This is a genomic window from Caballeronia sordidicola (genome assembly GCF_002220365.1).
In the GTDB taxonomy this organism is placed as follows: Bacteria; Pseudomonadota; Gammaproteobacteria; order Burkholderiales; family Burkholderiaceae; genus Caballeronia; species Caballeronia sordidicola_C.
Genome location: NZ_MTHB01000206.1, coordinates 115,343 through 164,377 on the forward strand (window position 1 = coordinate 115,343; position 49,035 = coordinate 164,377).

General features: G+C 61.1%; 38 protein-coding genes and 1 other RNA gene (1 of these 39 running past the window's edge). 14 read left to right on the top strand and 25 right to left on the bottom strand.

Annotated elements, in window-relative coordinates; translation table 11 throughout:
• The 12 genes from hflC to ndk form a co-directional block, all read right to left on the bottom strand.
• Window positions 1-450: the 5' end (the start) of a protease modulator HflC gene (hflC, locus tag BSU04_RS29430; RefSeq protein WP_089163826.1), read on the bottom strand. 465 nt of this gene lie to the left of the window's left edge; 450 of the gene's 915 nt are visible here — the first part of the coding sequence; it begins with the start codon at window positions 448-450; its stop codon lies off the left edge, out of view.
• Between the two features lie 11 nt (window positions 451-461).
• Complete coding sequence (hflK, locus tag BSU04_RS29435) at window positions 462-1,943, bottom strand: FtsH protease activity modulator HflK (protein ID WP_089163874.1); 1,482 nt, start codon at window positions 1,941-1,943, stop codon at window positions 462-464.
• 47 nt (window positions 1,944-1,990) lie between these two features.
• Window positions 1,991-3,271: a GTPase HflX gene (gene hflX / locus BSU04_RS29440; RefSeq protein WP_089163827.1), complete on the bottom strand. Its 1,281-nt coding sequence runs from the start codon at window positions 3,269-3,271 to the stop codon at window positions 1,991-1,993.
• A 29-nt stretch (window positions 3,272-3,300) separates the two neighbouring features.
• On the bottom strand, window positions 3,301-3,537 hold the full coding sequence (gene hfq / locus BSU04_RS29445; RefSeq protein ID WP_031356421.1) for an RNA chaperone Hfq: 237 nt from the start codon (window positions 3,535-3,537) through the stop codon (window positions 3,301-3,303).
• Between the two features lie 151 nt (window positions 3,538-3,688).
• Window positions 3,689-5,026 (bottom strand): ribosome biogenesis GTPase Der, encoded by a 1,338-nt coding sequence (gene der, locus BSU04_RS29450; RefSeq protein WP_089163875.1) that lies wholly within the window; start codon window positions 5,024-5,026, stop codon window positions 3,689-3,691.
• A gap of 508 nt (window positions 5,027-5,534) precedes the next feature.
• Window positions 5,535-6,674 carry an outer membrane protein assembly factor BamB gene (gene bamB, locus BSU04_RS29455; RefSeq protein ID WP_089163876.1) on the bottom strand — a complete coding sequence of 380 codons (1,140 nt, stop codon included), beginning with the start codon at window positions 6,672-6,674 and terminating at the stop codon, window positions 5,535-5,537.
• Window positions 6,675-6,834: 160 nt separating this feature from the next.
• Window positions 6,835-7,464 carry a YfgM family protein gene (locus BSU04_RS29460; protein WP_089163828.1) on the bottom strand — a complete coding sequence of 210 codons (630 nt, stop codon included), beginning with the start codon at window positions 7,462-7,464 and terminating at the stop codon, window positions 6,835-6,837.
• Window positions 7,465-7,565: 101 nt separating this feature from the next.
• Window positions 7,566-8,912 carry a histidine--tRNA ligase gene (gene hisS, locus BSU04_RS29465; protein WP_089163829.1) on the bottom strand — a complete coding sequence of 449 codons (1,347 nt, stop codon included), beginning with the start codon at window positions 8,910-8,912 and terminating at the stop codon, window positions 7,566-7,568.
• A 6-nt stretch (window positions 8,913-8,918) separates the two neighbouring features.
• Complete coding sequence (gene ispG / locus BSU04_RS29470) at window positions 8,919-10,238, bottom strand: flavodoxin-dependent (E)-4-hydroxy-3-methylbut-2-enyl-diphosphate synthase (protein ID WP_089163877.1); 1,320 nt, start codon at window positions 10,236-10,238, stop codon at window positions 8,919-8,921.
• A 250-nt stretch (window positions 10,239-10,488) separates the two neighbouring features.
• Complete coding sequence (locus BSU04_RS29475) at window positions 10,489-11,679, bottom strand: RodZ domain-containing protein (protein ID WP_089163830.1); 1,191 nt, start codon at window positions 11,677-11,679, stop codon at window positions 10,489-10,491.
• Window positions 11,680-11,886: 207 nt separating this feature from the next.
• Complete coding sequence (rlmN, locus tag BSU04_RS29480) at window positions 11,887-13,029, bottom strand: 23S rRNA (adenine(2503)-C(2))-methyltransferase RlmN (RefSeq protein WP_089163831.1); 1,143 nt, start codon at window positions 13,027-13,029, stop codon at window positions 11,887-11,889.
• Window positions 13,030-13,128: 99 nt separating this feature from the next.
• Window positions 13,129-13,554 carry a nucleoside-diphosphate kinase gene (gene ndk, locus BSU04_RS29485; protein ID WP_089163832.1) on the bottom strand — a complete coding sequence of 142 codons (426 nt, stop codon included), beginning with the start codon at window positions 13,552-13,554 and terminating at the stop codon, window positions 13,129-13,131.
• A 409-nt stretch (window positions 13,555-13,963) separates the two neighbouring features.
• Here ndk and BSU04_RS29490 point away from each other — a divergent pair, with 409 nt between their 5' ends.
• Complete coding sequence (locus tag BSU04_RS29490; RefSeq protein ID WP_089163833.1) at window positions 13,964-14,662, top strand: Bax inhibitor-1/YccA family protein; 699 nt, start codon at window positions 13,964-13,966, stop codon at window positions 14,660-14,662.
• A 105-nt stretch (window positions 14,663-14,767) separates the two neighbouring features.
• Here the strand turns inward: BSU04_RS29490 and rlmD are convergent, their stop codons facing one another.
• The 6 genes from rlmD to surE all read right to left on the bottom strand — a co-directional run bounded on the left by rlmD (window position 14,768) and on the right by surE (window position 21,258).
• The gene (gene rlmD / locus BSU04_RS29495) at window positions 14,768-16,180 is read right to left on the bottom strand and encodes a 23S rRNA (uracil(1939)-C(5))-methyltransferase RlmD (RefSeq protein ID WP_373452887.1); all 1,413 of its coding nucleotides are present in this window, start codon (window positions 16,178-16,180) and stop codon (window positions 14,768-14,770) included.
• Between the two features lie 147 nt (window positions 16,181-16,327).
• Window positions 16,328-17,104, bottom strand: coding sequence for a 3'-5' exonuclease (locus tag BSU04_RS29500; protein WP_089163834.1), 777 nt, complete (start codon window positions 17,102-17,104; stop codon window positions 16,328-16,330).
• A 53-nt stretch (window positions 17,105-17,157) separates the two neighbouring features.
• A complete protein-coding gene (gene rpoS / locus BSU04_RS29505) occupies window positions 17,158-18,252 on the bottom strand; it encodes an RNA polymerase sigma factor RpoS (protein WP_089163835.1) in 1,095 nt (364 codons plus the stop codon).
• Between the two features lie 11 nt (window positions 18,253-18,263).
• A complete protein-coding gene (locus BSU04_RS29510) occupies window positions 18,264-19,241 on the bottom strand; it encodes a peptidoglycan DD-metalloendopeptidase family protein (RefSeq protein ID WP_089163836.1) in 978 nt (325 codons plus the stop codon).
• A 5-nt stretch (window positions 19,242-19,246) separates the two neighbouring features.
• Window positions 19,247-20,503, bottom strand: coding sequence for a protein-L-isoaspartate(D-aspartate) O-methyltransferase (locus tag BSU04_RS29515; protein ID WP_089163837.1), 1,257 nt, complete (start codon window positions 20,501-20,503; stop codon window positions 19,247-19,249).
• Window positions 20,500-21,258 carry a 5'/3'-nucleotidase SurE gene (gene surE, locus BSU04_RS29520; protein ID WP_089163838.1) on the bottom strand — a complete coding sequence of 253 codons (759 nt, stop codon included), beginning with the start codon at window positions 21,256-21,258 and terminating at the stop codon, window positions 20,500-20,502. Before surE ends, BSU04_RS29515 begins: the two co-directional genes overlap by 4 nt.
• Window positions 21,259-21,455: 197 nt before the next feature.
• Here surE and BSU04_RS29525 point away from each other — a divergent pair, with 197 nt between their 5' ends.
• Window positions 21,456-22,430, top strand: a complete 975-nt coding sequence (locus BSU04_RS29525; protein ID WP_089163839.1) for an NADPH:quinone oxidoreductase family protein — start codon at window positions 21,456-21,458, stop codon at window positions 22,428-22,430.
• Between the two features lie 16 nt (window positions 22,431-22,446).
• Here BSU04_RS29525 and BSU04_RS29530 read toward each other — a convergent pair whose 3' ends face one another.
• The 6 genes from BSU04_RS29530 to ffs form a co-directional block, all read right to left on the bottom strand.
• Window positions 22,447-23,652, bottom strand: a complete 1,206-nt coding sequence (locus tag BSU04_RS29530; RefSeq protein WP_089163840.1) for a CaiB/BaiF CoA transferase family protein — start codon at window positions 23,650-23,652, stop codon at window positions 22,447-22,449.
• A 34-nt stretch (window positions 23,653-23,686) separates the two neighbouring features.
• Window positions 23,687-23,911 carry a DUF1653 domain-containing protein gene (locus BSU04_RS29535; protein WP_089163841.1) on the bottom strand — a complete coding sequence of 75 codons (225 nt, stop codon included), beginning with the start codon at window positions 23,909-23,911 and terminating at the stop codon, window positions 23,687-23,689.
• Between the two features lie 44 nt (window positions 23,912-23,955).
• Entirely contained in the window at window positions 23,956-24,552 is a 597-nt protein-coding gene (recR, locus tag BSU04_RS29540; protein ID WP_031356440.1) for a recombination mediator RecR, read from the bottom strand.
• Between the two features lie 35 nt (window positions 24,553-24,587).
• Entirely contained in the window at window positions 24,588-24,914 is a 327-nt protein-coding gene (locus tag BSU04_RS29545) for a YbaB/EbfC family nucleoid-associated protein (protein ID WP_089163842.1), read from the bottom strand.
• A 409-nt stretch (window positions 24,915-25,323) separates the two neighbouring features.
• Window positions 25,324-28,236, bottom strand: a complete 2,913-nt coding sequence (dnaX, locus tag BSU04_RS29550; protein WP_089163843.1) for a DNA polymerase III subunit gamma/tau — start codon at window positions 28,234-28,236, stop codon at window positions 25,324-25,326.
• A 336-nt stretch (window positions 28,237-28,572) separates the two neighbouring features.
• An RNA gene (gene ffs / locus BSU04_RS29555) (signal recognition particle sRNA small type) lies at window positions 28,573-28,671 on the bottom strand.
• Window positions 28,672-29,074: 403 nt separating this feature from the next.
• Here ffs and trxA point away from each other — a divergent pair.
• The 12 genes from trxA to BSU04_RS29615 all read left to right on the top strand — a co-directional run bounded on the left by trxA (window position 29,075) and on the right by BSU04_RS29615 (window position 47,991).
• Window positions 29,075-29,401 (top strand): thioredoxin TrxA, encoded by a 327-nt coding sequence (trxA, locus tag BSU04_RS29560; RefSeq protein ID WP_031356443.1) that lies wholly within the window; start codon window positions 29,075-29,077, stop codon window positions 29,399-29,401.
• Between the two features lie 382 nt (window positions 29,402-29,783).
• On the top strand, window positions 29,784-31,049 hold the full coding sequence (gene rho / locus BSU04_RS29565) for a transcription termination factor Rho (protein ID WP_031356444.1): 1,266 nt from the start codon (window positions 29,784-29,786) through the stop codon (window positions 31,047-31,049).
• 176 nt (window positions 31,050-31,225) lie between these two features.
• On the top strand, window positions 31,226-31,705 hold the full coding sequence (locus tag BSU04_RS29570; RefSeq protein ID WP_089163844.1) for a MerR family transcriptional regulator: 480 nt from the start codon (window positions 31,226-31,228) through the stop codon (window positions 31,703-31,705).
• Window positions 31,705-33,252 carry an MFS transporter gene (locus BSU04_RS29575; protein ID WP_089163845.1) on the top strand — a complete coding sequence of 516 codons (1,548 nt, stop codon included), beginning with the start codon at window positions 31,705-31,707 and terminating at the stop codon, window positions 33,250-33,252. Before BSU04_RS29570 ends, BSU04_RS29575 begins: the two co-directional genes overlap by 1 nt.
• Window positions 33,253-33,284: 32 nt before the next feature.
• Entirely contained in the window at window positions 33,285-34,124 is an 840-nt protein-coding gene (locus BSU04_RS29580) for a M90 family metallopeptidase (protein WP_089163846.1), read from the top strand.
• Between the two features lie 199 nt (window positions 34,125-34,323).
• Window positions 34,324-34,578, top strand: coding sequence for a type B 50S ribosomal protein L31 (locus BSU04_RS29585; protein WP_031356448.1), 255 nt, complete (start codon window positions 34,324-34,326; stop codon window positions 34,576-34,578).
• Window positions 34,579-34,894: 316 nt separating this feature from the next.
• Window positions 34,895-36,658: an ArnT family glycosyltransferase gene (locus BSU04_RS29590; protein ID WP_089163847.1), complete on the top strand. Its 1,764-nt coding sequence runs from the start codon at window positions 34,895-34,897 to the stop codon at window positions 36,656-36,658.
• A 2-nt stretch (window positions 36,659-36,660) separates the two neighbouring features.
• A complete protein-coding gene (locus BSU04_RS29595) occupies window positions 36,661-38,040 on the top strand; it encodes an MATE family efflux transporter (RefSeq protein WP_089163848.1) in 1,380 nt (459 codons plus the stop codon).
• A gap of 132 nt (window positions 38,041-38,172) precedes the next feature.
• Complete coding sequence (locus tag BSU04_RS29600) at window positions 38,173-44,166, top strand: Ig-like domain-containing alpha-2-macroglobulin family protein (protein WP_089163849.1); 5,994 nt, start codon at window positions 38,173-38,175, stop codon at window positions 44,164-44,166.
• 4 nt (window positions 44,167-44,170) lie between these two features.
• Window positions 44,171-46,387, top strand: a complete 2,217-nt coding sequence (pbpC, locus tag BSU04_RS29605; RefSeq protein ID WP_089163850.1) for a penicillin-binding protein 1C — start codon at window positions 44,171-44,173, stop codon at window positions 46,385-46,387.
• A 316-nt stretch (window positions 46,388-46,703) separates the two neighbouring features.
• Window positions 46,704-47,330: a ComEA family DNA-binding protein gene (locus tag BSU04_RS29610; protein WP_089163851.1), complete on the top strand. Its 627-nt coding sequence runs from the start codon at window positions 46,704-46,706 to the stop codon at window positions 47,328-47,330.
• 211 nt (window positions 47,331-47,541) lie between these two features.
• Window positions 47,542-47,991: a YidB family protein gene (locus BSU04_RS29615; protein ID WP_089163852.1), complete on the top strand. Its 450-nt coding sequence runs from the start codon at window positions 47,542-47,544 to the stop codon at window positions 47,989-47,991.
• Between the two features lie 105 nt (window positions 47,992-48,096).
• Here BSU04_RS29615 and BSU04_RS29620 read toward each other — a convergent pair.
• On the bottom strand, window positions 48,097-49,035 hold a 939-nt coding region (locus BSU04_RS29620; protein WP_144021385.1), incomplete at its 5' end, for an AAA family ATPase.

Below are 49,035 nucleotides of genomic sequence, written 5' to 3' on the forward strand. Positions count from 1 at the left end.
CGCCTTCTGCGCTTCGCTTGCGATAGCCTGCTGCTCACCGAGCACATCCGTCAGCGAACGCTTGGTGAACGACGACGTCAACGCCGTGCGCGTGAGCGCGGCCAGCCGGTCCTGCGCCGTCTGCGTGTTCTTCTCGTTGCTTTCGAACAGCTTGAGCGGGTCGGCCACGCGATACTTGATGACCGTATTCACGATCACCTCGTTCTTGTCCGACGTATTGAAGCGGTCCGAGCCTGCTTCGTCGAGCGTGAGCGTACGAGTGTCGATCAGCGTCAGCGTCTGGAACGGCGGCGGCAGCTTGAAATGAAGGCCGGGCGTAACAAGCGTGGGCGTGCCGCCGCCATGTGCGGTGATCACACCTGCATGGCGTTCGTCGACCACGAACATCATGGACGAGCCGATGAACAACACGACGACCACGGCGACTACGAGCGCAATAATTCGATTCATGATCGCGCTCCTCATTGCGTGTCGTCTTCGCGCGAACGCGAACGGAACGCATCGCGCGAGCGCGATGGATCACCCGACGACTGCGCGGACGCGCCCGAGGCGGCAGCGGAAGCTGCCGCGCTGGCGGGAGCGGCGGACTGCGCAGTCACGGCCGAAGCCGCCGATGCGCTTTCGGCGCGTGCATCCTGCGTGATAGTCCCTCCGATCACGCCAGCAGGCGCAGCGCCGACCGGCTGATTCGCGCCCGAAGGCACCGTCCCTGCCGCGACCCCTGACGCGCCCGGAGGCACCGTCCCAGCAGCGGCTGCGTTCGCGTTCTGGCGGTTTGCCTCGACGAGTTTGTCGAGCGGCAGGTACACCACATTGTTCGAGCTCTTGCTGTCGACGAACACTTTCGTCGCACGCGAATAGATCTGCTGCATTGTGTCCAGATACATGCGTTGACGAATCACTGCCGGCGCCTTCGAATATTCTGCGTAGACCTGCTTAAAGCGCTCGGCATTGCCTTGCGCCTGCGAAACGACCCGGTTGCCATAGCCCTTCGCATCGTCGATCATGCGCGCCGCGTCGGTCTTCGCACGCGGCAACAGTTGATCTGCGTAGGCTTTCGCGGTGTCCACCGCGCGCTCGTTGTCCTGGCGCACCTTCGCTGCATCTTCAAACGCCGGCTGAACCTGCGCCGGCACCTGCACGCTCTCGATGGTCACGCCGGTCACCTGCAAGCCCGTCTTGTACAAATCGAGCGATGCCTGGATGGTGTCGACAAGCCTTGCGCGCAATGCTTCGCGATCCTTGAAAAGCAGGTCGTCGGTGCTGTGCGTACCCGCGATCTCGCGAATCGCGGCTTGCGCCGATTCCGTCACGTTCTGATCAGGATCGACATTGCGAAACAGATAGTCGGTGGCCGACTTGATCTGATACTGCACGGCAAAGCGCACGTCGACGATATCCGCGTCGTGCGTCAGCAGCGATGCATCACGAACGTTGGCCTGGGTCACGGTGTTGTTGCGCCCGACTTCGACCGAACGGATCTGCGATGTATTGACGATTTCGTGCGACTCGAACGGATACGGCAGACGCCAGTGAATGCCCGCATCCGCCGACTCTTCATACTTTCCGAAGCGCGACACGACACCCACGTTGCCATCCTGTACGACGAATACGCCACTGCCCACATAGATTGCGATCAACACGCCGACAACAATGCCCATGCCGATCTTGGCGCCGCGGCCGTTGTCCGCACGCGGACCGCCGCCTGCCGGTTTCTTGCCGAACAAGCCCGCTAGCTTCTTGTTGAAGTCGCGCCACATTTCGTCGAGATCCGGCGGGCCTTCACCATCCTTGTCCTTCGATGGACGCTTTTGTTCCTGCGGACGCTTCTGGTCCTGGCTTTTGCCGTCGCCATTGCCGTCGCCCCGCCCCCAGCGCGGATCGTTGATCGAAAAGACGGCATGCGAAAGCTGCCGGTTACTCCGCTCGTTGTAGTCGTTCACTCGGTGATTCACCATTAGACAGCCGGGTCAATGCAAATCGGAACAGATCAGTGCCCGTGCTCGGGGACCTTGCGGTCATCACTTTCGTCGGCTGACCGGTGGTCTTCCGGTAGCGTGGTTCCGTCGTCGGATGTGCTATCCATGGACTCCGGCACGATTGTGCCGTCCGGAAGTTCCGTGTACTCGTTGTTATCTTTGGGTTCGGAAGCCGCAAATTCGGCGATGGCGGCGCGCAGCGCGTCAAGTCCCTGACCGTTTCGCGCGCTTAAAAAGACGCGCAAAATATTACCATACTCGTCCCTTTCAACCGCTTCGCCACGGGCCGCCAGCTCAGGCACCGCGTCGATCTTGTTGAAAACGAGGATCTGCGCAATGCCGTCGGCGCCGATGCTGGTCAGCACCTTGTTCACCTCGTCGATCTGGTCCAGCCGCACCATGCTCGATGCATCCACCACGTGCAGCAGCAAATCTGCCTGAACGGTTTCTTCAAGCGTCGCACGAAAAGCCGCGACCAGCTGGTGAGGCAGGTCGCGAATGAAACCGACCGTATCCGACACCACGGCCTGCCCCGCTTCCTCGCTGAGATAAACCCGGCGGGAAGTAGTGTCGAGCGTGGCGAACAACTGGTCCGCCGTGTATGCCTGCGCTTTCGTCAACGCGTTGAACAGTGTGGACTTGCCCGCGTTCGTATAGCCAACGAGCGACACCGATGTAGTCCGGTTGCGCCCGCGCTGGCGGCGTTGCGTGCCATGCTGACGCTGCAGCTTCTTCAGCTTCGCCTTCAGCGCCTTGATCCGCTCGCCAATCAAACGGCGGTCAGTTTCAAGCTGCGTCTCACCCGGGCCGCGCAAACCGATACCGCCCTTTTGCCGCTCAAGGTGAGTCCACGCACGAATCAATCGCGTGGACAAATAGGTGAGCTGCGCGAGTTCGACCTGCAGCTTGCCTTCATGACTGCGGGCACGCTGCGCGAAAATGTCGAGAATGAGACTGGTCCGGTCAATCACACGCCGATCCAGCGCCGTTTCCAGATTGCGCTGCTGCGCGGGTGCTAGGGCGTGATTAAAAATGACAAGTTCCACGTCGTTGGCAACGCAGGCGAGGCGCAGCTCTTCGACTTTGCCGCTGCCTACAAACATCTTGGCATCGGGGCTGGAACGACGACCGGTCAGGGTGACGGCGGGATGAGCACCCGCACTTTGTGCGAGCAGACTGAGTTCTTCGAGACTGGCATCGAAATCGATTTTTCCGAAGTCGACGCCGACAAGCGCTGCGTTGATCAAATCAATATTTTCATTTTGAAGCGACCGGTGAATCAGCACGTTCATTCATGCCGTGACACCGGGCGCAACGAGGTTTAGGGCGTCTCTGCATCCGGGTGGAAATTCACCGGACGCGCCGGTACGACCGTCGAAATGGCGTGCTTATAGACCATCTGGGTAACCGTATTCCGGAGCAACACGACGTACTGGTCGAACGATTCAATATTGCCTTGCAGCTTGATGCCGTTGACCAGGTAGATCGATACAGGCACATGCTCTTTTCGCAGTGCGTTCAAAAACGGGTCTTGTAACAATTGCCCTTTGTTGCTCATAGCAAACTCCGTATTATTTTTGCAGGTTGACGTGATTGCGACGAAGAAAAAGAGATCCGTCGTCAATCGCTACACTATAGCCGATTTTCATTTTCACACCAGCGCGCCACGGCCGTGGAAAACCCGGCGAAACGCTTGGTGCACGCGGGATTCAGCCTTTGTCCGCGTAAGGGTTCGCGCTTGAACGGAACTCTATGCGCAATGGAGTCCCCACGAGCCCAAAAGTTTCTCTGAAGCGGCCTTCGAGGTAACGTTTGTAGGTGTCGGTGATCGCGTCGAGGGCATTCCCATGGACGACAATGATCGGCGGGTTCTGTCCACCCTGGTGCGCATAACGAAGCTTCGGACGAATCGGTCCGCGGCGGCGCGGCTGCTGAAATTCGACCGCGTCGATCAACGCGCGCGTGAGCTTCGGCGTGGGCAACTTGGCCATGGCGGCGGCGTAGGCGTCATCCACCGATTTCATGAGTTGGCTGATACCCGTCTTTTCCAGCGCCGACACGTAATGGAATTTAGCAAAGTCCAAAAACTTGAGCTTGCGCGTAAGGTCTGCCTTGGTGCGCTCGCGCACATGCGAATCCAGTCCGTCCCACTTATTGACCCCTACTACCAGCGCACGTCCCTGTTCGACCACGAAGCCCGCGATATGCGCGTCCTGATCGGAGATGTCCTGCTGTGCATCTAGCAGCAGGATCACCACGTTAGCGTCGGAAATAGACTGTAACGTCTTCACCACCGAAAACTTTTCCACCGCCTCGAACACCTTGCCGCGACGACGCAACCCAGCCGTATCGATCAGGGTGTATTTGCGGCCACTTCGCTCGAAATCAACGTAGATGGAATCGCGCGTGGTGCCGGGCATGTCGAACGCGATCACGCGCTCCTCACCCACCAACGCATTGATCAGCGTTGACTTGCCGACGTTCGGGCGTCCCACGATGGCGATTTTCACACCACGCGCCGCCTTCTCCTCGGGGTCTTCTTCCGGCTGTCCGGCATACGCTATCTCGAGCGCGTCACCGATCATTTCCGAGACACCGTCGCCGTGAGCGGCAGAGATTGCACGCGGGTCGCCGAGACCCAGTTCGTAGAAGTCGGCGGCGACCGCGCTGTACTTCATGCCCTCGGCCTTGTTGACCACGAGGAACAGCGGCCGGCCACTCTTGCGCAGATAGTCCGCAATCGCCTTGTCCTGTGGCGCAAGCCCGTTGCGGCCGTCGGTGATGAAGACGACCACGTCGGCCTCCTCCACCGCCTGGCGGGTCTGGCGCGCCATTTCGTGCAGGATGCCGTCTTTCGCGACCGGCTCGAAACCACCGGTGTCGACCACCAGATAAGGCCGGTCGCCGACCCGGCCTTCGCCATAGTGACGGTCCCGGGTAAGGCCGGGCAGGTCGGCGACGAGTGCGTCGCGCGAACGGGTCAGGCGGTTGAAAAGCGTCGATTTCCCCACATTGGGGCGCCCCACGAGGGCAATTACGGGTTTCATCAGATGGTGTTCACAGTTGAACGCAAGGCGGATGATTCCGGCCCGGCGCGCGCCGGATAAAAGTCCGGAAACGGCGAGCCGCGAGTGTGCGTGGCCCGGCGATGTGTCGAAAATTAGCACGGTTCCAGCGGAGCGACCGCGGCGTGCAGCGATGTTCCACGTTCATGGCGTTTGAAGCGCATGTGGAACGCGCTGAGCGCTCCGCCAAACGACATGATCGATCGGGCAACGTCACCCGAAGGTGTGGACCGGTTTGCACGAATCTGCTGCCGGAATCCCGATGCCTGGTGTTGCCTATGGTTGCTTGTACTGTTGCCTTTACTGCCTGTGTGCTACATGAGTGCTGCTTGTGCGCTTATTTGCCGCACGATTATCCTTCACGCGCGGCCTTGATGAATCGATTCTATTCGCACGGCGCGGACTCAAAAAACAAAAAAGTCCGAAAAACACGAACGGCCGGCAAAGCCGGCACGTTTGTCAGAACGTTAGATCAACTCAAACCACTCAATCAGCGCGGCCGGAAACCGTACAGGCCGCCGTCGTGCGTCAGGATAACCAGGGTATCGCCTGCCAGCACCGGCGCCGCAGTAATCGCGCTGCCATCGGTCTTGGCCCGGCCGACGAACTCACCGTTTGACGTCGAAAGGAAATGCACGAAACCCTGGTAGTCGCCAACTACGACTGCGCGGCCCAGGATAAACGGCACGCTGACCATGCGATTCTTCAGCTTGTCGTTCTTCCAGAGCGGTGCGCCGTCGATCCCGCTAAACGCGTTGACGATCGACCAGTCGTCGCCGGCGGCGACCATTTCATTGTCCTGCGCGAGGCCACTGTCGCTCGAGAATGACTTTTCCCATTGCGGACGACCCGAATTCGCATCGAAACATCCAATGCGACCCTGGAACGTCACCGCGCACGTTTCCGATCCCACCAGCGTAGGTGCACCGGTTACGTCGTTGATACGCTCGACTTCAGTCACCCCCTTCGGGAACGACACCGGCGTCTGCCAGTAGGCGTCGCCGGTCTGCAGGTTGATTGCCGCGAACGTACCGCCCGGGAAACCCGCCAGGACCGCCTGGGAAGCCGCGAACGTCATGCCGGCAGCCACACGCAAGTTGAGCGGCACAGCGCGCGCCTGGAAGATCCACTTCTGTTCACCGGTCTGCGAGTTGAACGCAATGACCTTCCCGTCGATCGTCCGGACGATGACCACGTCATTGCCGACCAGCGGCGGCGAGATGATTTCGCCCGGCGCGGTTGCTGTCCAGAGTTGCTTGCCGTCCGGTCCGAGTACGTAGACGTTGCCTTTCAGGCCACCGACCGCCGTCAGGTTGCCGTCACTGCCCACGCCGGCAGACAGATCATCTTTGAGCTTGATGCGCCACACGTCCTGCCCCGTCTTCGCATCGATCTTCGCAACAGTGCCGTTGGCGCCTGCTGCGTAGACGAAGTCACCGACTGCCACCGGCGAGAACAGATAGCGCCCGGCCTTGCCGACGCTCGCCTTCCAGGCCTGCTCCACGGTGAGAACCGGCTTGATGTCTACAAGCGGAGTCGGTACGCGGCGCTCGTCCTTGGTGGCGCAGGCGGTGAGCATAACCGTCATCGCGCAAGCGAGCGGGAGAGCGTAGCGTTTCAGAAAGGTCATCGGTGGACGCAACATGAATAAGTGAAATCGGTTGATCGGTGTGCGGCGTGGTGCTCGCTAAGGTTAAGTCACCGCTGCAAACCGGTGACTTTAACCTAGTGAGCAACGCGCCTGCATAAGGACGCGGTCGGCTGGCCAGTCTTGAGGCCGGCCGTCGGCGCTAGCCGCCGAGTGCGTCCAGCTTGAACTGGACCAGTTGACGGGCGGACGTATCAGACTTCGGCAGCGTGTCGAGCGCGACCTTGTAAGCCGCGCGTGCGTCATCGCGCTTGCCTTCGGCCACCAGCAGGTCACCGCGACGGTCCGACACCACGCCCTTGAACGCGTCGAGCGGTGCGTCGGCGAGCACCTTCAGGCCAGCGTCATAGGATTTTTCGTCGAGCAGCAACAAAGAGAGCCGCAATTTCGCGATCTGTTTGTATTCAGCGTCTTTCGCGTGATCGGCGGCCCATTGCAGTTGCGCTTTCGCCCCTGCACTGTCCCCTGCGGTGTATAGCGACTTGGCTGCGGCCAGCGCCGTCATCTGCGCGTACGCGGTGCCGCCGAACTTGTCTTCCATGTCCGTTGCCGTTCGAGTGACCATTGCCTTGTCACTCGATGCCACCGCTTGCTGCACCTGGTCATAGAGCACGGCCGCTTCCGTCGCCTGCCTGCGCTGCCAGAAATTCCAGCCGTTCCATCCCGCCGCGACAACAAGCACTGCAAGGACAATCCAGGTCGTGGAGTTGCCCCATTTCGCCCACCAGGCTTTCAGGTTTTCAAGTGACTCTTGTTCTTCGTGATAGCTCATGCCCTGCGTATTCCTTGACTGCTTTTATGTTCGCGCGCAACGCTGCACGCCATTGTTTCGGCCCGCCGCACGGCTTTGCCCGCCTGGTGGCGCCCGACAAATCAGTCGGCGCCGTCGTCGGCGGTTGCCACCATCGCATTGATTAGAAATTCGGTCAAGTCTTCCACCGGCACCGTGGCTTGCTCGTTCTTTTGACCCGTCGACTCGATCGATGCGCGGCGCAAGGGCTTCACGCCAACCATGCCCTGCGCCAGTTCGTTCTCGCCCAGCACCACGGCAAATGCCGCGCCGCTGGCATCGGCCTTTTTCATCTGCGACTTGAAGCTCGCCGGCGTGCCGTCGGGGCTGCAATGCAGGATGACGTCCAGGCCGGTATCGCGCAGCCGCTCGGCGATGATAAACGCCTGCTCCCCCGCCGCTTCGCCCTGGTGGACGACGTAGATGTCGGTGCCTTCCGGCGCCGGCACCAGATCTTCTTCTTTCAGCAGTTCAAGAATGCGCTCGACCCCCATTGCCCAGCCGCATGCCGCCGTTGCCTTGCCGCCCAGTTGCTCGATCAGCGGATCGTAGCGGCCGCCGCCCGCCACCGTGCCCTGCGCGCCGAGCTTGTCGGTCACCCATTCGAACACGGTGAGATTGTAGTAATCGAGGCCGCGAACGAGACGCGGATTGATCTTGAACGCAATGTTGTTCGCCTTCAGCAAACGCTGAACACCCTCGAAGTGCGCGAGCGATTCGGACCCCAGGAAATCGACGAGCTTCGGCGCGTTCTGCGCAATCTCCTGCATGGCGGGATTCTTGGTATCCAGCACGCGCAACGGATTGGTGTAGAGGCGGCGCTTCGATTCTTCGTCGAGTGCGTCAACATGCTGCTCGAGATAAGCGATCAATTCCTTGCGGTGCGCTGCGCGCTCTTCCGGTTGGCCCAACGAGTTGAGCTCTAGCCGGATGCCGGAAAGTCCAAGGTCGTCCCACAAGCGCTGGCACATCATGATGATTTCAGCGTCGGTGTCCGGTCCGGCGAAGCCGAGCGCTTCCACGCCGACCTGATGGAACTGCCTGTAACGCCCCCGCTGCGGACGCTCGTGACGGAACATCGGGCCGACGTACCACAGCCGCTTCGGGCCGTCATAGAGCAGATTGTGTTCGATCGACGCACGCACCACCGCAGCCGTATTCTCCGGGCGCAGCGTAAGCTGCTCGCCGTTGAGCGCGTCGGTGAAACTGTACATTTCCTTCTCGACAATATCCGTCACTTCGCCAATGCCACGCGTGAACAACTGCGTGGGCTCGAGGATTGGCGTACGGATCTGCTGATAGCCGTATGCGCGCAGCATCGACTTGACGGTGTTTTCGAAGAATTCCCACAACGCGGCATCCTGCGGGAGGATGTCGTTCATGCCCTTCACGCCGCTCAGTTTCTCGAGCTTTTTCTTCTGTTCAGTCATCTGTCTTTAAAGTGTTTCTGCCTGCGCGGCTTCGCGCTTGCCGTAGGTCCGCGTCACGTAATCGCTGACGATTTGCTGGAAATCCTGGGCGATATGCTCGCCGCGCAGCGTCTTGACCTTCACGCCATCGATAAACACCGGGGCTGCCGGATTTTCGCCCGACCCCGGCAAACTGATACCGATATTCGCCTGCTTCGACTCACCCGGTCCATTCACGATGCAACCCATCACCGCGACGTGCATTTTCTCCACGCCAGGGAATTGATCGCGCCACTCGGGCATTGCGTTGCGCAGATACGTCTGGATCTGCGACGCCAATTCCTGGAACAACGTGCTGGTAGTGCGTCCGCAGCCGGGGCATGCGATCACCATCGGGGTGAACGAGCGCAGGCCCATGGTCTGCAGGATTTCCTGGCCGACGATCACTTCGCCGGTCCGCGCACCGCCCGGTTCCGGGGTGAGCGAGATGCGGATCGTGTCGCCAATTCCTTCTTGCAGCAGCACCGACAACGCCGCCGTCGACGCCACGATGCCCTTCGATCCCATCCCCGCTTCGGTCAGGCCGAGGTGCAGCGCGAAGCTGCAGCGCTTGGCCAGTTCGCGATACACGGCAATCAGATCCTGAACGCCGCTTACCTTGCACGACAGGATGATCTTGTCGCGCCCGAGGCCGAGTTCGACCGCGCGTTCCGCTGACCCGATCGCCGATTGAATCAGCGCTTCATACATCACGCTTTGCGCTTCCCAGGGGGTCGAACGGGCCGCGTTCTCGTCCATCATCCGCGCGAGCAGATCCTGGTCGAGGCTGCCCCAGTTCACGCCGATCCGGACCGGCTTGTCATAACGCGCAGCCGCTTCGATCATCTGGGCGAACTGCGTGTCACGTTTGGCTCCCGCGCCCACGTTGCCCGGATTGATCCGGTATTTCGACAACGCTTCGGCGCACGCCGGATAGTCGCGCAACAGCGTATGACCGTTGTAATGAAAGTCCCCAACGAGCGGCACCGTCACGCCCATCCGGTCAAGCTGCTCGCGTACCGCGGGCACCGCTGCTGCGGCTTCGGGCGTGTTCACCGTGATCCGCACCAGTTCCGAGCCGGCTTGCGCCAGTTCCTTGACCTGGATCGCCGTGCCGATGGCGTCAGCGGTATCGGTATTCGTCATCGACTGGATGCGCACGGGCGCATCGCCACCGATTGTCACGAGTTGGCCGCCCCAGCGGACGTCAACGGCGTGCGATGCGCGCCGTTTCCACGATCCGCCGAAGACTGGCTCCGACGAACAGATCTTGCTTTCAATAAGGGGGTGTTGAGCTTCGGATTGCATCGAAAGACCCTTTGCGCCGCCGGTTATCACACGGTGACGCGTATCTGGACATAAATGAGATCGAGGACATAAAAACGGCGCCGCCACCTTTGCGACGCCTTGATGAAATCTTCGCACAACTCCGTGTCAAGGCTGAAAATAGACCTCAAAACCTCACACGACGTGCGGCGTAATTCTTTCAAGCCCGTGTCCTGTAACCGCACGGGCTGAACCCAAATACGAGTGCGCGCTGGCGACTCGGGACCATGACTCAAGGCAGCGAAAAGCGGGCGACGTTGCCCTTCGCAGGGCCAAATTTGGCCGGATCGACCGGTTGTCCGTCGAACGTCAGCGAATCGAGGCCCGCCCGATTTCCAACCGTGATCTTGAACGGTGCGTCGCCGGCCACTCGCTGCACGCTGTCAGCCTTGACCAGGCCTGAAAACACTTCCTTGCCGTCCTTTTGGCGAACGCTGAACCAGCTGTCTTTCGCCACCTTCAATTCGAGTTCGTTGGCGCCGCTACCCACAGACGCAGTCGCTGACGCCGTACCAGCCGCATTCGCCGATGGCGCGGGTTTCACTGCATTCGCCAACGGCACGGTAACCGGAGCGCTCGCGCTTTGTGCACGCGTGGCGGCGCCCTGAACAGCCGTAATAGTGGATGAGGACGCGGGAAGCGCGTTCGTGCCTAGCGGGCTCGGCATAGGCTGGGCACCCGCCTGCGTTCCAGCCTGAACTTCGGCTGCATTCGCTGGCGCTTCAGCGGCGTCACCCGACGCAACCGAACCCGTGTTGGCTGTCGCTTCATCGGTCGCTGCCACCGCCGAACTGGCACTGGTGTCGGTGTTCGTTGCCTGAGTTGCGCCGTTAGCGCTGGCCTTCAGCCGGGCAAACCACGCAGCGGAATCCCCACCCGTGTGCCACATTGCGAGCGCAATTACGGCAACGATCACGGCAGCAACGCCCCACAACCAAGACCGGCGTCGCGGCGAACTGCCAAGCGGAACCGACACACGGCCGCGCGGCAAACCCGCACCTGACGATGCCGGCAAGGACAAATTCTGCTCGACCGGACCATTCGCGTGACGCAGCGCGGCCGTGAACGGAGCCGGATCGGCGCCCATGATTTTCGCGTAGCTGCGCACAATGCCTGTCGCGAAATTCCGGTCGGGGAAAAGGCTGAGATCCCCGCTCTCGAGCGCACGCAGTTTCTGTGGCGACACCTTCAGCCGCGCGGATACGTCGTCCAGAGACCAGTTCTTCCCTTCGCGAAGCTGCGTAAGCCGCGCACCGACTGCGGCGACCGAATCAAGACTCGCTGCCTGCTGAATGCCGCCCGGCGCGGTACTGCCGGCGCTCGCGGCGTTCTCTGGCTGACTTCCGGGCAAAGCTCCGGCCTGACTGCCTGATTGGCCACCTTTATGAGCGCCGAAAGGCGTCGGGTGCTGCGGCTCACTCATCCCAATTTCCTCGCATTGATTCTTTTTTTGTCGCTGTTCAGCTTCGTTGCTGACCTTAGCGCCACCGCGGACACAGCCGAGTCGGCGTTGCAGACGGCTTTATAACAAAATGCACGGCATTGTGTGCCGCCTTCCATCATTTATTGCCGGATTTTCTGATTTTTCCGCCGAATGAGGCGCCGCAGGTCGGCCATCCCCGCCCGAAACTCAGACAGCGCGAACCTCGATCACCTTCGCGGGCTTGCCCATGCGCTGGGCCAGCCGTGTACGATCCTGAACCGCGCCCGCCAATTGACCGCATGCCGCGTCGATGTCGTCGCCGCGCGTCTTGCGCACCGTTGTCACGACGCCAGCATCCATCAATACTTGCGCGAACCGCTTGATCTGTTCGTTGCTTGAGCGCGTCAAACCCGACTCAGGGAACGGATTGAACGGAATCAGGTTGAATTTGCACGGCACATCACGTGTCAGGGCAACCAGCTCGCGCGCGTGCGCTTCACTGTCGTTCACACCGTCGAGCATGCAATATTCGAATGTAACGAAATCGCGCGGCGCAACCTTCAGGTAACGCTGGCACGCGGCCATCAATTCACGCAGCGGATATTTCTTGTTCAACGGCACGAGCATGTCGCGAAGCGAATCAATTGGCGCATGCAGCGACACCGCAAGCGCGACCGGCAGATCCGCGCCAAGGCGGTCCATCATGGGCACGACGCCCGAGGTGGACAATGTCACGCGGCGACGCGACAGTCCGTACGCGTTGTCGTCGAGCATCAGCCGCATGGCCGGCACGACAGCGTCGTAGTTGAGCAGAGGTTCACCCATGCCCATCATCACGACGTTGGTCACCACGCGGTCGGCCTTGCCGTTATTCGACGCGCCGTAACTACCGCTCTTCGATGCGCGCAGCGCGAATTCGGCCATGCGCAACTGGCCAATGATCTCGCCCGTGCTCAGGTTGCGCGAAAAGCCCTGCTTGCCGGTGGAGCAAAACCGGCAATTGACGGCGCAGCCCGCTTGCGACGAAATGCAAAGCGTGCCGCGATTTTCTTCCGGGATGTACACGGTTTCGACCGCATTGCTATTGCCCACGTCGATCAGCCACTTGCGTGTGCCGTCGGTGGACACGTGATCGCGGACGATAGCGGGCATGTCCAGACTTGCCCGCCCTTTCAATTTTTCACGCAGCGATTTCGCCAGGTCCGTCATGCCGTCGAAGTCGTCGACACCGAACTGGTGAATCCAGCGTTGCAATTGCTTGGCGCGAAACGGCTTTTCGCCCAGGCTGTCGCAATAAGCGACGAGCCCGGCGGCATCGAGGTCCAGAAGGTTGACTGTTGCGGCTGTCATTTCGATTCTGCCATTTCCTTGCTGAGCGAAAAATGGAACGCGTTCTGAGCCGCGTTCCAGCTATTTCGCGCCAATTCCTGCGATAAATCTACTCCCGAATCAACGCGAATAGACGTTCACTTCGGGGAAGAAGAAAGCGATTTCCTGACGTGCGGTTTCAGCCGCGTCCGAACCGTGCACCGCGTTAGCGTCGATGCTGTCGGCGAAATCCGCGCGGATCGTGCCCTTGTCAGCCTTCTTCGGGTCCGTTGCGCCCATGAGGTCGCGATGGGTCAGGATGGCGTTCTCGCCTTCCAGCGCCTGGATAATCACGGGGCCGGAGATCATGAATTCGACCAGATCCTTGAAGAACGGCCGTGCAGCGTGAACAGCGTAAAACTTTTCCGCGTCAGCGCGCGACAGATGGACCATGCGAGCTGCGATGATCTTGAGGCCAGCTTGCTCAAAACGGCTATAGATCTGGCCGATCACATTCTTTGCCACTGCATCCGGTTTAATAATCGACAGGGTGCGCTCGATCGCCATGAAAAACTCCAAAAAATGAACGGGTTACGAATATAAATGAATCGACAATTGTAGCACGAAGCGTTGTATGATTGCGATGGAAACCTTACGACTTCGTAAGCAACAAAGCACTTAACGGAGTGCAGTGCGGATCGCCACGTGGGTATGAAACGCGCGGTAATTTTCGCGCTCTTGATACTGCACTGCAGCATCGTTGAATTCGGCGCAAGATAGATCCATATTTTGTGTCGGAAGGCCTTTCGGGCCCGCAGCGTACAATGCAGCTAAAGGTTTTCGCGGCGAATCGTCCAACGAAGCCGCCAGACTGATAAAAGCCGTGTTTTCGCACGGCGGAGTCGGCGTTTTACGGCAAATTGAGCCGGTGTTTTTGAACCAGTTGGCTTTACACAAGTTTAGGCAAGGAGAAACCATGAACGAATCCCCTTACGGTTTTGGCCGCAGCGGCAGCGTCACATCGTCCGAAACCCGCAACCGCGTGCTGCGGAACACCTACTGGCTGCTCGCGCTGTCCATGGTCCCAACTGTGTTGGGCGCGTGGGTCGGCGTCGCGACGGGCTTCTCCCTGTTCGCGGCCACCAGCCCGGCCATGAGCTTCATCGCCTTCATGGCCATCGCGTTCGGCTTCATGTTCGCCATTGAGCGCACCAAGAACAGCAGCATCGGCGTATTCGTGCTGCTAGGCTTCACGTTCTTCATGGGCCTGATGCTGTCGCGTTTGCTGAGCTTCATTCTCGGCTTCACGAACGGGCCGCAGCTCATCATGATGGCGTTTGGTGGCACTGGTGTGATCTTCGCTGCCATGGCCACTATCGCGACGGTCAGCAAGCGCGACTTTTCCGGTCTCGGCAAGTGGCTCTTCATGGGCGTATTGGTGCTGTTGCTGGCCGCGTTCGCGAACGTGTTCCTGCATCTGCCGGCCTTGATGCTGACGGTATCGGTGCTGGCTATCGTGATCTTCTCGGCGTACATGCTGTTCGACGTCCAGCGCGTGGTGAATGGCGGCGAAACGAATTACATCAGCGCCGCGCTCGCGATCTACCTGGATTTGTACAACGTATTCACGAACCTGTTGATGCTGCTCGGTATCTTCGGCGGCAACCGGAACTGATTGCGTTAAATCATGCTTCGCTCGTAAAAACCGGCCTTTCCGAAGGCCGGTTTTTTTATGCTCGTTTTTTATGCGCGGAAAGCTTGGGGATTCAAAGCCCGGGATTCAATCGCGCTCGAACAGTGCAATCGATTCGACGTGCGATGTATGCGGAAACATGTTTATCACCCCCGCGCCTTTCATGCGGTAACCGGCATCGCGCACGAGCACGCCCGCGTCTCGAGCGAGCGTTGCCGGATTGCAGGAGACGTACACAATCCTCCTCGGCAACACGCCCTCGCCGCTGTGCGCAATCTCCGCCAGCGCCTTGGATACCGCCAGCGCGCCCTCACGCGGCGGATCAATCAGGATCTTGTCGAAGGGACCTAGCGCGCGAAAATCGTCCGCTGTGATTTCGAACAGGTTTCGGCATGCGAACGACGTATGCTCATGGACGCCATTTGTCCGGGCATTTTCCAGCGCACGTTCGGTCAAGCCCGCACTTCCTTCGATTCCCACCACCTCACGCGCCACCCGCGCGAGCGGCAACGTGAAATTGCCGATGCCGCAAAACAAATCCAGCACCCGATCCGTGCGCTGCGCGGCCAGCAGCCGCAACGCGCGGCTGACGAGCACCCGGTTGATCTGATGATTGACCTGGGTGAAATCGGTTGGTTTGAACGGCATGCGGATGCCGAATTCCGGCAGCGTGTAAGCCAGCTCCTGTCCGAAAGGATAAAACGGGTAAGCCGTTTCCGGCCCCTTTGGCTGCAGCCAGAACTGCACGCCATGGGCATCGGCGAAAGCACGCAGCAGCGCTTCGTCCTCTTGCGTCAGCGGATCGAGAATACGCAGCACCAATGCAATTAGCTCGGCCCCGACGGCCACTTCGATCTGCGGCAGGCGATCGCGAATGGACAAATCCCGGACGAGCACGCGCAGCGGCATCAACAGTGCCGACACATTCGGGTGCAGGACGTCGCACGTTTGCATATCGGCGACAAAACTGCTCTTTTTCTCGTGGAATCCCACCAGCGCGCCGCCCTTTCCCGCGATCAGCCGCACAGCCAGCCGCGCCCGATACCGGTATCCCCACGACGGCCCATGAATAGGCCGGTAGATCGTTTCCGCGTGGAGCTTGCCGATGTGCTGGAGGTTGTCCTCGAGGACCCGTTGCTTGACGGCAATCTGCGCCCGCACGTCGAGGTGCTGCATGGAACAGCCGCCGCATTTACTGAAATAAGGGCATTTCGGCCGCGTGCGCATGACGCTTTCACGCAGGATTTTTAATAGCAGCGCCTGCTCGAATGCAGCCTTCTTGCGAAAGCTCGCATACAACACACGTTCGCCCGGCAACGCGCCTTCCACGAAAATAACCTTGCCTTCCGAGCCGTCCTCGGCCGTCGCGCGACCGACACCTTGAGCCTCCATATCGAGCGATTTGATTTCGATCTCGAGCGGCGCTGCCAAAGGGTCCAGAGGAACAATTCGAGCCGGCGGATTCCAGCGATTACGCGATTTTTTTCGAGCGTGAGACACCTGCGGACTTCCTGGCTAATGTGAAAAGAGGTGAAAAAGTGAACAATCGGGAAGTGGAAAATGAAGCGAAAAGCGGGGCCAAGCACCCCGGAAAAGTGCAATGAAAGCGAGATTGTAGACGATGCCGGAAGAGCCCCTGCGCGCAGCTCAGTCGTCGAACGCCGCCAGATATTCAGCCCAATGGGACGCCGGCTCAAGCGCGAGCGCATTCTTTACGAAGCTGATCTCGTCGGCATACTCTTCAGCGGAAAAACCGCCGCGCATCAGTTGAAAGCGGCAGTACATCAGGTAGGTGTTCACCACGTCTGTCTCGCAATAATTGCGGATTTCTTCTATGCGCCCTTCCGAATACGCCTGCCAGACCATGCCGCCGTCCATGCCCAGCTTGCCCGGGAAACCGCAGAGCTTGGCGAGCGCATCCAACGGCGCGTTCGCGCGCGCCTGGTACATCGCAAGCACGTCCATCAGGTCCGTGTGGCGCGCGTGATAACGGCTGATGTAGTTGTTGTAGCGGAACTCGCGATCGTCATTGCCCTGGTCCCAGTAGCGCGACGCCGCCACGCCATGCACCATCGCACGATAGTGAAGCACGGGCAGATCGAAACCGCCGCCATTCCATGAAACGAGTTGCGGCGTATATTTTTCGATCACGCGAAAAAACGACTGGATCAGCGACGCTTCGGAATCGGTCGTAGTGCCGAGCGAACGCACGCGAAAACCCGTGTTATCGCGAAACACGCACGAAATAGCGGCAATGCGCTGCAGATGATGCGGCAGGAAATCGTTGCCCACCTTTTCGCGGCGCGCGGCGAACGCATGCTCCGCGACCTCGAGATCGGTGAGCGTGGCGGGAAGCGTGTCGAGACGGCGAATACCGTCGACATCGGGAATCGTCTCGATGTCGAATACGAGAATGGGTGTCATTATTTTTTTAAGGGCGGCGTCGCAAGGACGCGTTGCTGGGAGGACGCAGCGCCCTAGAGCACGGCGTCTTTTCGCACACCGTTCGATGCGAAGAAGCGCTTGAGCCGCACTAGCGCTTCCTGCTGGATCTGACGCACGCGTTCGCGCGTCAGGCCCATTTCGTCGGCGAGTTCTTCGAGCGTGGCCGGCTCAATATGGTTCAGGCCGAAACGGCGCTCGATCACATGCCGGTGTTTGTCGGAGAGACGGGAAAGCCACAGCTTCGTGAGCGTTTCCAGTTCGCGATGCTGAACTTCCGAATCCGGAGACTGGCTTGCGTCGTCGGACAGCAGATCGAGCAGGCTGCTCGCGGGATCGAGATCGAGCGGCGCATCGAGCGACGCCGTGTGTTCATTGAGCGCGAGGATGTCCGTGACTTCCTCGGGTGTTTTGCCGGTGAGATGCGCGATGTCATCAATACTCGCATCGCGCCGGTCCGGCGCAATGGCCGCCGTCGAATTCGCCGAGCTTTTTTCGAGATGACGTTTCGCGCGCAGCACCTGATTGAGTTCGCGAATTACGTGAACGGGCAAACGCACCGTGCGCGCCTGATTCATGATCGCGCGTTCGATGCTCTGCCGGATCCACCACGTGGCATAAGTCGAAAACCGGAAACCACGCGTCGGATCGAATTTTTCGATGGCGTGCATCAAACCAAGATTGCCCTCCTCGATCAGATCGAGCAGCGGCACGCCACGATTCAAATACCCCTTGGCGATACTGACCACCAGCCGCAGATTGCGCTCGATCATGACCTGGCGCGCCTCGAATTCGCCGGCTTTTGCCAGCCGCGAATAGCGCTGCTCTTCCTCGACTGTCAGCAACGGCTTTACGCTAATGCGATTCAGGTAATGCTGGATTGTGTCGGCCGTGAGTTCGGCCTGCAAAATTGACTTGAAGTCGTCGACATCGGGTACGGAATCAGCCGCACCCTCGACGGTATCCTTGCCGTTCGCGCCACTTTCTTCGTCTGAATCAAGCTCGGCGTCGGCCGTTTCGCCTTCAGATTCGTCTGCCTGGCTCGAAGCGCCGTCTTCCACCGTTGTCTGCGTGGGTCGGCTGATTGTCTCAGTCTCGGCTTGCGGCGGCTGGCGCTTCGATTTAGGCATGATGGTTTCGCTTATTGCGGCGGCAAATACTTCAGAGGGTCGACAGGTTTGCCCTGCCGGCGGACTTCGAAATGCAACATCACGCGGTCCGAATCGCTGTTGCCCATCTCGGCGATTTTCTGCCCTTTTGTCACCGCGTCTCCCTCTTTTACCATCAAAGCACTGTTATGTGCGTACGCGGTAAGAAAAGTTGCGTCGTGCTTGATGATGACGAGATTGCCGTATCCGCGCAGACCGTTGCCGGAGTAGACGACCCGTCCATCGGCCGCCGCATTGACCGGATCTCCGGTTGCGCCGCCAATGTTCAAGCCTTTGTTCTTCGCGTCGTCGAACGTGCCGAGAATAGGTCCGCGCGCCGGCCAGATGAACGCCGGCTGCGCAGCCGGAACCGCGGCCGTGCCATTGTCAACACTCGTTCCCGGCGGCTGCGTCATGGCCAGTCCTGGCGCCACTGTGCCAGGCATTGCCCCCATGCCGGACGACGTGCCGTAATTCGGCGCCGGCGGCACGCTGCCATTCGCGCCCGGCACAGCCGACGTATTCGCTCCGTACGTATTATTGAGCGGCTGGGCCTGCACCCCGCCACCAACGATTGGAGCGGTAGAAACGCCCGGTGTTGCCGCCGCGAGATTGGCGCCCGGAGGTGCCACGCGCAGCAACTGGTCGACTTCGATCTGGTTCGGGTTCGTCATGTTGTTCCACGACGCGATATCCCGATAATTCTGGCCGTTTTCCAGTGCGATCCGGTATAGGGTGTCACCCGGCTTCACCCGGTAGTAACCCGGCGGCGGCGGACCCGGCGGCAACACGGCTCCATCCTGGGCAGCCTGCGTGCCGATAGCGGATCCAGTCCGGTCGACAACGGGCGCCTGATCCATCCGGGTCGCGCAGGCGGCCAGTGCGGACAGCGCCACGACGCATACACCGCGCTGAACCGCTGACAAAACGGGGTTCGCGCTCACTTCTCGTTTAGCACGCAACATACTCATCGGTGTCAAATCACTCCGGATTTTAAGGGTACAAAGAAAACCCGATCGAGCTGCGACTCGCGCCATTGAGTGGGCGAAACGCGCTCGACGAGCGTCAGTATCTGCGCTTGGGCCGTCTGGGATCCGACTGGCGCTACAAGTCTGCCGCCTACAGCGAGTTGATCGAGCAACGCCTGCGGAACGTCGAGTCCGGCACAAGCAATCACAATGGCGTCGAACGGCGCAACCGCCGGCAATCCGAGGCGGCCATCGCCGTAATGCAGACGGATGTTCGGCACGCGCAACGGCCGCAGGTTCAGCTTTGCGCGCTCGGATAACGGCCGGATCCGTTCGATCGAATACACGTCGGTTGCTACCTGCGACAACACAGCTGCCTGATACCCGCAGCCCGTGCCGATTTCCAGCACATTTCTGAGCGTGCGTCCGGCTGCGACCAGCTCGATCATCCGCGCGACCACGGACGGCTTGGAGATAGTCTGATGATGACCGATCGGCAACGCAGCATCCTCATAAGCCTGCGTGGCAAGTCCGGGATCGACGAACATATGGCGCGGCACTGCGGCCATGGCGGCGAGCACGCGTGCGTCCGTTATGCCGTTGGCACGCAGTCGTTCGACCATGCGCTCACGTACTCGTTCCGATGTCAGCGCGTGAGTGCTTTGGTGCCCGACCCGGGACGCAGCCTTTCGGACGGCGTTCGGTTTGACCTCGGGCTGCGACGCCGGTTTTAACTTCGCTGGTTGCAAATTCGCCGGTTGTCCATTCGCAGGTTGTACATTCAATCTCGCATCCGGCTTCAAGTGCGTCTTGGACCTTGGCTGAGCATCGCGCGTTTCATTTGGGCGCGCGCCCGAACGCAACGCGCCGGGCTGATGATGCGCGACGATCGTGGAAGGTTTCGACGCAGCATGCAATCTTGCGGCCGAACGGTACTCATCTCCCGTCGATGCAGCCGGATTTCCCGCTACCCCTTGCGCCGCCGTGTTGCCCGTGAGCGCCTTCAATTCAGGTTTCGCCGCCGTACTCGTCCTTAAGCCGGGATGCATGCCAGGCGACGGTTTCACTGCCCTTCCGCCCGCCAGCTTAGGGGAAGCTGCAGAGGCCTTGTGTGTGGCCACCGCGGATTTCAAGACACCACTGCCGCCCGAAATAGCCTTCAATGCCGGCTTGCTGCGCGCATCGGGACGGGCAGTCGCCTTGCGCGGCTCCCGCACCAGATCGGCGAGCGCCAGCGGAAAGCGTTTCGCGCGTTCGTCCGTCATGAACGGCGGCTCCGTGCCTCGGCCCACTCGCGGGTAGCGGGCAGCAGCTTGGTGTGCGTCAGATCGAGTTGCAGCGGCGTGATCGAGATATGGCCGTTCGCCACCGCGTGGAAGTCCGTGCCTTCGCTGGCATCGAGCGCGTCGCCAGACGGCCCGATCCACCAGATCGGATTACCGCGCGGATCGATTTGCCGAACGACCGGCTGCGATGGATGGCGCTTGCCCAACCGCGTAATGCGCCACTCGCCCATCTCGTCATACGGCAGACTTGGAATGTTTACGTTGAGCAGCGGATGGCCAGGCATGGGGTGCGCGAGATAGTGCGCGACGATGTCCGCCGCCACGCGCGCCGCGTCCTCCAGATGCAACCAGTCGCGCCCGACCAGCGAGAAGGCAATGGCCGGCACGCCGAACATGAACCCTTCGGTGGCCGCTGCGACCGTGCCGGAATACAACGTGTCCTCGCCCATGTTCTGGCCGTTGTTAATTCCTGATACGACCAGATCCGGCTGCTCGGCCAGCATGCCCGTCAGCGCGATGTGCACCGAGTCCGTTGGCGTGCCGTTGACGTAATTGAAACCGTTCGCCGCAGTGTGAATGGTGAGCGGCCGCGACAGCGTCAGTGAGTTTGAAGCGCCGCTGCAGTTTTGCTCGGGCGCCATCACGGTGACTTCGCCAAGCGGCTGCATGGCCGCGTGCAGCACGTTAAGGCCGCGTGCCAGATAACCGTCGTCGTTGCTGAGTAGGATTCGCATCCGACGATTGTAACCGAGGAAGGAAGGCCCGCGGATCGGCAGCGGGGCACTCGGCCAAACGGTCTGCTACAGCGCTTTACGGTGGACAAATTGCACGCGTTTTATAGACCTTTCGGCCAACGAGACGCGGGCAGGAAGCACGCGCATGCAGCCCTGATCTACACTGCCAGATCACGATAATTTCACCCGGAGACACCATGCGCGCCATTCGATGCAACCAGTACGGACCACCGGAGTCCCTCGTCCTGGAAACACTCCCTGATCTCCAGCCCGGGCCGGGCCAGGTTGCGATCGACGTCCGCGCCGCCAGCGTGAACTTCCCTGACGTCCTCGTGATTCAGAATAAGTACCAGATGAAGCCCGAACTGCCGTTCACGCCCGGTTCCGAGTTCGCGGGTGTGGTGCGGGCCGTAGGCCCTGATGTCAAGCGGTTGAAGGTCGGCATGCGGGTCGCCGCCTACACGGCGCAAGGCGCGTTCGCCGAGCAGGCGCTGGCAAGCGAAGCGGCATGTATGCCATTGCCCGACGACATCGACTTCGCGAGCGCTGCGGCCATTACGCTCGCGTACGGCACCTCGCACCACGCAGTGGTCGACCGGGGCGCATTGAAAGCCGGTGAAACTTTGCTCGTGCTGGGCGCGGCGGGCGGCGTGGGGCTGGCGGCGGTGGAAATTGGCAAGGCGCTCGGCGCGCGAGTGATTGCGGCGGCGTCGAGTGCGGACAAGCTCGCGTTGTGCGTGGAACATGGTGCGGACGCCATCATCGACTACACGCGTGAAAACCTGCGTGAGCGGATCAAGGCGCTGACAGACGGGAACGGGCCCGACGTGATCTACGACCCGGTCGGCGGCGAGTACGCGGAGCCGGCTTTTCGCAGCATCGGGTGGCGCGGCCGGTATCTCGTGGTCGGGTTTGCAAACGGCGAAATTCCGAAGCTGCCGCTCAATCTCGCGCTGCTCAAGGGCGCGAGTATTGTTGGCGTGTTCTGGGGCCAGCACATCCAGCGTGAGCCCGATCTGGCGAGTGCCGCGTTGCAGCAGATATTCGGCTGGATCAAGGACGGCCGGGTACGGCCGCACGTTACGAAGCGATATGCCCTTGAACAGACCGCCGTGGCATTGAACGACATGGCTAGCCGGCGCGTGTCAGGAAAGATCGTAATCGAACCTTGACGAATCCTGGAAAGACCTAAATCGCCTTGTTCGCCCGCAGTTGCGCAATTTCGTCAGGCTCATACCCGAGCGATTGCAGGACTTCATCGGTGTGTTCGCCGAGTTGCGGGCCAAGCCAGCGTGTCTCGCCCGGCGTCTCCGACAACTTCGGCGTGACGTTCGGCAGCGCGATCTCGCGGCCATCCTGCCAGGGGAAATGCTGGATCATCTGGCGCGCGATGTATTGCGGGTCGGTGAACATGTCGGCCACGCTGTAGATTCGGCCTGCGGGAACATCCGCGGCGTTCAGTACGGCAAGTGCCTCATCTATGGAACGGGTGCAAAGCCATACGCGAATGGCGTCGTCAATTTCGCGTGTGCGCGGCACTCGCCCGTCATTCGATGCCAGCGTGGGATCGTTGCCCAGGTCCTCGCGGCCGATCGCGAGCATCAGCCGCTTGAAGATCGGATCGCTGTTGCCGCCAATGACGATGCTTCCGTCACGACACGGATACGTATTCGACGGCACGATGCCCGGCAGCGACGCACCCGTGCGCTCGCGGATCATGCCGTACACGCCGTATTCGGGTACGACGCTTTCCATCATGTTGAAGACGGCTTCGTACAACGCGACATCGACCACCTGCCCCTTGCCGCCATTCGCTTGCCGGTGGTGCAGCGCCATCAATGCACCGATCACGCCATGCAGCGCCGCAATGGAGTCACCAATTGAAATGCCGATGCGCGGCGGCGGCAGGTCGGGGTAACCCGTGATGTGGCGCAACCCGCCCATCGATTCGGCGATGGCGCCAAAGCCCGGCCGGTCGCGATACGGCCCGGTCTGCCCGTATCCCGACAGCCGCACCATCACGAGACCTGGGTTTTCTGCAGATAACACCTCGTAACCCAGCCCGAGTTTCTCGAGCAAGCCCGGCCGGAAATTCTCGACGACGATATCGGCTTGCTTCGCCAGCCGCCGGACAATCTCCTTGCCTTCGGGAGACTTGAGATTGACCGTCACCGACTTTTTATTACGTGCCTGAACGGCCCACCATAGCGATGTCCCGCCTACTTCCGGATACAGCTTGCGCCATTTGCGCAGCGGATCGCCGCCGTTCGGATCTTCGATCTTGATTACGTCGGCGCCGAACTCGCCCATGAAGCGCGCGGCGAACGGCCCGGCAATCAGCGTACCGAGTTCGAGCACCTTGACGCCGGCGAGCGGTCCCGTAGAAACGCTCATGGTGTCTCCTTCCTTATCTTGTCCACAGCGGTTTTCACAGCGGAATGTCGAGCGCCTTGAACCGCGGCGAACCGTCGGCAAGCGTGCCATTGAACAGGTCCGCCGGGCGCACCCACAGGCCATGATCGTGCGGCCAGAGATGCTCATAGACGATCATCGGCTCTTCCGTCTCTGAATGCCGCGCCACGCCGATCACGCGATATAAACCGCCCTTGTAATGCCGGTGCGTGGCGAGTGCCAATGCTTCTGCTTCGGTCATGTCATTGCCTTGTTGCGGTGTAACTAAGGTCTACACGCTGCGGTCTAAACTGAGCGCCTGTCCAGCATCGCACGCGCGATCGTGCCTGCGTCAACGTATTCGAGTTCGCCGCCTACCGGCACGCCACGTGCGAGGCGCGTCACCTTCAGGCCCTTCGACTTGAGCGTCTGCGCGAGGTAATGCGCGGTCGCCTCGCCTTCGTTCGTGAAGTTCGTGGCAAGCACGATTTCCTTCACGAGGCCGTCGGTGGCTCGCTGGATCAGGCGATCGAAATGGATCTCTTTCGGCCCGATGCCGTCGAGCGGACTCAACCGTCCCATCAGCACGAAATACAGTCCGCGATACGTCAGCGTCTGTTCGAGCATGATCTGGTCAGCGGGCGTTTCGACCACGCAGAGCAGTTCAGGATCGCGTTCGGGGTCAATGCAGACTTCGCAAATTGCCGCCTCGGTGAACGTATTGCACTTTTCACAGTGTTGCAGATGCTCGGTGGCGAACATCAGGGAGCGGCCGAGCTTTTCAGCGCCCGGCCGGTCGTGCTGCATCAGGTGATAGGCCATGCGCTGAGCCGACTTGGGGCCCACGCCCGGCAGCGCGCGCAATGCTTCGACGAGCGCCGACAAGGCGGAAGGTTGTTTCATGCGCTTGGGACCCTATGCTCTGAGGGTTGAGATATTTAGAACGGCAGCTTGAAACCCGGCGGCATCGGCATGCCGGCCGTCATGCCGCTCATCTTTTCCTGCGTGGTGGCTTCGGCTTTACGCACGGCGTCGTTGAAAGCAGCGGCAACGAGGTCTTCCAGCATGTCCTTGTCGTCAGCGAGCAAGCTCGGGTCGATGGTTACGCGGCGGACGTCGTTCTTACACGTCATGACCACCTTCACGAGACCAGCGCCAGACTGTCCTTCCACTTCGACCAGGGCGAGTTCGTCCTGCATCTTCTTCATGTTGTCCTGCATTTGCTGAGCTTGCTTCATCAAGCCGGCGAGTTGGTTCTTCATCATGGTCGGGCTCCTTGCTGGAAACGGGGTAAAGAGAATGAGTGCATGCCACGTGGTTCGAAATTGGCTCGGGACCGCGCCGGCTGTGAATGGGTGATGGGCGTTGCCTCGCGTGCTTTATACGCTTACAGCGGGTGTTTCGATGTTCATTTGAGCCGTCCGGCACGCAGGGGGTTTCTCACCTCCGTGCTTGCCCAGCTCTCTTGGTCTGACAGACTGAACGAAGCTTAGACGCTCTGACTCGTTCGCTCCGCAGGGGTTCTGGCTTTATCGCTCTCCAGCTTTCTCGGGCTGCGTAGCTTAACGGCTTTCGGCGCTTGAACACAGCGTGCTTGCCTGCGGTGCAGTGTCCGCGATGTCCCGCCGCCTACCATCCTTTCGCGCCAGCCTTTCTTCGCCCACCGAAATAACGTCAGTTTGCCGATGCCGCATTCTGGCCGCCATCCTGCGCATTAATTGGTGCCAGCGCCGATGCCAGCGGCTTGATCGAACCCTGCACGATACTCGCGCCAAAATCGCGGATCAGCGATTGCACGAACGGGTTCTGCGTAATCTCCCGCTCCGCCTCATGCTGGCGCTGCGCGCGAGCAGCGGCGTCGAGCGCGGCGGCCGTGCGACGCGCCGGACCGACATTCACATTCACGTCGATCGACCGCCCGAGCTTATCGGTCAATGCAGCCTTCAGCTTCGCAACCTGTGCGCTTTCGGCGTATTGCGGGACCGGCACGGCAAGCGTGATGGACGTGTCGTCGCATGCGGTCAGTTCACTATTGAAGGCGAGTTGGTAAGCGATACCCTTCAGCGGCAAATCCACCGCAAGCGCTGGCCAGTCACCGCTCACGCCAATGGCATCGAGCGAGACGGCGGGCGGCAGCGGACGTGCATCGACTCTGGGCGCTGGCTTGGCGGCGGGTGCATCGTTAAAGTGCAGGTCGTCGGGACCGCTGTCGAACGCCGGCATGAAACCGTCGTCGGGCGGCATAAAAAAGCCCTCTTCCGACGACACCGGTTGATAGTCGTCCAGCGGCATTTCTTCCCATGGAGGGGTTGCGCCGCCGGTGTTCTTGCTGGCACTGGCGCCCGTGCCGCTGGCACCCCGCGACGCTCCGGCATTTGAATCATTGCCGTTCGCGTTCGGCTGCGCACCGCCGAACCTGGAGTCGCCCGCTGCGGGTGCTGCGCTTCGATCGGCCGAAGCAGCAGGCCGGCGTGGCACGGGAACCTGCACGGTAGGCGTCGCCTTGGGGGCTGCAGGTTTGCGCACGGGTTCGGGAGCACGCGCCCCGCGATCCGACGATACCCGCATGCCCGCGCTGCGCAACACATCGAGCGCGGCGCTAGCACCGCCCGTCGCACGTGGCGATGGGGCTTTTTCAGCCGGCGGCACACCCCGGTTCTCGACTTGGCCCTTGCCCCCGGTCTCGGCCCGATCGGCAGCAGCGCGATCGACGAGTCCCTGGGCGGCTGCGGCCAGCGCGGAGTTGGAGTCGGAATCGGGTTCTGACTCAGAAATAGCCGGGACGTCGTCCGGCGAGGCATCGGAGCTGGCAGAGGGCAAAGGCGTGTCGACAGAGCGCTGCGGATCTAAGGATAGTGCCGCTGCCCCAGGGGACTGCGATCCAACAGGAATAGTCGCCGGTGGGTTTCGCGCATCCACTGCGTCCACCTTCGCACCATCGTCATGCTCGTCGACAAACTTGTCCGTCGGCGCTTCAGCTTTCCCTTGCTCTGCATCATCCGGATCGATAACGCGAGCCTGGGCAACCGCGGGGGTAACGATTACCTCACCCGTTTGATCAGGCTCCGTGATCACCCGCGCGTTCGGCGCTGGCTCAGGCGCGGGCTCAGGCGCTGGCTCAGGCGCTGGCTCAATCGCGACGTTTTGCACTACATCGCCACTAGTTGCTGCAAGATTCTCGGGCGGGACGGCTCCCGAACCCGCCGCCGGCGCCGGAGCCGGATCGCGCTGATCCGCAGCAGCGCTGTGCTCGGACGCCGCCAATTGACCCGCATCCTGCGCAGGCGTTGTTTTCACACGATCCGGAGCCGACGCCGCCGATCCTTCCGAAGCGACATCAGCCACACGATTCACCGCCGGCTTCGCCGCGCCCGCAACCGGCGAGACCGCCCCACCGGCGACAACACCACTCGGGACCGATTGACGTGCTCCTCCTGCACCTGGCGAGCCCACAACAGCCTGTCTCACCTGCGCGCCCCCCCCGCCACCTCCACCCGGACCACCAGCGGGCTCGAATGCAAGCATGCGCAACAGGGTCATGGTGAAACCGGCATATTCATCGGGTGCCAGCCCCATCTCGCCTCGCCCGATCGTCGCGATCTGATAGAACAGTTGCACGTGCTCGGCGCTGAGCAAGTCGGCGAAACGGCGGATATCGGTTGCCTCCGGCCATTCGTCCAGCACCGAAGCCGGCGCGTATTGCGCCCACGCGATCCGGTGCAACAAGCCGGCCAAGTCCTGCAGCGCTGTGGAGAACGACAAACTGCGCAACGCCATCTCGTCCGCGATGCCAAGCACGCCCTGCCCGTCGCCGGCCGCGAGGGTATCGAGCAAGCGGATCAGATAACTCTGGTCGAGCGCGCCGAGCATGCCGCGCACGGCCTCCTCGGTGACCTGGTTTGCCGAATACGCGATGGCCTGGTCAGTGAGCGAAAGCGCGTCGCGCATGCTGCCGTCTGCAGCACGCGACAAAAGACGCAGCGCTTGCAGCTCGTAAGGGATCTGCTCTTCACCGAGCACATGTTCCAGATGCCCCACGATCTGCCCTGCCGGCATCTGCTTCAGATTGAACTGCAGGCAGCGCGACAGCACGGTGACGGGGATCTTCTGGGGATCGGTGGTGGCCAGGATGAACTTCACGTGCGCGGGCGGCTCTTCCAGCGTCTTCAACATGGCGTTGAACGCGTGGTTCGTGAGCATGTGCACTTCGTCGATCATGTAGACCTTGAAACGCGCATCGACGGGGGCGTACACCGCGCGCTCGAGCAACGCGGCCATTTCGTCCACGCCGCGATTACTGGCCGCGTCCATCTCCACATAATCGACAAACCGTCCCTCATCGATCTCCTTGCACGCCCGGCATACGCCGCACGGCGTGGATGTCACGCCGGTCTCGCAATTGAGCGCCTTGGCGAAGATCCGCGAGAGCGTCGTCTTGCCGACACCACGGGTGCCGGTGAACAGATAGGCGTGGTGCAGCCGTGCGCCGTCGAGCGCGTGCGAGAGCGCGCGCACCACGTGCTCCTGGCCAACGAGCGAAGCGAAAGATTTGGGCCGCCACTTGCGTGCGAGAACTTGATAGGTCATGCCGAAATTGTATCAGCAACGTCAAGAGGCAAAAGCGTTTCGCCGAGGGGCACGCGCCTGCGGAAACGGCGCGCAGGAACCTGCACCGCATACGGGCGAAGCGGCTTCTCGGGCAGCGAAAAACGTGGATGAAAAACATGCAAACGAGCGTGGATACGAGCGCACGAAAGACACAAACCCTGACAGGCCATCCGGAACCCGGAAGACAGGAAGCTTGAAATACTAGGGACAAACGATCGGACGCAGGGGAAATACGGGGGACGAAATACGGCGAAGTAGTGAGGCGAGGGACTGTGAACGACTAGACGATGACGAACAACGAGCAACAAAAGCGAAGGTGACGAGCCCGACCCTCGGCACTGGTAGAAAACGGCTGTGGCTGCTTCGTTCCCGACCTGACCAGGTTGACCGCGCCACCATGCGAGGAGGCCCGTCACGGAGAATCATATCAGAGAAGGATCGCCACGCCCACCAGCAAGGTGGGTGCTATTGCAATTCAGGCGCGCAATCGCAATATGCATGACCTGGGGCCAGTAGCCTTGCCGCCTGTGCTCGCTGTGTAAATACTCCGCTGAATCCGCGGCGAAATCCGGGGCTGGAGATTCACCCAGACGGAGCCTATCGGTACCCGGCAACAGATAGCAAAGTAAGCTAAGATGACAATTTGAAGCACCGGTGAATCACCGTGTGACGGGCAGAACGCGGCTTTTCCGGCAACGGTATGCGCCCATCCAAGCGAGCGGCTCTACACCCCGCAGCGCGGCGAACTATTTCCTGTTTTGGTGTATCGTGGCGAGCATTCAAACGCGGGCCTCGAATTCATAGAGGTATTCACATAATGAGCGAATCGATCAAACATATCAGCGACGCATCCTTTGACCAGGACGTCACGAAATCGGATAAACCTGTCCTGCTCGACTTCTGGGCGGAATGGTGCGGCCCTTGCAAGATGATTGCTCCGATCCTCGACGAAGTGGCCAAGGATTATGGTGACCGCCTGCAGATCGCGAAGATCAATGTGGACGAGCATCAGTCGACACCGGTCAAGTTCGGAGTGCGCGGCATCCCCACGCTGATTCTGTTCAAGAATGGTGCAGTCGCCGCGCAGAAGGTCGGCGCTTTGTCCAAATCGCAACTGACCGCGTTTCTGGACAGCAACCTGTGATTTGAAGCTGTAACGCGCAGTTGTGACTCGACGCCGGAAAGCCCGCAACGGCATTTCCGGCTCTTGCCGAACAACTGCCTTCCGGCGGCACGACCGGCCTCTGAGCCGCGTCTCATGCGGATGGCATCGGCAAAATCCAAGTAAAGACGTCAAAAGCACAGTTAGCTGCACGTGAGATTCCAGCAGATTGTTGTGCGACCACAACATGAATGAATCACACTGCCACCACGGCCACCCGAGGCCCTGTCGGCATGTGCTATGCTAGAATCCTAAGACTGCAAGACGTTTCTTAAGACGGCAAGACGTTTAGGTCCTTGAGCGTTCAGCTCACTTCTCCTCCCAAATTCTCTGTTGCACCTCTTCTCCCTGGCGGGAAATCCGTATGCATTTATCCGAGCTCAAGTCTCAGCACGTCTCCGCATTGATCGAAATGGCCAATGGCCTGGAGATCGAAAACGCCAATCGACTGCGCAAGCAGGAATTGATGTTCGCGATTCTTAAAAAGCGCGCCAAAACTGGCGACACGATCTTCGGCGACGGCACGCTCGAAGTATTACCTGACGGCTTCGGCTTCCTGCGCTCGCCCGAGACTTCGTATCTCGCCAGCACAGACGACATCTACATCAGCCCGTCGCAGATCCGGCGCTTCAATCTGCATACTGGCGACACCATCGAAGGTGAAGTGCGTACGCCGAAAGACGGCGAGCGCTACTTTGCACTGGTCAAGGTGGACAAGGTCAACGGCCAGGCGCCGGAAGCCTCGAAGCACAAGATCATGTTCGAAAACCTGACGCCGCTGCATCCGAACAAACCGATGCCGCTCGAGCGCGAAATGCGCGGTGAAGAGAACGTGACAGGCCGGATCATCGACATGATCTCGCCTATCGGCAAGGGTCAGCGCGGGTTGCTGGTGGCCTCGCCGAAATCAGGTAAGACCGTGATGCTGCAGCACATTGCGCATGCCATCAAATCGAACCACCCGGACATTGTGCTATTCGTGCTGCTGATCGACGAACGGCCTGAAGAAGTGACGGAAATGCAGCGCTCGGTGGTCGGCGAAGTGATTGCCTCCACCTTCGACGAACCCGCCGCGCGCCACGTGCAAGTCGCGGAAATGGTGATCGAAAAGGCCAAGCGCCTGGTGGAAATGAAGCACGACGTCGTGATTCTGCTCGACTCCATCACCCGTCTCGCACGCGCCTACAACACGGTTGTCCCGGCATCGGGCAAGGTGCTTACCGGCGGTGTGGACGCAAACGCACTGCAACGCCCGAAGCGCTTCTTTGGCGCGGCACGTAACATTGAGGAAGGCGGATCGCTGACCATCATCGGCACGGCGCTGATTGAAACCGGCAGCCGGATGGACGACGTGATCTACGAAGAGTTCAAGGGCACCGGCAACATGGAAGTGCACCTGGAACGCCGCCTCGCAGAAAAGCGCGTGTATCCGTCGATCAACCTGAACAAGTCCGGCACGCGCCGCGAAGAACTGCTGATCAAGCCGGACCTGCTGCAAAAAGTCTGGGTACTGCGCAAGTTCATTCACGACATGGACGAAGTCGAGTCCATGGAATTCCTGCTCGACAAGATCCGTCAAACCAAGAACAACGCTGAGTTCTTCGATCTGATGCGCCGCGGCGGTAGTTAATCCAGCATAGTTAATCCAACGCGCTGATTCGAATCATGAAAGCCGCCCGCATTCGCGGGCGGCTTTTTTTCGTCTGCTGGAACAATACGCGTGATTGATGACGTGAACGTTCACGTTCATGTTGGTCTATAATTTCCGCATGCCATCAGCCGCCGATCAAACCATCGGCCAGCACCATGCCCAGCGAACTGCTCACCGTACGCGACGCCGCCGAACGTCTCGGCGTCACCCCCCGCACGCTGAAATACTACGAAGAACGCGGTCTGCTCACGCCCAGCCGGAGCGAGGGGCGTTACCGGCTATATGACGAAAACGACCTGGAGCGCTTCGGGCGCGCTTTGCGGCTGCGATCGCTGGGATTTTCGCTGCACGGCATCGTCGAGATGCTCAAGCGGCCGCTCGAAAAAACGGAAGCTGGCCACAACCGCTATTCGCCGGATTCGCTGGCAGAGATTCGCCAGGGTCTGCAGCAGCAGCTTGATGCCATCGACACCCGTATCGACTCCGTGCGCCGCGAGCTGAAAGAAGCGCAAGCCGTGCGCGCCGAACTGCGTCTCGACCTGGATTACGTGGAAGCGCGGCTCGCCGGTCAGCCTGCCGATGCGTTGCTTGAACTAAGATCGAAGGCGAGCGCGAAGCCCGGGAGCGCGAAGTAATGAGCGCGCGGGCACCGGTGTTCACCGTCGAGCGATTGCGCGGCGACTTTTTCCCGTGGGTGCTCGCGCTCGTAACCGGGCTCGATTACTTCGACAACGCCATCTTCTCGTTTTTCGCCGGCTACATTGCAGGCGGCGTCAATGCATCGCCCGATGAACTCGTGTGGTCATCGAGCGCTTACGCGGTGGCCGCCGTCCTCGGAATTTTGCAGCAGCAATGGTGGGTAGATCGTCTCGGGCGCCGCCGATATGTGGCCGGCTGCATGCTGCTTTACTCATGCGCCGCAATCATGTCGGCGCTCACAGAAACCTCGCTGCAACTGATGTTCACGCGCGCTCTGCAAGGCTATTTCATCGGCCCGATGATGGGCGCGTGCCGGATCCTGATCCAGGTCAGTTTTACGCCGCAAAAACGCTCCGGCGCGACACGTGCGTTCTTGATGCTGATCGTGGGCAGCAGCGCGCTTGCGCCTTTGCTCGGAGGTTGGCTGGTCGCACGCTTCGACTGGCGGGCGCTATTCGCTTGCACCGCACCGGCCGGGCTTGCATTCGCCGGACTAGCCATGCTGGCGCTGCCTGATACTGGCAACGTGCATCAGGAGGAACGAGGCTCGACATCGTTCTGGCCTTACCTGTTGTTTGCGTTTGCCCAGGGCGCGCTGCAGATCGTCATGCAGCAAGTGCGCTTTGAACACTTCACCACGTCGCCAACGCTCGTGATGCTGACGGCGGCGGGTATCGGCTCGCTCGCCTGGTTTGCTTGGCATCAATGGCATGATCCCGCTCCGCTCGTGCGCCTCCACGCGCTGCGAGAACGTTCTTTCCGGATCGGCCTCGCGCTTTACATGCTCTATTACTTCGAATCGACGGGATTCAGTTACCTGATCTCACGGTTTCTTGAACAGGGACTCGGTTATCCGGTCGAGAACGCCGGACGGCTGGTCGGCATTACCTCGCTGATATCCGGGTCCGCGCTGTTCCTGTATTTCAGGTACACCAAGTACGTCACGCGTAAAAAGTGGATCATCGTGCCAGGATTCGCTATTGCGGCGCTCATCGGTTGGATGATGACGCGCATGTCGCCGGACGTTGCTCAAGGCGATCTCATCCTGCCGATGCTGTTGCGTGGCCTGTTGCTGCTTTTTATTGTGTTGCCGGTGGCGAACCTGACCTTCAAGATCTTTGCGATCGAAGAGTTCACCCATGGCTACAGGCTGAAGAACATCGTGCGTCAATTGACGCTCTCGTTTGCGACGGCGGCGGTGATTATTGTGGAGCAGCATCGGCAAGCGCTGCATCAATCGCGTCTCGCCGAGGCCGTGAATCCGTACAATCCGGAGTTTCAGAATGCGGCGGCCGCGCTGGCGAACGGCTTTGCCGCGGCTGGCCACACGGCAAGCGAAGCCCACGCGCTCGCCATCGCGTCGATCGCGCGCATGGTCACACAGCAAGCGGCCTTTTTGGCGTCGCTCGACGGCTTCTATTTCCTGACGGGCGTCGCCATTTGCGGGGGCGTGTTTGCCCTCTGGCAGAAACAGATCGATTGAGTTCGAGCGTGTAAGCGCGCGACAAGGACCTTATGGCCAATTTCCTGGCGCGGCTGATCAGCGGGAATCGTCGAGAACGGGCGCTGCGCAAACACGCCATCGACCACACGCTCTGGCAAAACACGCTCGATCGCCTGCCGTTTTTCGGCCATCTCGACGACGCCGAACGCGCACGGTTGCGCGAATGTACAACGCTTTTTATCGCGGAAAAGGAGTTCTCAACCGCCCACGACCTGACGCTCACCGACGCGATGATCGTCGCCATCGCGGTACAGGCCTGCCTGCCCGTGCTGAATTTGAGCCTGGAGTTGTACCGCGGCTGGGTCGGCGTGATTGTGTATCCGGGCGAGTTCGTGATCCGCAAGACGGTCGAGGACGAGGCCGGCGTGGTGCACGAGATTGAACACGATGCGAGCGGCGAGGCGTGGGAAGGCGGCCCGGTCGTGCTGTCGTGGGAAGACGCGCAGATGACCGGCGGCGTGGATGCCTACAACGTCGTCATCCACGAGTTTGCGCACAAGATCGACATGCTCAATGGCGAGGCAGACGGCCACCCGCCCCTCTTTCGCCGCTGGCACGCGCCGCTCGATTCCAACGCCTGGAACAATGTCTTCGATCACGCCTACGACCATTTCTGCGCTCAGGTCGATGCTGTTCCCGCGCGCCGCTGGGGCCGATTTGAGCGCGATTCGCTGATCGATCCCTACGCCGCCGATCATCCGTCGGAATTTTTCGCGGTCTGCAGCGAGGCGCTTTTCGTGCAGCCCGTGGCGTTCGAGCAGGAATATCCCGAGTTGTATCGCTTGCTCGCGCGGTATTACCGGCAGGACCCAGCGGGCGTGGGGGCACTGGACTCACCGGGGCAGCACTGATCCCGAGACCGCGGTCCAGGCGCCCTGAAAACATGCCAAACGGCTGATTTTCTGGCATAATCGCCGTTTTTCGACCTCTGGCAAGTGGCTCGCGCTCGCAGGATCGGCTTGCAAGATAGGCTTGCAAGATAGGCTTGCAAACACGCGCAAAACCCGCAAACCGGGTGGGCTGGCTACCAACAGATACCAAGGAAAGACCATGAAAGAAGGCATTCACCCGAATTACCGCGAAGTGCTGTTCGTCGACATGTCGAATGACTTCAAGTTCATCACACGTTCGACCATCAACACGCGCGAAACCGGCGAGTTCGAAGGCAAGACGTACCCGCTGGCAAAGATCGAAGTGTCGTCGGAATCGCATCCGTTCTACACCGGTAACCAAAAGATCATGGACACGGCCGGCCGCGTCGAGAAGTTCAACAAGAAGTTCGCTGCATTTTCGGCAAAGAAGTAATTAGTCGAGAAAACAGCCAAGGCTGGATTCGAAAAAAGGCAGCGAAAGCTGCCTTTTTTTCGTCTGTGCCCCGTCTCTGCCCCGTCTCTGTACCATGCAGCGGGGAAATCTGGAGCCAATCGGGCAAACTCGCCCCGCCAAACCCCCTCGCTGCAAGCACCGCAATGACGCGCGCGACGCCGCCCGTCTACAATGCCGGATTCGGTAAAAGTCGCACGAGCCGCCAAGGCACGAGATTCGCGTGTCATGCACGACCCAAGCGCCGCCGAATTGCTCCATCAGCGCTCCATCAGTTTCTGCTCCCTCGCCCAAACGCATGCGAAATGTCGTCCGCCTGACCGCCTCCGCCACCAGCGCCCTGCCGCGCTGGCTGCTGCTCGCCATTTGTATCATCTATGCGTCGTTTGGACTGTTCGGCCGCGACCCGTGGAAAAACGAGGACGCAGCGGGCTTCGGCGTGATGTGGACCATGGCCAACGGCAGCGTGAAAGACTGGCTGCTGCCGAATCTGGTAGGCAAGGCGCTTACCGGTGACGGCCCGTTCATGTACTGGTTGGGCGCGGGTTTTATCCGCCTGCTGAGCCCTTGGGTCGATGCAAGCAATGCATCGCGGGTGGTACCCGGATTGCTGTTTTGTATCGCCTGCGCGTTCGTCTGGTACACGGCATACCTACTTGGCCGGCGCGACGAGGCACAACCGTTCAAATATGCGTTTGGCGGCGAGCCCGAGCCGCGCGACTACGGCCGCACGCTCGCAGACGGCGCGCTGCTGATCCTGCTCGCGTGCTTCGGCCTGGCGGAACGCGGCCACGAAACCACGCCCCAGCTTGCTCAGTTTGCCGGCACCGCCATGCTGGTCTACGGCCTCGTGCGTAGCTGCGACAAGCCGATCCAGGGCGCGCTCATCTGGGGCACCGCGATCGGCTTCGTGGGTTTGTCGAGCAGCCCGGTGCTGGTGCTGGCACTGCTGATTTGCACGCTGGCCATGACTGTCATCGTGCGGGAGGTGCGGCCTTTCTACCTCGTCGTGCTCGGCGTGCCCGTGGCCGTCATCCTGATCGGCGCATGGGTGTGGCCGGTGCTGCACTTCTACCCGGACGACGGCGAATGGTGGCTGCGCCAATGGTGGCGTAACAGCTTCGACTCGTTTTCCGGTTCGCCGATCCAGGCACTCTCCTACGCCCTCAAGAACCTGCCGCTCTTCACGTGGCCGGCTTGGCCGCTCGCCATCTGGACCTTCGTGAGCTGGAGCGGACTGCGGCGCTCGCCGCACGTGGCTGTGCCGTTATCGGTGATCGGGCCGCTGCTGGTGCTGGTGATCCTGCAAAGTCATCAGTCGAACCGCCTGTTCATGCTGCTGCTGCCACCGTTGTCCGTGCTGGCCACGTTCGCGCTGCCCACGCTCAAGCGCGGGGCGATCAACGCCATCGACTGGTTCGCGATGTTGAGTTTCACGCTGCTCGCCACGTTCGTCTGGCTTGTCTGGACCGCGGGCCTGTTTGGTTTCCCCGCGCCGCTCGCGCGCAATCTCGCGCGTCTCGCGCCTGGTTTCCAGCCCGAATTCAAGATCCTGTCGTTCGTGTGCGCGGTCGCTGTAACGGTGTGCTGGTTTTCGCTCGCGCGCTGGCGGCTCGCGCGTCATCCGAAGGTGCTGTGGCGCAGCGTCGTGCTGTCGAGTGCGGGAACCACGCTGATGTGGGTACTGCTGATGACGCTGTGGCTGCCGGTGGTGAACTACAGCCGGACGTATCGCGACGTGGCGGAACAGATCGCCGATCATTTGCCGCCTGATTACACCTGCATTTCCCCGGTGCGTCTGGGCGACGCGCAGATTGCGACCTTCGCGTATTTCGGCGGCATGCATTTCGCCTTCGATGAAGACTGCGACGTGATCCTGCGCCAGGACACGCAGGATTACGGCGAACCATCGTCAATCTCGGCGTTCGAGTGGAAGCTCGTATGGGAAGGCCGGCGCGTGGCCGACCGTGACGAGCGATTCCGGCTGTATGTGCGCATCGAGCGGCCGGTGGCGCCGGTCAAGCGGCCGCGACCGAAGTCGCTGCATCGCGGAAGCAACTGACCATGTGGCCGGACGTCCGCAAGATCGTGGCCCTGGCCTGGCCGGTGCTGATCGGCCAGTTGGCGATCATTGCGTTCGCCGTGATCGATACCGCCATGGTCGGCCGTTATTCCGCGACGGACCTTGCCGCACTCGGCCTGGGTTCGTCGATCTACATCTCCGTCTACATCGGCTTGACGGGCATTTTGACGGCCTTGCAGCCCATTGCCGGACAATTGTTCGGGGCGCGGCGCGAAGCCGAAATTGGCGAGGAAGTCCGGCAGGCGCTATGGCTTACGGCGGTGTTATCGGTGATCGGCTTCGTCTGCCTGTATTTCCCGCAGCCTCTCCTGAGCATCGCCGACACGCCCCCCGCCCTGCACGATCGCACCCTCGCCTATTTGCGCATCCTGTCGTTTGGACTGCCCGCGGGTCTCGCGTTTCGTGTCTATAGCTCGCTCACGAACGCCGTTGGCAAACCGCGCCTGGTCATGTTCCTGCAAGTCGGCGCGCTGATGCTGAAGGTCCCGCTCAACCTGTGGTTCATCTTCGGCGGTTTCGGCGTGCCGGCGCTCGGTGGTCCGGGCTGTGCCATTGCGAGCACGATGATCAACTGGCTGATCGCCATTGTCGGAATAACGGTACTTCTGCGTGTCGAGTTCTTCCGGCCGTTCGGCGTGTTTTCGCGATTTTGCTGGCCGGTCTGGCAACGTCAAAAGGCGTTGCTGAAACTCGGCATTCCGATGGGGCTGTCCTATCTGATCGAAGTGACGTCGTACACGTTCATGGCGCTGTTCATCTCGCACTTCGGTACAACCACGCTGGCTGGACATCAGATCACCGGCAACATTGGCGCGGTGCTCTACATGACGCCGCTCTCTATAGGCGTGGCGTCCGCGACCCTCGTCTCGCAAGCCCTTGGCGCAGAACGTTTCGATGCCGCCCGTTCGCTCGCCCGCCACGGCATTGCGTTGTCGTGCGGTATTGCGTGCGTGTACGGCGCGGCGCTGTTTGCATTGCGGCCGTACTTGCTCGAGGCCTACACGCCTGACAGCCAGGTGATCGCGGCGGCCATGCCGTTGCTGGCCATTGTCGTGTTCTATCATTTCTTCGATGCCCTCCAGATCACGACGGCTTTCGTGCTGCGCGCCTACAAGGTCGCGGTCGTGCCCACGGTGATCTACGCGGTCGCGTTGTGGGGTATCGGGCTGGGGGGCGGGTACTTGCTCGGGTTCAACGTGGGCGGTTATACGCCCGCGTGGCTGCAAGGCGCACGCGGGTTCTGGGTCGCGAACTCGCTGAGCCTGGGCGTAGCGGGCGTAGGACTGTTTCTGTACTGGCGGCACATCAGCACGCGGCACCTTCCAGACGATCGCGTCCGCGCAGGGGCCGAGCCAGTTTAGGTTCAGCCGAAACAATCGCGCACTCCATGCAATCAGTTTGGAACGTCTTGTCACAAAACGAAAACAATTGGCAAGGATGACGTAACATTCCGGTAAAATCGCCAGCGTTTTGGCCACCCTGGAACGAGTGCGATGATCCGCGTCATAAAAAAACAACGCTGGCCGCTGGCTACGCTGGCTGCCCTGTCCTTGCTGGCATTGGGCTTCCTGGGCGCCACGCATCGCGCCGACGCCGCCCGCACGCTGAGCGTGTCACCACAGGGCAAGGTCACGCAGGTCCGCCAGGTGGTCGTCAAGTTCGACGAAGCCATGATCGCGTTCGGAGACCCCGCAGCCAAGGCCCCGGCTCAGGTCCATTGCAGCGGGGGATCATCGGCAGGTTCTGCTCATTGGATCGACGATAAAACCTGGGCCTTCGACTTTACGCTTGACCTCACACCCGGCATGCGCTGCTCGGTCGCGCTGGAAGACGGGCTCAAATCCACCGCAGGCAACACGCTCACCGGTCCACGCCAGTTCCGCTTTGAAACCGGCGGCCCGTTTGTCACGCAAGTCATGCCCGGCGGCGGCGAGATAGAAGAAAACCAGATCTTCGTCCTGCGTCTGAACGGCCCCGCGACCGAAGCGTCCGCGTTGCAGGACATCTGGTGCGAATCGAATGGATTGGGTAACCGGATTCCCGTCAAAACCGTCGACGCCAACGCACGCGCCGACCTCCTCAAACATTTTCGCCTCGAAAAAGACAGCGCACGCGTGCTCACGCTCGCCTGCCAGCAAACCCTGCCGTCCGCCACGAAGATGCAACTCGTGTACGGCGCGGGCGTAGCCGGCCCGAGCGGCCTCGCGAACGACGTGGAGAAACGCTTCGACTTCGATGTCCGCGAACCCTTCACCGCGAGTTTCTCCTGCGAACGTGAAAACGCCAAGGCGCCCTGCACGCCGTTGCGTCCGCTGCGCATCCGCTTCAGCTCGCCCGTGCCGCGAGCGGACGCCGAGAAAATCAGCTTGCGCGGCCCCGGTGGCAAGACCTCGCCGCAATTCGATCCCGATGAAAAAGACAACGACATCACCAGCGTCCAGTTCGCGGCGCCGTTGCCCGAACACGCGGATTTATCGATAGAACTGCCGGCAGGACTCAAGGATTCCAGTGGCCGCACGCTCTCGAACGCGGACCTCTTTCCGCTAAAGACATCGACGGCGCCCATGCCGCCGCTCGCCAAGTTTTCATCGTCGACATTCGGGATCATCGAGCGTTTCGCCGAGCCCAACATGCCCGCCATGTTGCCCGTCACGCTGCGCCACGTGGAGGCCGACCTGAAAGTGAACGGGCTCAACGCGGGCTCATCGAGCGTGACGAAATTGCGCGTGGATGCCGACACCGAGATCCGTCGATGGATGAAGACCGTCGATCGTTTCGATGGCTTTTCAATGTCCGTCGCGCAGATCAAACAGGAGATGCCGCAGGCGCTCAGCAACGGCATCAAGCCGGTCTACGCGCAGGGCAGCACGGCGAAAGATCCGCAAATCGATATCCGCTCGCTGTCGTTGCTGGCGAAGCAACCGGGCGTTGAAAGCCTGAGCGTGCCGCAGGCCGATCCCAAGTCGCTGCGGCCTTTTGAAGTGGTCGGCATTCCGCTTCCGAAACCCGGTTTCTATGTGGTCGAACTGGCATCGCCGGCACTGGGCGCGTCGTTGCTCGGCAAACCGCAGTCCATGTACGTGCGTACTTCGGTGCTTGTCACCAACCTTGGCGTGCACTTCAAGCTTGGCCGCGAAAACAGCATCGTCTGGGTGACCGCGCTCGATAGCGGCAAACCCGTGCCGAACGCGCAAGTGCGGGTCACGGATTGCAACGGCGATCAGGTCGCCGCTGCGAAAACCGATGCGCAGGGCATCGCGACGATTGGCAAACCGCTGGCAGCGGCACGCCCTTGCGATGAAAACAGCATCAACGATGCCGGCTTTTTCGTCTCGGCACGTGTCGATGATCCGAAGACCGGCCCGGACATGGCGTTCGTGCGCTCGGACTGGAATCGCGGGATTGAATCGTGGCGCTTCAATGTGCCTACCGATATGAGCCGCGGCCAGACCACGCGCGCCACGACCGTATTCGACCGGACGTTGTTGCGCGCGGGCGAAACGGTATCGATGAAACATTTGATGCGCGAGGAAACGCTCAACGGTTTTGCGTTCCCGTCCCATCTGCCATCGCGCGTGACGATCCGTCATGAGGGCAGCGGCCAGACCTATCATCTGCCGCTCAAATGGGCGGGCGACCGGAGCGCCGATTCCACCTTCCCGATTCCGGCCGCGGCGAAGCTCGGCGAATACAGCGTGACGCTGGACGACGGTTCGACGAATCCGGACAACGACAGCGACAGCGACAGCGATAACAGCGGTGACGATCAGGATTCGGCGCGGCACATGAGCATCGAAACCGGCAATTTCCGCGTGGAGGAATTCCGCCTGCCAGTGTTCAAGGGATCGATCGGTATTCGCGATCAAAAGACCGGCGCGCTGGTGGCCGCGACCACGGCGCCGCTGGCGGTACAGATTGAGTATGTGTCGGGCGGACCGGCATCGAATCTGCCGGTGCAAGTGTCGGCGCTGATGAAAGATACATCGCCGGCTTTTGCTTCGCAGTTCGAATCGTTTAGCTTCGCGCCGTACAAGAAGCCCGCCGATGACGGCGCCAGCGCGCCCGCAACCGAAGGCGAGGACGACAACAGCAATGCGCAGGAAGATACGTCCACGGCCAAGCTCATCGCCGATAAAACCGCACTGACACTCGACCGCAACGGCACGGGAACCCTCACGCTCAAGTCGTTGCCGGTAGTGGAAGCGCCGAAACAGCTCGCACTGGAAGCGACCTTCGCGGACCCCAACGGCGAGATCCAGACGCTGCGCGGCAGCGCCACGCTCTGGCCCGCGGCGGTTGCGGCCGGCATCAAGGCGGGTGACTGGGTGTCAGTCGGCAACGCGGTGCCGGTGCAGGCGCTCGCAGTCGACTTGCAAGGCAAGCCGCGAGCGGGCATCGCGCTTGAGATCCGCGGCGTTGCGCGGACCATGACCAGCTCGCGCAAGCGCATGGTCGGCGGTTTCTACGCCTACGATAACCACACGGAAACCAAGGACCTCGGCACGCTATGCAGCGGCAAAAGTGATGACCACGGCCTGCTTTCCTGCGAAGCAAAGCTGAAAGAGGCAGGCAACGTCGACGTGATCGCCATTGCCCGGGACGGTGACGGCCGTGTGGCGAACGCGACCACGTCGGTGTGGGTCACGCGCGAAGATCAACTCTGGTTCGGGGGCGAAAACACCGACCGGATCGACGTGCTGCCGGAAAAAACAAGCTACGAACCCGGCGAGACTGCCCGCTTCCAGGTACGCATGCCGTTCCGCTTCGCCACTGCGCTGGTGGCGGTGGAGCGCGAGGGTATCGTGGAGACGAAGGTCGTGGAACTGGACGGCAAGAACCCGACTGTCGAGCTGAAAGTACAGGAGTCGTGGGGGCCGAACGTGTATGTCTCCGTGCTCGCGATCCGTGGGCGGATTCACGAAGTGCCGTGGTATTCGTTCTTCACGTGGGGCTGGAAAGCGCCGCTCGATTGGGTGCACGCGTTCTGGTACGAAGGGCGGCAGTATGAAGCGCCTACGCCGCTGGTCGATTTGTCAAAACCTGCGTTCCGTTACGGGCTCGGCGAGATCAAGGTGGGGACGGCCTCGCACAAGCTCGGCGTGACCGTCACGCCGGATGCCAAGTCGTACGCCGTACGCTCGAAGGCCCATGTGAAAGTCCGCGTGACGCTGCCGGGCGGCAAACCCGCGCCGGCCGGCACGCAAATCGCGCTTGCCGCAGTCGACGAAGCGTTGCTCGAACTGATGCCGAATCAAAGCTGGAACGTACTCGACGCCATGCTGCAACGGCGCGCGTACGGCGTGGAGACATCGACGGCGCAAATGGAAATCATCGGACGCCGTCACTTCGGGCGTAAAGCCGTGCCCGCGGGCGGTGGCGGCGGACATAGCGCGACACGCGAACTGTTCGACACGCTCTTGCTCTGGAACCCGCGCGTGACGCTCGATGCGAACGGCGAAGCAACGGTGGACGTGCCGCTCAACGACGCGTTGACGAGCTTCCGTATTGTTGCGATCGGGGCTGTGGGCGCGGGTCAATTCGGTACCGGCAGTGCGTCGATACGCAGCACGCAGGATCTGCAGTTGATATCGGGTCTGCCGCCGCTCGTGCGTGTGGGTGACCAGTTCCGCGCGTTGTTCACGCTGCGCAATACGACCGCGCGGACGATGCAGGTCGTCGTCACGCCGCGTGTTCCCACGCTCGATCTCCCTGCGCAAAACGTGACGCTGGCGCCGGACTCATCGCAGGAGATTTCATGGGACGTGAAGACGCCGGACGCTATCGGTATGGCTGCAACCGGCGCGTTGAACTGGGAAGTGAGCGCGTCGGAACAAGGCGGTCCGAAAGCCACCGATGCCGTCAAACTCACGCAACGCGTGGTGGCCGCGATTCCCGTGACCGTGCAGCAAGCAACGATCACCCAGGTCGACGGTACGTTCGCGTTGCCCGTGTCGCCGCCGGAGACCGCGGTGGCATCGGCTGATGGACAGATTCGAGGCGGCATTGCCGTAACACTGCAGCCGAAACTCGCCGATGGCCTGCCGGGCGTGCGACGCTGGTTCGAACGTTATCCGTATAACTGCCTCGAGCAGCAAACGTCACGCGCGCTGGGTCTTGATGACCTCACGCAATGGCAGACGGTGATCGCGCGGATGCCCTCGTATCTGGATAGCGACGGCCTCGCCAACTACTTCCCGCCCTCGGACGATTCGCGGCCTTACGGTAGTCCGGCGTTGTCGGCTTATCTGCTCTCCGTCAGCGATGAAGCATCGAAAGCGGATCCCCGCTTCGCTCTGCCCGACGACCTCCGAGACAAACTCGCGGCCGCTCTGACCAACTTCGTGGAAGGCAAGATCGAGCGGAAATTCTGGTCACCGCGTCAAGACCTGGACTTTGTGAAACTCTCGGCGATTGAAGCCTTGTCGCGCTACGGGCTGGCTGCACCGCGCATGCTCGGTTCGATCACCATCGCGCCGAATCAATGGCCGACCTCCGCGCTGCTCGATTACTACTCGATCCTTTCGCGCGTCGACGGGATCGCACAACGCGACGATCAGCGCGCTCAGGTCGAGCAGATCTTGCGCGCCCGTCTGACGTATTCGGGCACGCGCCTCACCTTCTCCACCGCCGCCGACGACGACCTCTACTGGCTCATGACCGGCCCCGAATCGAATGCGGCACGCACGGCGTTGACCTTCGCCGATAACCCCGCGTGGAAAGATGAAATGCCTCGCCTGATCGGCGGTTTGCTTGCGTTGCAGACGAACGGCGCGTGGCAAACCACGACGTCGAACCTGTGGGGCAAGCTCGCCGTGCAGCGCTTCTCCAAGGTGTTCGAAAGCACGCCGGTGAGCGGTCAGACGCGCATTGCGCTGGGCACGACGGAGAAAGCCATCGCCTGGAACGCACCGGCCTCGCCTGCGAATCCTCGCAACGTGACGTTGCCCTGGGCATCCAGCACGCTGAACCTGACACAAGAAGGCAGCGGCAAACCCTGGGCGACCATCGAGAGCCTCGCGGCTGTTGCGTTGAAAGCGCCGTTTGCGGCGGGTTATCGAATCACGAAAACCATCACGCCGATCGATCCGGCGGTCAAAGGCACGCTCTCGCGTGGCGACATAGTCCGTGTGCATCTCGACATCGATGCCCAAAGCGATATGACATGGGTGGTCGTCAATGATCCCATTCCGGCTGGCGCAACCATCCTCGGCTCGGGCCTCGGCCGCGATTCGGAGGTGGCGACCGAAGGCGAAAAGAGCACGCAAGGCGCGTGGCCGGCGTTTGTCGAGCGTGGTTTCGACGGGTATCGCGCGTATTACGACTATCTGCCGAAGGGAAAATTGCAGGTGGAATACACCGTCCGGCTGAACAACGCGGGCACATTCGGGTTGCCGCCTACGCGCGTGGAAGCGCTCTACGCACCCTCCGTATTCGGTGCGATTCCCAACGCAACAATGACCGTCGCTCCACTGGCCGCGGCCAAATAACGCGATGAAACGCGCCGCCCTCGCCCTTGTCGGTTGCATGCTTGCCAGCTCGGCCAATGCGCTGCCGACTTTTGAAGAAGTGCGCTCGGGCTGGCGCAGTTCCGACTGGGTGCTGCTCGCCCGCGACGGCGAGCCGCTGCAGCGCACGCGTGTCGACACAACCGGGCGGCGCGGCGACTGGGTCGCGTTGCAGGATGTGTCGCCGGCGTTGCGCGAGGCAATCGTTGTATCCGAGGACAGGCGGTTCTACGAGCACAGCGGCGTGGATTGGCGAGGAGCCGCAGCGGCTGCCTGGGCGAACCTGTGGAACACGCGCACGCGCGGAGCGTCGACGGTGACCATGCAACTGACCGGTCTGATCGATGAAGATCGCCGGCCGGGACGCCGTTCAATAGGCGAAAAAGCGACGCAGACGGTCGGCGCGTTATGGCTCGATCACGCCTGGCGCAAGGACCAGATTCTCGAGGCCTATCTCAATCTCGTGCCGTTTCGCGGTGAGATCGTGGGTTTATCGGCTTTATCGCAGACTTTGTTCGGCAAACTCCCGTCCGGGCTGAACGAACGTGAAGCCGCGCTCACCGCCGCACTGGTGCGTGCGCCGAATGCGAATTACGCGAAGGTCTCGGCTCGGGCATGCGGCATTTTGCGGGACATGGACCGGGCACGGCCATCGGCTACGGACCCTTGCGCGAACCTCGACAGCTACGTGCAACTGACCCTCACGCGCACCGCGTCTGCGTCTGCGTCTACGTCTACCTCGCCGCGGTCCTCGGATGACGACGCGCTCGCGCCGCACTTCGCGCGCCGTGTGGCCAGCGAAGTGCATCCTGCAGCGGGCGCGCGTGTCCAGTCCACGATCGACGCCCCGCTGCAGCGCTTCGCCCGTGACTCGCTCGCGCGAACCTTGCTCGAACTCAACTCGCGCGCGCATCAGCGCAATGTGCACGACGGCGCCGCGATCGTCATCGATAACCGCAGCGGTGAAATTCTCGCGTGGGTAGGCTCGGCGGGCGGGTTGTCGAACGCGCCGGAAGTCGATGCCGTCATCGCGTTGCGCCAGGCCGGCTCGACGCTCAAGCCGTTCTTGTACGCTCAGGCCATCGACGAAAAGCGCCTCACGCCTGCCTCTTTACTCGACGACGCCCCGCTCGATCTCGCCACCGGCGGCGGCCTGTATATCCCGCAAAACTACGATCACGATTTCAAGGGTTGGGTGAGCATGCGCACGGCGCTGGGGTCGTCGCTGAATGTACCGGCCGTACGCACACTGGTGATGGTTACGCCGCACCGGTTCGCGAAAACGCTGGTGTCGCTCGGCCTGCCGCTCACGCAAGCCGGCGATTACTACGGCTTCAGTCTCGCGCTCGGCAGCGCCGACGTGACGCTCGCGACCCTCACGAACGCGTATCGGACGCTCGCAAACGGCGGTCTGACCGGGCCAATGTCGGACGTGCTGGCGCATGCACCGACCACACCGGGCACGCGCGTTTTCAGCCCGCAAGCCAGTTTTATCGTGACGAACATCCTCGCCGATAACAACGCGCGCACACGTACCTTCGGCTTCGACAGCGTCCTCGCCACGCGCTTTTTCAGCGCCGTGAAAACCGGCACGAGCAAGGACATGCGCGATAACTGGGCGCTCGGCTACACGTCGCGCTATACGGTTGGCGTGTGGGTGGGCAACGCGGACGGCGCGCCGATGTGGGATGTCTCCGGCGTCACAGGCGCGGCGCCCGTGTGGGCCGCCTTGGTGAACTACCTTCACCGGCGCACCCCAAGCCGGCCGCCGGTCGCGCCGCCGGGCGTGGTGCGCACGAAGATTGTTTATCAAAACGATATCGAGCCGGCACGCGACGACTGGTTCCTGAGCGGCACGCAAATGTCGCGGATCGCGTTGTCGGCGAATGCGCAAGGCGCAGCCGTGCGCAACGGCACGGCCCGGATTGCGTCACCCACCGACGGCACTATTTTCGCGCTCGATCCCGATATTCCCGCCGCGCGCCAGCGGGTCTGGTTCGAGAGCGCCCAAAGCGCGCCGGCGGGCAGCGTGTGGCGGCTGGACGGAAAATTGGCCGGCCCGTCTACTAGCATGTCACGAATGGCATGGTTGCCGTGGCCGGGACATCACACGCTCGAACTGGTCGACCGACAAGGCGTAGTGGTCGATTCCGTGAAATTCGAAGTACGCGGCGCATTTGCGAAAATCAAGACAAAAGGTTAATAAGGATCAAACCTGGCAAAGCCTCTATTTCGACAAGCTTATATCCGGAAAACGTTAAATCTGAACCGACCCGTCCTCATCCGCCATGAGTCTGGTGATAATCGCTAAACGGATTCGAAACCGGACAGGGGATTGGCTACAACCGGCAAAATAATAGCCGGTGATGTTGTAAAAAATAATCCCGCCCACACCGGACGGAGGTCGCTGCCATTATCCTGACCCGCATTTTGTCCTATGCTTGTTGGACTTTCTGGCCAGGCGTCCAGTAAGGCCGGCATCGATTCTTGTTTTTATTTTTCAACCTGGAGCACTTGTCATGCTTAAAAAGCTGTTGATGCTTTGTCTGGCCCTTGCCTTGTCCATAGGCGCCGCGTTCGCGGCCGTCGACGTGAATACGGCGGACCAAACCTCGCTTGAAGCGGTAAAGGGGCTTGGGCCGGTGAAGTCGAAGGCGATCATAGACGAGCGGACGAAGAATGGCCCGTTCAAGGACGCCGACGACCTCGCGAGCCGCGTGAAAGGACTCGGCACGAAATCCGTGACGAACCTGGAGCAGGCCGGGCTGACGGTTGGCGGTTCATCCGCGCCGCCGACCGGGACAAAGGCCAGCAAGACGCCGGCCGCCACCAGCGCAGGAGCCGCAGCGCCCGCCAAATCAACGGTGAAGTCGTCCACGGCCGCAACCGCCGCCACGTCACCCGCCGCCACCACGGCCACGACGCCCGCAGTGACGCCGGCAACAACTCCCGCAACAACAGCAGACGCGGCTTCTGCCACCAAGGGCAAGAAGGGTAAAAAGGCCAAGGCCAGTGCTGCGGCTAGTTCGAGCACAGCAACGACAGCGACATCAGCGACGGCCGACGCAGCCTCGGGCGCGAGCGGCGCCAAGGCGTCGAAGAAATCCAAGAAAAAGAAAGCCGCGAGCGACGCGGCAGCAACCTGAGGACGGCGACGCACTTCGGCGCTGGATCCCGAGTGTGGAACGGCCGCGTGGAATAGCCATCAACGCGCAGCTCGAATTCAAGCCGCCCAGGTCGCCTTGCAGCAGCAACACACCGGCCGTCTTACGAGACGGCATGTTTTCCGTCCGGCACACGCGAACAAGCATGACGCCGGACGGCATCTAACCAGCATCGTTTTCAAGTGAGACAGCCATGAGCCTACTCGATACTCTCGCCTCTTCTTTTGGCAATTCGTCTCAAGGTGGCGGCGCGCAGTCCGGCCTGGTCGCCATTGCGATGGAGTTCGTCAACAACCAGCCCGGCGGCCTGAACGGCTTGATCCAGCGTTTCCATGAAAATGGCGCGGGCGACATTGTCTCGTCGTGGGTCGGCAACGGCGAAAACAAGCCCATCAGCTCGGACACCGTGACCAACGTGCTCGGTTCAGACGCGGTCGGCCAGATGGCGCAGAAAGCTGGCTTGTCCGGCGACCAGGTCTCCGGCATTTTGGCTTCTGTGTTACCGCATCTCGTGAACCACGCGACGCCGGACGGCCAGGTGCCGGCGAACGGCCAGCTGGATGTGAGTAGCTTGCTGGGTTCGCTTGGCGGCCTCGGCGGTCTGGCAGGCTTGTTCGGCAAGAGCGAAGAACCGAAGGCCTAAGCGGTTTTGGTCCGGGATTCGGGCCTTTTGACAAGTAGTAAAAAGGGGCAACGGCGTAATCCGTTGCCCCTTTTTTGTTTGTAGGACGAGCTTTGACGAAGCGTCTTAATGCACGACGCGATCGAACACCAACTCGCCATCCCGCATGTCCACGGGGATCACGTCCTTCGGTCCGAACTTGCCCGCCAGGATCAGCTTCGCGACCGGGTTCTCGATCTGCTGCTGGATCGCGCGCTTCAACGGCCGTGCGCCAAACACCGGGTCGTAACCCACCTTGCCGATGTGTTCCAGCGCGGCTTCCGACACATCCAGTTGCATCTCCAGCTTCGCGAGCCGTTCATGCAGCCGTTGCAACTGGATCTTCGCGATCATCTGGATGTTCTCGCGGTCGAGCGAATGGAACACCACCACATCGTCGATACGATTCAGGAATTCCGGCCGGAAGTGCAGCTTGACCTCCTCCCAGACCGCTTCCTTCACCGCTTCGTGCGGCTCGCCGACCATCGACTGGATCACGTGCGATCCAAGATTCGATGTCATCACGATCACCGTGTTCTTGAAGTCCACGGTGCGCCCTTGCCCGTCGGTCATGCGGCCGTCGTCGAGCACTTGCAGCAGCACATTGAACACGTCCGGATGCGCCTTCTCGATTTCATCGAGCAGGATCACGCTATACGGCTTGCGACGCACGAGCTCGGTCAGGTAACCGCCTTCCTCATAACCGACATAACCCGGCGGCGCCCCAATCAACCGCGCGACGCTGTGCTTCTCCATGAACTCACTCATGTCGATACGGATCATGTGATCCTCTGAATCGAACAGGAACGAGGCAAGCGCCTTGCACAACTCAGTCTTGCCGACACCCGTCGGCCCGAGAAACAGGAACGAACCATACGGACGATTCGGATCCGACAGCCCCGCACGCGAACGGCGAATCGCATCGGCCACCGCGCCAATCGCCTCATCCTGACCCACCACACGGTCGTGCAACTTGCCTTCGATCTGCAACAGCTTCTCGCGCTCGCCCTGCATCATCCGCGACAC

Bases quoted from the DNA above. Each gene is read 5' to 3' on its own strand.
- hflX (WP_089163827.1), bottom strand. From the start codon at position 3,271: ATGAACGTGCTGATTCACCGGTCGCTTCAAAATGAAAATATTGATTTG.
- hfq (WP_031356421.1), bottom strand. From the start codon at position 3,537: ATGAGCAACAAAGGGCAATTGTTACAAGACCCGTTTTTGAACGCACTG.
- der (WP_089163875.1), bottom strand. From the start codon at position 5,026: ATGAAACCCGTAATTGCCCTCGTGGGGCGCCCCAATGTGGGGAAATCG.
- bamB (WP_089163876.1), bottom strand. From the start codon at position 6,674: ATGACCTTTCTGAAACGCTACGCTCTCCCGCTCGCTTGCGCGATGACG.
- BSU04_RS29460 (WP_089163828.1), bottom strand. From the start codon at position 7,464: ATGAGCTATCACGAAGAACAAGAGTCACTTGAAAACCTGAAAGCCTGG.
- hisS (WP_089163829.1), bottom strand. From the start codon at position 8,912: ATGACTGAACAGAAGAAAAAGCTCGAGAAACTGAGCGGCGTGAAGGGC.
- ispG (WP_089163877.1), bottom strand. From the start codon at position 10,238: ATGCAATCCGAAGCTCAACACCCCCTTATTGAAAGCAAGATCTGTTCG.
- BSU04_RS29475 (WP_089163830.1), bottom strand. From the start codon at position 11,679: ATGAGTGAGCCGCAGCACCCGACGCCTTTCGGCGCTCATAAAGGTGGC.
- rlmN (WP_089163831.1), bottom strand. From the start codon at position 13,029: ATGACAGCCGCAACAGTCAACCTTCTGGACCTCGATGCCGCCGGGCTC.
- ndk (WP_089163832.1), bottom strand. From the start codon at position 13,554: ATGGCGATCGAGCGCACCCTGTCGATTATTAAACCGGATGCAGTGGCA.
- BSU04_RS29490 (WP_089163833.1), top strand. From the start codon at position 13,964: ATGAACGAATCCCCTTACGGTTTTGGCCGCAGCGGCAGCGTCACATCG.
- BSU04_RS29500 (WP_089163834.1), bottom strand. From the start codon at position 17,104: ATGACACCCATTCTCGTATTCGACATCGAGACGATTCCCGATGTCGAC.
- rpoS (WP_089163835.1), bottom strand. From the start codon at position 18,252: ATGCCTAAATCGAAGCGCCAGCCGCCGCAAGCCGAGACTGAGACAATC.
- BSU04_RS29510 (WP_089163836.1), bottom strand. From the start codon at position 19,241: ATGAGTATGTTGCGTGCTAAACGAGAAGTGAGCGCGAACCCCGTTTTG.
- BSU04_RS29515 (WP_089163837.1), bottom strand. From the start codon at position 20,503: ATGACGGACGAACGCGCGAAACGCTTTCCGCTGGCGCTCGCCGATCTG.
- surE (WP_089163838.1), bottom strand. From the start codon at position 21,258: ATGCGAATCCTACTCAGCAACGACGACGGTTATCTGGCACGCGGCCTT.
- BSU04_RS29525 (WP_089163839.1), top strand. From the start codon at position 21,456: ATGCGCGCCATTCGATGCAACCAGTACGGACCACCGGAGTCCCTCGTC.
- BSU04_RS29530 (WP_089163840.1), bottom strand. From the start codon at position 23,652: ATGAGCGTTTCTACGGGACCGCTCGCCGGCGTCAAGGTGCTCGAACTC.
- BSU04_RS29535 (WP_089163841.1), bottom strand. From the start codon at position 23,911: ATGACCGAAGCAGAAGCATTGGCACTCGCCACGCACCGGCATTACAAG.
- recR (WP_031356440.1), bottom strand. From the start codon at position 24,552: ATGAAACAACCTTCCGCCTTGTCGGCGCTCGTCGAAGCATTGCGCGCG.
- BSU04_RS29545 (WP_089163842.1), bottom strand. From the start codon at position 24,914: ATGATGAAGAACCAACTCGCCGGCTTGATGAAGCAAGCTCAGCAAATG.
- dnaX (WP_089163843.1), bottom strand. From the start codon at position 28,236: ATGACCTATCAAGTTCTCGCACGCAAGTGGCGGCCCAAATCTTTCGCT.
- trxA (WP_031356443.1), top strand. From the start codon at position 29,075: ATGAGCGAATCGATCAAACATATCAGCGACGCATCCTTTGACCAGGAC.
- rho (WP_031356444.1), top strand. From the start codon at position 29,784: ATGCATTTATCCGAGCTCAAGTCTCAGCACGTCTCCGCATTGATCGAA.
- BSU04_RS29570 (WP_089163844.1), top strand. From the start codon at position 31,226: ATGCCCAGCGAACTGCTCACCGTACGCGACGCCGCCGAACGTCTCGGC.
- BSU04_RS29575 (WP_089163845.1), top strand. From the start codon at position 31,705: ATGAGCGCGCGGGCACCGGTGTTCACCGTCGAGCGATTGCGCGGCGAC.
- BSU04_RS29580 (WP_089163846.1), top strand. From the start codon at position 33,285: ATGGCCAATTTCCTGGCGCGGCTGATCAGCGGGAATCGTCGAGAACGG.
- BSU04_RS29585 (WP_031356448.1), top strand. From the start codon at position 34,324: ATGAAAGAAGGCATTCACCCGAATTACCGCGAAGTGCTGTTCGTCGAC.
- BSU04_RS29590 (WP_089163847.1), top strand. From the start codon at position 34,895: ATGCGAAATGTCGTCCGCCTGACCGCCTCCGCCACCAGCGCCCTGCCG.
- BSU04_RS29595 (WP_089163848.1), top strand. From the start codon at position 36,661: ATGTGGCCGGACGTCCGCAAGATCGTGGCCCTGGCCTGGCCGGTGCTG.
- BSU04_RS29600 (WP_089163849.1), top strand. From the start codon at position 38,173: ATGATCCGCGTCATAAAAAAACAACGCTGGCCGCTGGCTACGCTGGCT.
- pbpC (WP_089163850.1), top strand. From the start codon at position 44,171: ATGAAACGCGCCGCCCTCGCCCTTGTCGGTTGCATGCTTGCCAGCTCG.
- BSU04_RS29610 (WP_089163851.1), top strand. From the start codon at position 46,704: ATGCTTAAAAAGCTGTTGATGCTTTGTCTGGCCCTTGCCTTGTCCATA.
- BSU04_RS29615 (WP_089163852.1), top strand. From the start codon at position 47,542: ATGAGCCTACTCGATACTCTCGCCTCTTCTTTTGGCAATTCGTCTCAA.